We start from the raw sequence: 57,671 nt of genomic DNA, 5'->3' as shown, positions 1-57,671 counted from the left end.
GTTTCCGCTCTATAGAAAATATGTGTAGAAACCGTCTCTGACCCGGGGGCGGTTTATTTATTGCCGCCCTGACATAGGCATTCTTATAGTCTAGAGAAGGAGGGGATAGGCTGTGACCGATGGACCTGAGTATATTTCGCTGGCCAAACAGCCAGATGTAGAAACGCGGCCACGGCGTCTCTGGTTGATACGCCATGGAGTGACGGATTGGAATAGTGAGAAGCGTTTATGCGGCCAGAGCGATCCGCTTTTATCGTCAACAGGCGAAAAACAGGCTCATGCAGTTGGTCAGTGGTTGTGTCAGCACACGATTGCAGCTATTTATAGTAGTGATTTGCAACGCGCCGTCCAGACGACAGCTATTATTGGAGCGTATCTCCCATCATCAACTCCCATACAAGCCTCTGAGGCGTGGCGTGAGTTGTCTTTTGGAGCATGGGAGGGCTTAACGTATGCCGAGGTAGCAGCGCGTTATCCAGACCAGCTGGGCTTCTTTACCCATCCCACCCAGCAAACGCCTCCAGACGGTGAGTCCTTTATGGCTTTGATAGCACGCGTCCGAGCAGGATTTATTCAATTAGCGCAGGATGCTGTGACGTTGCCTGAGGGAGATATTGTGCTGGTAGGTCATGGTGGCGCATTGCGTGTGTTGATCTGTCTGATTTTAGGTATGCCGTTTGAACGGCAGTGGCAAGTGAGGCTGGACCACGGCTCACTGAGTGCGCTTGATTTTCTGGCAGGAACTGATGATGTATTTTCTACCACATCTCTATCTTTGTTGAATCAGCCAGCAGGAGCATCTTCTGTCGGTATCGGTGATGTATAGCAGCACGAAGAAGGAGTAACACCAGATGTCTGAGGTCCCACCGTTTGTAGATGCTCGTAAACCCTATAAACCTGATCGGTCTGGCTGGATATTAGGTCAGTATAAAGAGCTGGTTGCAGCGATTCGCTTCCTTTCGACGCTGCCGCTTCCTGGCAGTGTGCGGCTTTTTCGTACCGATGCCGATGATGACAGGCTCTTTTTGGGGAGTGCCTATTTTCCGCTGGTCGGTTTGCTCCTGGCTGCGCTGCTATATTTATTGGTGTGGATATTTGGTCCTCTGGTCTCTCCTCTGGTGCTGGCGGCGTTGCTGGTAGTGGCGCTAGTGTTATTGACTGGAGGATTACACCTGGATGGTTTGATGGATAGTTGTGATGGTCTGTTTGGGGGCCGTAGTCCTGAGCACAAATTGGAGATCATGCGCGATAGTCGGGTTGGTAGCTTTGGCGTTCTGGGAGGTATCTGTATTCTATTGCTCAAGTTTTCTTTGCTGGCCAGCTTGAAACCGAGTCTTATTGTATTGGCCCTGTTAACCATACTACCAATTTCGCGCTGGACCATGGTGCAATCCATGTTTGCTTTTCCATCTGCGCGGGCAACGGGTCTGGGTGCAGCCTTTCGACAAACGGTCACTCGTCCCCGCTTGATTTGTGCCGCCCTGTTATCGCTGATTATTGCCTTGCTCGCCAGCCATATAGTCGGGCTGATCCTTTGGTTTTGTGCCACACTGATTGCCTGGTTCATTGGACGCTGGATTACCAGTAAGCTGGGTGGATTAACCGGTGATAGCTATGGAACGTTGGCCGAGTTAATTGAGGTTATTTTACTTTTGCTATTTACACTACTGTGTTTCTGGCCTTAACAATAAAGGGATAATATATGAATACCGACAAGCAAGCGGAACGTCCACGGTTAGTACTGGTGCTGGGTGGGGCGCGCAGTGGAAAAAGCACGTTTGCTGAACGCCTGGCTTTACAGTCTGGTCGGCAGGTAGCTTTTATCGCTACGGCCACCGCCAGCGATGATGATATGCGCGACCGCATTGCCCGCCATCAGGCCGCTCGTGCTGCTACCTGGCAGACAATTGAGGAACCCCTACAACTGGCTGCCGCTGTAGAGCAGGCGGCCAGAGTAGCTGATGTATTGATCTTAGATTGTATGACGGTCTGGCTTTCAAACTGGTTGTTTTCACAGGAGCAGGCAGGGCAGGTAGAAGAAGATACAATCAGTGCACAGTATTATGATGGTGCACTTCGCGAGCTTGATGCCTTGCTCGATGTCGTATCTGCTTTGGAACCAGGTAAGACTCTCATTGTAGTCACCAATGAAGTTGGACTAGGAATCGTACCTGCTTATGCGCTAGGACGTGTCTACCGTGATGTCCTGGGTTTAGTCAATCAGCGTATCGCTGCCGCCGCCTCGCGTGTTTATTTGATGGTTGCTGGCCTGGGCGTTGATATCAAACGTCTGCACGAAAACGCCGAGCTTTAACTACTGAAGATCAACTATCTCGCGCCTTCAAGGCTCTTGCATGTTTGCCTGTAAACCACTCGCAAACGATCAGAATGGAGAGGGAAAAGCGTCCGCTTCTCCCCTTCACCATGAATTCAGATTGCTTATTCCCGTTCTGGTTCTCTGGCTGGTCTGGCGTGGTAACTATACCGGATATACTACGCCCGATTACCAGAAGCGTTTGTGAAAGCCGTAACTCTCTCCCACGTGTTGATAGCCAACCGCCTTATAAAAAGGAATGGCCTCTTTTTCCGCGATCAGGTTGATTTGGACTCGTGGATAGAGCAGATGGCAGGCCTGCAACAGCAGGCGGCCGATCCCCTTTCCTCGATAGTTAGCATCAACGAGCAGGTCGGTGATGTGCATCGTGACGTGCTCATCCGTCAATGCCTGCACATATCCCACCACACGCTCATCGTGCGTAGCAACGAGAGTAGGCCAGGCATGACGCCAGCCCCCAATCACCTCTTCTGGCGTATGCCGGGTCGGCCATCCCTGCTGGTCAACGAGTCTCTGAACAGCGGGCATATCGACATCTGTCCAGCAGCGCAAATGAATGTCAGCAGGAAGCGAGAGCGTCGGAAGCACTGCAGCTAGCTGTGCCTGTTGAGATGATGGTGCGTTCATATAAAGAAATGCCTTTCCTTCTACTAAACTTGCTTGCTGTTGAGCGGTAGAACGGCTGAGCCAGTCATTGTGATAGGATTGTAACAAGCTTTTTACCGATACGCTCGTTGCCACCAATAACGACATTTTTCAGCGCGAGAATTTCTTACCTCATTCAATATTACGCTTTTTTTGCTTCGAGCATGCCAAGGGATATCTCCCACAGGTGCTCGGCGTTGTTGGGATCTAGTGCCCACGGAGCAACTCCGCCACCAAACATCACCGGCCGATCGCGCAGGACAGGCGACTCATTGCAGTCTTCGAAGTAGCGCCCGCCGATCCCTTCTAACAGAGGTGAAGCAGCCAGCAACACTGATGTCGCTGCTCCCTGCGCGGGCGTCTTGCGCTTCTCAACTGGAGTCTTCAAACCACCAGTATACTTCTGCAGGTTGGTAGCAATGGCACCAGGATTAAGTGCATTGGCGTAGATGCCCTCGTGAGACCAGCGCCGCGTGGCTTCGACCGCAAGCAGGATACAGGCCGTTTTGGATTGGCCATAGGCGGACCATGGATCGTAAGGACGGATCTGATAGTCCACGTCATCGAAGATCACTGGTGAGAACTGATGCGCGTTTGAGCTCACCGACACGATGCGAGCACCAGATGCGGACACAAGTGCTTCATGCAATCCCACTGTGAGCGCGAAGTGGCCGAGGAAGTTGGTTGCGAATTGCATCTCATGTCCATCCGACGTCAGTTCTAATTGAGGCACGGCCATGATACCAGCATTGTTCACCAGGACGTGTAGAGGACCATGCCAGCCTTTCACAAAGGCGGCGACGGAATCCAGATTGCTCAAGTCGAGAGCCGCAACATGGATCAAGGTATTTCCGGTCGCCGCACTAATGTCATTGGCGATACGCTCGCCAGCCCCGGTATCGCGTACAGCTAACGTCACATCGGCACCACTACTCGCCAGGGCATGCGCCGTCTCGATACCAATACCAGAGGAGGCACCAGTAATGATAACGCGTTTATTCGTCATATCAACGTTCTGCACTATCTCTTCAGCAGTTGATCCGAAACCAAATGGTGTCTTAATAAGCTCCATATATATTGTCCTTTTACCCTTTTACAATCTCTTCAGCAATACGATGATTTTCTGCGATGATGCGCTGAACAGCCTCCTCATCTCCACGTTCTAGCGCATCCCAATAAGCAACTTTTCCTTCGAGATACTGTTTTCTCATCTGCAGGCGCTCTATCTGGTGCTCTAGCTCGGTGGCATGAGCTTGAAAGAGTTCTTTTTGCTGTGCGGCTCCCTGCGTCCCCTTCTCAAGCAATTGCAAATAGGTACGCATATCTTCTATCGAAAGGCCGCTAGCACGCAGACAGGCAAGTGCATTGACGACTTGTGCAGTTGTAGCGGGATAGCGTCGATGGCCGCTGCTAGGATCCCTTGGCACCGGTTGGATGAGCCCAATCTTCTCATAATAGCGTAGCGTAGGCTCGCTCAAACCGCTTTGTTTTGACAACTCCTGAATCGTGAATGATAAGGGTAGCGTCATGGTTACTATGTCTTTCATGATCTTAAGTATAGAAAACTTAAAGCGCTTTAAGTCAAGGGGCAAATCGCCCAATGTTTATACTCAAATATTACTACTGCATCGGACGGGAGTTCGCAACGTAGCACGGCAGATGCATTATTTGGATGCGCATCTTGAGCAGGCTTGTGCTTTTGGGCTCACTGAAACTGGCTCTGTTTATGAGAATGGGAAAGCCCTGCGCGCCTTCAGGGCTTTTTAATTTTCAGCCGGGAGTAATCATATACAGAGTATTTCTAGTGTGGTGTGTGTTCGTTCTGTGGGCGGCCGCGGCCGCCCACAGAACGAACACACACCACACCAAACTCCGGCGCCGTAGGCGCCAGGAAAAGGAAAATTAAAAAGCCCTGACGCGCCTTGCTTGTTTATTGACAGGAATAGATAAAGCTGGGTATACTACTTGTTGGAAATAACTCTACTTTTTATTTTGTCAGGTGGTTGAGACACGAAGTCTCGACAGAATAGGGAAGTCGGTGAAAATCCGACGCAGTCGCGCTACTGTAACTGGTCTAATGCCTATCTCTTCAATGCCACTGTTCCGTAGAGGAATGGGAAGGCTAGATATGCAATTGCCAGAAGCCAGGAGACCTGCCTGACAAGTTGTGCTCATGATCCTTCGCGTAAAAGGAGCGAGTGCCAGGGCATCTCTGTGTCTGATTTCTTCTTGTCTTGGACTGGCCACTATTTTTCGCGAGGTGACTGCGGGCGTTATCTAGAAGGATACAAGTGTATGCGCACCCATGTCATCTCATCACGTTTTCTTTTTGTCTGTTTGTTGGGACTTATCGTGACTCTAGCCGCTTGTGGACAGGCTACAAATTCCCAGACGTCGAACAGTACTCCTGCTAATTCTGCTACAACGCCCACGCCGACGCCAGCGCTGGATAATTATGGTACGCCGATTGCTATTCCTAAAACTGTTCCCCTGCGCATTGTCTCGCTGGCACCCAGCATTAGTGAGATTCTGGGCGCTCTAGAACTGCAGAACCGTGTCGTAGGTGTCGATGCCTTTACGAATTATCCTGCCTCAATGGCTACGATCAAGAAGGTATCCAGTAGTACAGGCATCAATGTTGAGAGTATTGTCGCTCTTAAGCCTGATCTGGTATTAAGTTCTGGTGGATTATCAAACAAATATGATACCCAATTGACCCGGCTAGGTGTGCAAGTGGTGGATCTACCTTCACCCGATCTCGCCAAAACACTTGATCAGATTACACTGGTTGGCCGCTTAACACATACTGAAGATAAAGCACAGTCTTTAGTCAAGCGGATGCAGCAGCAGATCACGCAGATTCAGAATACTATCAAGGGGACACCTGCGAAGAAGGCCCTGCTCGAAGTTGATAACAGTACCCCTGGTAAACCGTATGTCTTTGGTGGTGGCTCATTTGGGGATGAGATGGCACAATACACCAATGTCACCAATATTTTCCATGATAATAAAACCAATGGTGGCTATCCGCAAGTTACCGATGAGTCAGTAATTGCCGCTAACCCTCAATATGTTATCCTCACTGAAGATCCGCTGTATGGTGGTCAGCCATCAGCCGTATATAAGCGGGCGAACTGGGGAAATATTGAGGCGGTAAAATCTCATCAAGTCTATCATATCAACTCTGATATTATGCAGCGGCCGGGACCCCGAATTGTCCAGGGATTGCGTTGTCTGGCCCAGATTGTCCATCCTGATAAATTTTCCGAGAAACTCCCTGCCTATTGCGCGGCGAATGTATAGTTTCTGCTGTCTGTAAAGAAGCCTGGCTGCATGTGCTACAGTATGTTGAGAGGCCGTACAAATAAGTTAACAGCAGCCACAGCCCTGGAGCCTTATGATATTTTTCCTGCTATTGTCCAGCAGTAGCTTTCTATTGGAGTAATATAAATGGAAGAGCGAACTTCTCAAGAAAACCAGTTTGAAACCACTGAAGTTGAAGAACTGACCGAAGAGGGTCGTGCCCGTCTGCGTAAAGAGCAGGCTGAAGTACGGGCACAACGCAAGCCTGCTAAAGGTCTGGTAATCATCAATACGGGCAACGGCAAAGGAAAAACTACCGCCGCCCTGGGTGTGCTATTTCGGGCCTGGGGACACAACCAGCGTGTTGTAATGCTACAATTCCTGAAATCCCAGACCGGCAAATGGGGTGAGATCCGGGCGGCCCAGAAAATCGGGGTAGAAATCATTCCATTGGGAGATGGCTTTACCTGGAATAGTGATAATATTGAACATGACAAGGCGCTAGCACGTAAATGCTGGCAGCTCTGCCGTGAAAAAATTGAAAGCGATCAGTACGACATCGTCATCATGGACGAGATCACCTATGCCATCAACTATGGTTGGCTAGATGTTAACGAGATACTGGCAACTCTGCAAGCACGCAACCCCAAAATGCATGTAATTATCACTGGTCGCGATGCTCCTCAGCCCTTAATAGATTATGCTGACCTGGTCACAGAGATGAACGAGATCAAGCATCCTTATCGGCAAGGGATTCTGGCACAAAAAGGGGTAGACTTTTAAGATTGGCGAACCAGTATTTTCTATAGTATTTAAAAAGTGAATGGCTTAGCAGAGGTAAATATATGATTGAGCTACAAACTATTATTGATCGGATTGCTCCGCTTGATGCTGGCAGCGAGGAACAGGCGTGTTCTCGTCAGTCGCAATTAACCAAGCCAGCTGGAAGCCTGGGCCGCTTGGAAGAAATTGCTGTACAGTTCGCAGGTATCACAGGAAATGCGCTCCCTGTAGTTCAGCAGAGGGCGGTGGTGGTGATGGCGGCCGATCATGGTGTGACCGCTGAAGGTGTAAGTGCCTATCCAAAGGATGTGACTCCGCAGATGGTCCTGAATTTTCTGGCTGGCGGTGCAGCCATTAATGTGCTGGCTCGCCAGGCTAATGCAGTTGTAACCGTTGTGGATATTGGTGTGGCCGCCGATTTACAGCATCCGCAACTTCTTTCGCGCAAAGTACGGTACGGAACGGCGAATATGGCGCAGGAACCAGCCATGAGTCAGCAGGAGGCTTTACAGGCTATTAAAGTTGGCGTTGACATCGTGGAAAGTCTGGCTGCTAGAGGTGTAGATCTCATCGCAACTGGTGAAATGGGAATTGGTAATACGACTGCTGCCAGTGCTCTTACTGCCTGCTTACTGAATGTGCCAGCCGAACAGGTTACAGGTCGTGGAACCGGCATTGATGATCAGCAGCTGGCCCATAAAGTACGTATCATTGAGCGCGCCATTGCTCATAATCATCCTGATATTGATCGGCCTCTGGATGTGCTGGCAAAAATTGGTGGACTGGAGATTGCAGGACTGGTTGGCGTAATTCTGGCTGCTGCCGCCAGACGCATACCGGTGGTTCTGGATGGTTTTATTTCGAGTGCTGCCGGACTGGTTGCTTATGCTCTTTGTCCAGCCGTTAAGGGGTACCTCCTGGCTGGACATGTATCGGTTGAGCGTGGTCATCGCCTGATCCTTGAAAAATTAGGTCTGGAGCCACTACTTAACCTGCAGCTACGCCTGGGCGAGGGAACTGGTGCCGTGTTAGCAATGCATATCATCGAAGGCGCATTACGCACCCATCTAGAAATGTCCACGTTCGCGGATGCTGGTGTCAGCGATAAAATAGAATAACGACCTTTGCATATGGCTTCTTTTGTGCCAGGTAGAGTAGAAAGGAGTGATCGCGTGGATTTTTCAAACGCTCGCATTGCTGTATTAGAAGCGAGGATGAGTGGTGAGATGGCTGACCTGCTGCGTCGCAATGGGGGACAGGCCTGGAGCGTACCGGCTGTGCGTGAAGCTCTCCTGGACTCATCTGATCTGGTGGCAAATTTTATAGATCAACTGGTGGCGGGAAATATTTCTATGGTGGTGTTCTTCACCGGCGTAGGAGTAAAAGCGTTACTACAAGAGGCCGATCAAGCAGGACGACGAGTTGAGCTTGTAGAGGCTCTACGCCAGGTGACCGTTGTTTGCCGTGGACCCAAGCCTTCAGCGGTAGTAAGGAAGGAAGGTATTCCCATCGCCGCCAGCGCTCAGGAGCCGTATACGAGTACTGAACTCTTAGCCAGTCTGGCTCCTTTTGATGTTACAGCGCAACTGGTAGGAATTGTGCATTATGGTGAGCGTAACGCATTGGTATCGCAAGCATTGCAAGAGCGTGGGGCTCGTTTAGAGGAACTCTGCTTATATGAGTGGCAGTTGCCAGAGGATACCGCTGCGTTGCGCAATCTCGTACAGGAATTGATCGCGGGCCGCGTGGATGCCGTAGTCTTTACCAGCCAGATCCAGGTCCGACATTTGTTTGTGATTGCCGCTAAAACAGGACAGAAGCAGGAACTGACCACAGCTTTGAACACAAAAACCATCATTGCCTCGATCGGCCCTACCTGTACGGGTGTGCTGGAGGAGTATCATGTTACTCCCCATGTCATCCCTGAGCATCCCAAAATGGGCTATTTGATTAAAGCACTGGCCGAACATATGCACGCATAAGGCTGCCTGTGCAATCTTGCTGATAGATCAGGATATTATTGGTCATGAATGAAGCCTTCTCACAGACACTCGGAACTTCAGGTGTCTATGAAAGGGCTTCATTGTGTGTGTTAGCGTATACCAGCCAGTTGCCAGATTTTTGCCAGGCTATCATGGGTGGCGCGTACACGTTCGGCATGTGGGAGGGCGCGGTGCTCAGCGTTGAATGGCTCAACTACCACCGGGCCATCATAACCGATGCGCTCTAACGCCTGTAAGAAGCCCGCAATGTCAATCACACCACTGGCAGCAGGAAGCAAGCGTTCTCCATCCAATTGCTCATCAACATCACGACCAGCAGGAGCATCATTGACGTGTACATAGACGATTTGCTCGTTGGTTAGCTTTTGGATATCCTCGACACTCCCATGTGAGGTATACCAGTGGTAGCTATCCAGCAAGAGACCTGTATTGCCAGTACCAATTTGTTGGCCCAGTTCAAGACCGCCAGCGATAGTGGAAATAAATTCATATTTGTGGCCGTTACGCATTGTTTTTGGACCAACAAACTCAAGTCCAAAACGTTGACCATGGTCGGCTAAAATCTGTGCAATTGGGTGCAGGCGTTGAGCATGAAATTCCATATTACCGGCATAGTCGCGCTCATCTGAAAATGGCAATATCCAGGTTGAACAACGGCTGGCGCCTAATGCCTGGGCCAGTTCTGCATACGCTGGCAGTTCCGCCAGGCCTGCTTGATAGGAGGCCTCGTCACCACGAAAATCTACTGGTAATCCCCAGGCGCCTGGACGGAGGTGCGCCGCCTGAAAACGATCCTTAATTTCTTGTACCGAGGTCTGCTGTACCCGAGTTAACAACTGTTTCATAGGAAGATCCAGGGCCACAAAGCCACTTTCTTGCGCCAGTTGTATAGCTTCCTCAAAAGGAACAGAGAAACCAATGGCACCGGTATCTAAACTTGTGAACATATGCACACTCTCCTTTGACTGGTGGATTGTTTGATATATCGCCATATAGTGAAGTATTCTGTTATAGTAACAGAGTGTTACTAAAGATGCAACGGCGAAAATAGTAGCAAATAGCGCCATGATTTTATGCTTTTTATCCATATGACTTGACAAAAAATGTCAAAAGATTTAGCATAGAAAAGCAATATGCCGCCACACAAAGACAAAAATAAATACCTCTGCTCTATTTATTTTTTGATAGCAAATAAGAAGTTAAAAGGAGGTTCTGCTATGAAGCGGCGTTCCCGAGCGTCTCACTCGCTGAGTGATGATGAACATCGACATTTACCAAAGTATTCTATCGGCGTGGTCTCGCAGCTGATTGGTATACCTCCGCAAACACTGCGTCGTTATGAAGAAGCTGGTTTACTTGATCCTGCTCGCCAGGATGGTAAAAATCGCCTCTACTCGGATGAGAATCTTGCGATCTTGCAGGAAATCGCTGAACTGGCCGATCAAGGTATCAATGCGATTGGTATTCGACATATTCTTCAAATGCGCAAGCAAGTAATTCATCTTGAGCAAGAAGTGCACGAGGTTCGTACGCTTTTGATGCATTTCCAGCGCACAGAGTATGTGATTGACCCTTCCAATGACGATCAAAAGTAACTATAAAGCGCTATATATATAATACGAGACCAAACGAATTTTGACAAAGTCCCAGTCACTGTTTTACTAAGCAGGATCCATAAACTTATGGGTCCTGCTTTTTTTATTTATGAAGATGGAACACCCTCAACTGTTAGAGATCTGTTAGAATTATGAATAATATACTATAAATGACTTGACAAAAATTGTAAGGTAAATCATAATATAGCTGTAAGGTGATTGGAGAGAGCAAGTAAGAAAGAGCGAAAAAGAAAAGCTTGTTCTTCTAATCCATATCTCAGGTTTGTGTCAATTGAAACATTGGTTATAAAGGTAAAGAACAGGAGGCTGTTATATGTCAATGATGATGCGCCACGATCCATTTCGGGAAGCCATAAGTTTGCGTAATGCGATGGACCAACTGTTTGAACGAAGTTTTGTCCGTTCAGGTTTGGGGCAGCCTTCACAGGCCGGCTTTGCGTTGATGGATGCCTACGAAAATGAACAGGGCTACCACATACGTGTTCTCCTACCCGGTGTCAAACCCGAGGATATCGAGCTAACTGTACAAGACAGCACCATTACGCTCAAAGGCATCTTGCAACCCTGGCAGCCTCAGGAAGACAAGGTTAACTGGCTGGTTCAAGAGAGCAGTTCCGGCAAATTTGAACGCACCATTACCTTTGCAAAAACGTTGCATGTGGATGGCATTGAGACGACCTATGAGCAAGGCGTCCTGAACATCTTTGCCCCGGTTGCAGAGGAGAATCGTCCACGTAAAATCACTGTTTCCAATGGCACTCAGCCAGAAAAAGTTGTAGAAACTGGCCCACAGGCATAGTGCCCTTTTTGCCTGCGCGATTAAATGACAGGCCATATATAGTGGCCTGTCATCCCAAAGATGGTTCTTATTATAGCTCTTCTTTCTTCCTTGTCGTGTAGGGTTATAGAGCAAGAGTAATTTGATAGACCACACAGCGACTATTGCTGTTTTATATACATATCTCGACGTTCTTTTTTTATGCATAAGAGCTAGAACGTCGCCAGGGTGGTAGAGGTGGCAGGCTGTACATTGTAGTGTAATGCAAGTTTGTAGAAAAAAAGGTGACATACCTCATTTAAAGAGGAGAATATAGATATGGCCAAAGTTATTGGTATTGATCTTGGTACAACTAACTCGGTTGTCGCGATTATTGAAGCCGGCGATCCTACTGTACTGGAAAATAGCGAGGGTGCTCGTTTGACGCCTTCGATTGTCGCTATTACAAAGAGCGGCGAGCGCTTGGTGGGGCAAGTCGCTAAACGTCAGGCCGTCACCAATCCAGAGAACACCATTTTTTCAGTGAAGCGCCTGATGGGTCGGCGTTATGATGATGCTGAAGTACAGCGTACTATTAGTACTGTTCCTTACAAAATAAGCCGTGCAGCCAATGGTGATGCGCGTGTCTCGATGGCGGGTCGCGAATATAGTCCTCCTGAAGTATCCGCTATGATCCTGCAAAAACTGAAGGCGGATGCTGAGGCAAGATTAGGTGAGCCAGTCACACAGGCCGTGATTACTGTTCCTGCCTACTTTAATGATACACAGCGCCAGGCTACTAAGGATGCAGGTCGGATCGCGGGGCTGGAAGTTCTGCGTATTATTAACGAACCAACCGCGGCTTCGCTGGCCTATGGCCTGGATAAAAAGAGCGACCAGACCATTGCTGTGTATGACCTGGGTGGAGGTACCTTTGATATCTCAATCCTGCAGTTGGGCGAAGGCGTGTTTGAAGTAAAATCAACCAACGGTGATACCCATCTTGGCGGTGATGATTTCGATCAGATCATTATCAATTGGATTGCTGATGAGTTCCGTCGTGAGCAAGGTATTGATCTGCGTAATGATCGTACTGCGATTCAGCGTTTAAAAGAGGCTGCAGAAAAAGCCAAGATCGAACTCTCCTCTGCCATGCAGACCGAGATCAATCTTCCTTTCATCACTGCAGACGCGACTGGTCCAAAGCATCTGGTGATGAATCTGACCAGGGCTAAATTGGAGCAACTGGTGGGTACACTGATCGAGCGCACCAGAGGTCCCGTCTTGAAAGCGCTTGAAGATGCTGAGTTGCGCCCCGGTGATATTGATGAAGTAGTGCTGGTCGGTGGTCAGACGCGTATGCCTGCCGTCATAGAGATGGTGCGCAAACTCTTTGGGAAGGAGCCACATAAGGGCGTTAATCCTGATGAGGTCGTAGCCATTGGTGCCGCCATTCAGGCTGGTGTGTTACAGGGTGATGTCAAAGATGTATTGTTGCTGGATGTGACCCCACTATCATTGGGTGTTGAGACTCTTGGTGGTGTGATGACACGTTTGATTGAGCGTAACACGACCATACCTGTACGTAAGAGTGAGGTCTTTAGTACTGCGGAAGATAATCAGCCGGCAGTTGAGATTCACGTCTTACAGGGTGAGCGCGAACTGGCGCGTGATAACAAGAGTCTGGGCCATTTCAAGCTTGAAGGTATTGCGCCTGCGGCACGTGGCATTCCTCAGGTTGAGGTCATTTTTGATATCGATGCTAATGGTATCCTGAATGTTACCGCGCGTGATAAAGCTACTGGTCGCGAACAGCGTATCACGATTACCGCTTCGGGTGGACTCTCTAATACCGATGTGGAGCGCATGGTACGTGAAGCAGAGGCACATGCGCAAGAAGATCGACAGCGCAAAGAAGAGATTGAACTGCGTAACCGCGCGGATAGTGCCGCTTATCAGGCTGAACGGACGCTGAAGGATACTGAAGGCAAAATTTCGACTGGCCTGCGTTCAACGCTGGAAAGCAAGATTCAAGCGGTGCGTGATGCCATTCAAGCCAATGATACAGCGCGTATGAAGGCCACGACTGAAGATCTTGAGCAGACCTTGCAAAAGGTTGGACAAGAGATCTACGATAGCCAGAATGGAGCCACGGCTGGTACTGCTGCTGGAAACGGTACGGGATCTGTAAGGGCCAGTGAAGATTCAGGGACGATCGAAGGAGAATATCGCGAGGTCTAACTAACGAAATGTACCGCGAAGCGGGAAGCACGGCTACCAATGGTGTGTGCGTGCTTCCCGCTTTGTGTTTGTCTGTTAAGCCTGAGCTATGGCCATATTTTGTTCGGTCAGTGTGCCATACTTGCCCATATTACGGAACTTCTGATAACGGCGTTCCAGTAACTCCTCGACTGATAATTGTCCCACATCAGCAAGTTGACGTTTCAGTGTCTCTTTTAAGGTGATTGCCATCTGATGGTAATTGCGATGAGCGCCACCGATTGGTTCAGGCAAAATCTCATCAATCAGGCCAAGCGGAAGCAATTCACGGGCGCTGATACGCATGCCCGTCGCAGCATGCGACGCGTGAGCTGAGTCCCGCCACATGATCGAAGCCGCCGCCTCGGGGGCCGCCACCATATAAATACTATGTTCAAACATCAACACCCGGTCCGCGACACCGATGGCCAGTGCGCCACCGCTACCACCTTCACCAATGACCGTGGCAATAATAGGAACCTTAAGTCGGGGCATCAAATAAAGTGTTGCCGCGATTGCCTCTGCCTGTCCACGTTCCTCATCTACCAGACCTGGCGATGCGCCAGAAGCATCGATTAAGGAAACAATCGGCATATTAAATTTTTCAGCCTGCTGCATTAAACGATGAGCTTTGCGATATCCTTCAGGATGCGGCATACCGAGATTACGGAATTGCTTCTCCTTCATATCGCGGCCTTTTTGGTGGCAGACAAGCATAACTGTTTGGCCATCAATAGTGGCGGGGCCGGCCATAATTGCATGGTCATCTCCAAAAGAGCGGTCGCCATGCAGCTCAAAAAAATCATCACACATGAGCCGAATATAGTCCGCAGCGTAAGGTCGGTCCTTGTGGCGTGCCACTTGTACAGTTTGCCAGGTCGTGAGATTTTTATAAATCTCCTCGGTCTTGTGGCGAAGATCGCGCTCAGCGTCTTGTAACTGTACCAGTTCCTCCGCTTTCAGACGATCACCCTTGCGTTGCAGTGTAGAGATCTTTTTTTCTAGCTCAGCCAGCGGTTTTTCAAATTCCAGATCGTAAGCCATCACATTCCCTTTTCTACTATGGTGCTGTTTTGCTGTGCTTAATGGTAACAAAAAGTGCTACACTCAAACGGAGTTTATGCATACAGACGTAAAATACGTCCCAATGTTGATCTTAAATCCCGTCGGTGTACGACGGCATCAATCATACCATGTTGCAAGGCAAACTCCGAGTTGACCGTGCCTTCGGGTAGCTTGATATGCATAAACTGTTCGATTACTCGGGGACCAGTAAAGCAGACAAGCGCTCCAGGTTCAGCCAGTGTAATGTCACCAAGCATAGCAAAGCTCGCGGACACACCACCGGTAGTGGGATCAGTGAGCAAGCTGATGTAGGGAAGTTTTGCCTCACCTAATTTTGCCAGGGCTGCTGAAGTTTTCGCCATTTGCATCAATGAGAAAAGCCCCTCCTGCATACGTGCGCCGCCCGAAGTCGACGCGATCATGACAGGAATATGGCGTTCGATACCCAGTTCAATCGCCCGGGTAATCTTCTCACCAACGGCTGAGCCCATGCTTCCACCCATAAAATGGAAGTCCATTACAGCCAGGGATAGTGGTTTGCTTTCAATGGTGGCGTGACCAATGATGACCGCCTCATTCATCCCGGCTTTTGTGCGTTCAGCGGCCAGTTTCTCTGCATAATTGCGTTGATCGGAATATGCGGGCGGAAAGGTAGTAAACTGAAGCGGATCCACTGAAATAATATCAGCATCCAGTTCATTAAAACTACCAGGATCAGCCAACAATTCGATGCGCTCTTGAGCTGTAAGTCTGAAGTGATGATTACAACGTGAGCACACCTTGAGATTCTTTTCCCAATCGCGGCTATACAGAATCTCTTTACATTTAGGACATTTGACAGCTATATTGCCCACTGAGGGCAGTGCAGGCTTATTCCCGTTAGCGGAAGCCTGCCTGGTAAGTGGGACAGCCGCTTCTTTTGCCATAAGAAACCTCCGGTTACTGTTGTGCGAAGAGCGCTGCCACGAAATTCTGCGGTTCGAATGGCATCAAATTCTCTACTTTTTCACCCGTACCAATAAATTTAATTGGTACACCTAAGTCGTCTGCGACCGCAAACGCAAATCCACCCTTGGAGGTACCATCCAGTTTGGTAATGATTACACCGGTCAGACCAATATCCTCGGCAAATTTACGTGCTTGTAGCAAGGCATTTTGCCCTGTGGTAGCATCAATGACCATGAGCAGTTCATGTGGTCCATCTGGAACGAATCGCTGAATAATTTTGTTGATTTTCTTTAATTCTTCCATCAGGTTAAACTTGGTGTGTAAACGACCGGCAGTATCAACGATCAAGACATCGCTACCGCGACTTTGAGCGGCTTGTAAAGCATCAAAGACAACGGCTCCGGGATCTGAATTTGGCTTCTGGCTGATAACAGGTACATCGACACGATTTCCCCACTCCTGCAACTGATCAATAGCAGCCGCACGGAACGTATCCCCTGCAGCCAGCATGACATCGTGTCCTTCATGTTTGAGGCGGGCAGCCATTTTGGCGATGCTAGTTGTTTTGCCTGAACCATTGACACCGATCACGAGGATGACTGTGAGGGGAGATTGTTTGGAGAAGCGAAGAGCGGCTGGTTTTCCAAGGAGTTGTGTTAATTCTTCTCGTAATGCCTGTTGTACCTGGCGCCCTGTCCGCATATTTTCGTCGCTTGCGCGCTCGCGCAGGCGATCAATGAGCCATAGCGTCGTGCTTGGTCCCACGTCAGCCCCCAACAGAGACTCTTCCAACTCATCCCATAGGCTGTCAGTAATGATGTCGTTTTCCTGAACAGTGTTGCCCAGCCTGTTAAACATTTGACGGGTGCGACTCAGGAAGGAGAAACGTTGTTCAATATCAGGTTGCTGTTCAGCAACTTGTTCTTGAACATCCTCATTTGTTTTTTTTTGTTTCGGGTCTTCCTGAGGTTTCTGCCCAAAGAATCGATTGAGCACGTCAGCATTGACTCCTTTTAATAATGTTTAAAAATGCTAAATGATTTGTGAATACTCTATAACTTATACCGTATTTTTGCGTAAAAAGCCAAATAGAGGGTCTATAATCACCCTTTCAGGTCACTATAGTGGCCTTCTTTGTGATTACCCCTCTATGTGTAGAGAGGCAAAAGGAAGTTTTGATACGGCCGCCTTTTGCCTCCTCGTTACGCCAGTAAACGATTAAAATCGCATATAGACGTCAAGTTTGGTGTTTGAAACACTCCTACTGTCGACCGCTACGATAAGTATGGAGTGAACCATCACTAATAGGCTCGTTAATGATGATATCACCATTACGGATCTTGATATTGTACAAGCAGGAGGGGTTGGTGCAAACCCATGCTTTGTACTCTATGGAAGCTCCCTGGCTACCGAAATCCGACAGCGGAACCAGATCACCTTCACTACACTTGCGACACCGGGGAAATGCGTTTTCCACGAAATCGCCTCCTTCCTTCTCTCTGGAGGTAATATGCGCTTGTCGTTTTGCTTAACAAGCGAGGCTTAGCGAGATAGTAAGCCGAGGGGGAGCCTCCGCCGCTGCATCCGCATCCCCACAGCAAGGGTGTAACCCATGCCCTACCTATCATACCATAACTACCCTTCTCTGTCAGTAGTTAAGTGAAGATTTGTTCATTTTTATAGGCAAAAAAAGGGGTATTCTTCATCTTTCTGCTGGCAGTAGAAGTGATAGGGAGCACGGTCCTTTGCTTCTTACCTTCAGCATAACAGGTGATACAACTCAAGTCAAGTATTTGCATCTATAGAAATATGATTACAATTGATGCTGTGTAAAATTACGCAATTCTGGAAATATATTCATTTTTCAGTCGTATTGTTTGGTTGCTTCCATTGTTATTTACCACAATAAAGCAAAGACCTGACACTGGTATGCTTCACCTTCTGACTTGTTTCTCTGCCATCTTCTCAATGTCATGATGCGAGATTGGCTAGCAATTTCTGATTTTGGCACGATTATTGCAAAAAGGAGAAGTGGGGAATATGTTCTGCGAATGTCTTTGAGGCTGTTGATCTTTTGTTCAGATGTTGGGTGTGAAGAAGGAGTTCGAGTATGTCGTCAAAAGCTGGAAGATCGGCTGGTCATGTTGAGCTTGCCTTAGCGGAGTTAGATCAGAAGCAGAGGAAGGCAAAGATTAGCGAGGACGCTGTGCCGGGTGATGAAAAAGGAGATGCTGAGCCTGGCTATGACGAAGAGTTTTATGTAGATGAGGAGCCTGAAGATGGGTATGCCATCATGGATGATGCGGTCAAGCAATATTTAAAAGAAATCGGCAACTATCCACTGTTATCTTCTGAACAAGAACTTGCTCTGGCTGAACGTGTGGCGTGTGGAGATTCTCGGGCTCGCCAACAACTGATTGAAGCAAATTTACGGTTGGTCGTTAGTATTGCCAAGCGCTATGTGAATCAGGGTTTGCCCCTGCTGGACCTGATTCAAGAAGGCAATATTGGTTTGATGCGTGCGACGCAAAAATTTGACTACCAACGTGGTTTTCGCTTTAGTACGTACGCTACCTGGTGGATCAGGCAGGCAATTAGCCGGGCCATTGCCGAACATGCCAGTAGCATTCACATTCCGGTTCATGTGGTTGAACTTATTTATAAAATTAAGCGTGTGGCGCGTCGCATGTATCAGGAAGAAGGCATCGAGCCATTGCCTGAGAAGATCTCTGTGGAAGTTGGCGTATCCTCTGAACGGGTCGTAGAACTCCTCAATATTTCTGAGCAACCTATCTCTTTGGATGCTCCTATGGCCGATGACGAGGAATATCATCTCGCTGATACTATTGAAGATATCAGACAAAAAGGGCCGGTAGACGCTGCTATGTATCAACTTTTGTGTGAACAGGTAGAGCGGATCCTGGCCGTACTTAATCCACGAGAACGTACTATTATTGAAATGCGTTATGGTTTGAAGGATGGTCATTCCCTGTCACTAGACGAGGTCAGTCATGCGTTTCACCTAACGCGTGAGCGTATTCGACAGATCGAGGTCAAAGCTCTGCGTAAAATGCGTTATCCTGACCTCTTTGAGAATACTCGTGAGCCTGCCCACCATGCACGCAAAGAGCCTTATCCATCTATAGGATAAGGCTCTTTTTTTGATGCTGGATCAGGAATGACTATGCCTGTTCAGTTGCGTCGACTCCACCGGCTTTATCTTGCAGGTAGGCATGAATAAATGGGTCGACATCACCGGAAAGATAGCCTTCAGTATTCCCTGTCTCAAAATTTGTGCGATGATCTTTGACAATACTATAGGGATGGACCGTGACCGAACGAATCTGATTGCCAAAGTCTGCCTGCACATGCTCACCTTTCAGGCGTGCGGTCTCTTCTTCGCGTTTCTTTTGCTCCAGTTCAAACAGCTTGGCTCTGAGTATTTTCATTGCCACCTCACGGTTTTGGATCTGTGAGCGTTCATTCTGACAGGTAACCACAATGCCCGAGGGTAAGTGCCGCATACGCACTGCCGAGTCAGTTTTATTCACGTGCTGTCCACCGGCTCCAGTTGAGCGATACGTATCAACCTCAATATCTTCTGGTCGAATCGTGATCTCAATGGAGTCTTCAACATCTGGAATCACCTCGACTTTTGCAAAGGAGGTATGACGTCGATGGGCCGCATCAAATGGTGAAAGGCGGATCAAGCGGTGTGTACCCGCTTCTGAGCGCATATAACCATAAGCATAGCGTCCTCTGATCTCGACCGTTGCGCTTTTCAGGCCAGCTTCTTCACCTTCGCTATAATCGTAGATCTCAGTCTTAAAGTGATGCTGCTCAGCCCAGCGCAGATACATGCGCAGCAGTATTTCCGCCCAGTCCTGGGCATCTACGCCGCCACTGCCGGCATGAATACTCACAATTGCATCACGCTCATCATGTTCTCCACTAAGCATCAATGCGAACTGGAGTTTTTCGATCTGCTCTTCTATCGGGGGAATAGATTGGACCACCTCGGCCTGCATATCTTCATCTGGCTCCTCTTCCAGTAATTGGGCTAAGGCCAGCAGGTCTTGAAGTTGTGTGGCAATACTTTCCCAGGTCGTAACCTCTTCACGTAACGCGTTTAGCTGCTGCATTACAGCCTGTGCTTTACGGTTATCCGACCAGAAGTCAGAATCCATGCTATCTGCTTCTAATGTCTTTATTTGTTCGGCTTTAGTCGCCAGGTCAAAGACGCACCATAGTTTTCTCGACGCGTCCCTGGAGGCGCTCGATTCGATTTGTCAATTCACTCATGGTAGCTATTTTAGCATGATTTGTGTTGCGTTGTACATCGGCTTTTGTGATGCAGGCTAAAATCAGATGAGGAAGATATTGGTTAAGAGGAGGCGGCCGTCTTCTTTGGATGAAGTAGGATATTCCGTGATAAGTAGGAGGCCGGGTTGGTCCGGGAAAATGTTATTGTAGGACAATGTACCGGTCAGATGTCCGCCCTCATCAGTCTGTAGTGTGCCCGGCGTCTGGAGGGGGATAGCTGTCAGCGTATGATTAAAGAGTGTGGCCGTGACTTTTTCGCTGGTCGGAATAATCGTTCCCTCTAGTTGTAAGGGTGAGGAGACTGGCGTGTTGAATTGTGACTGATCAATTGAGATACCTGGTGACTGGGCATTTGTGACCCACCAGAGTCCTTTGCTATTATCCTGCACCAGGCGTTCAAGAGTCACCGCGACCGTCAGGTGTATATCTTTTCTCTCCAGGAGCACATGTGCTTCGGCTCCAGTGATATCTTTGAGTGTGGCATGAAGAGTGGATTTGGACCAATGGAGGAGATCTTCCGCCATCTGTTCAGCGGTTGCCTGTGGTCCAGTCCAGGGTAAGTTCTGTCCATTGTTGGCTTCATCTTGCAGTGCTTCTGCTTCGCTGCGGCTGGTGACGGGATAAAGTCCTGGAAAGGCAACCCGCTGAAATGTACCATTATGCCAGGCGTACTCTTGAAAAACATTTTGTTGTAGTGGTAATAACAGTGTATCACTATCAGTTGGGAGGGTCGTATCGATCTGGCCAATGCTGATAGTATGTGCTTGAGTGACATCTATAGAACCTTTGACCAGCCCTTGCTGCTTGAACAGGAGCGCGGGATCGGTGGTGTTTTGTTGTGATGGACAGCCATAGATGTAGACATCCAACTTTTGTTGTGGGCTCAAGTCTTCTACTTGAAGCAAGGCGGCAGGCTGTTTTGAGGTTACATCATTGATAAACTGGACCGCCGACATACGCTGTGTTCTGGGTTGGAATGGCACGAGTTGTGTATAGTCCCTGGTATGGAGCATTGAGGTGCAATCCTGCCGGGTGACTGGCTGTTGCTTAGATAGATGGTTTATGGCGATAAAGTGGGCTAAGGCCAGAATTGCCAGGATAGACAGGATAATTGTTAATAGGTGTGGTCGTGGTCGTTTATACCGGGTGGGTTTATGAGGAGACTTTTGATAGTCTGACTCTGGCTCTTGCCATGAATTTGCCATATGCCATACCTATCCTTTCTCTACTCAATTAATGCCTCTTTTCATTCTACTGGATGGCAAAAAATGATGAGTTAAAGGATATGTATGCTAAGCTGAGAGGTATATGAGCACCTCTTGCACCTCTCCTGTAGTAGTTAGTGCAAAAAAAAGGTGCGTCGCACCCTTTTTGCACTAACTACTAAAATGTGAGTGGGGGCGCCTGCACTCCCCAGCCAGGCTATTGGGCATATAGTCTCCAGAGGGCGACGAGGTGTTGCGTGTCTTCTGGGGTGAATGCTTTGTTGCCGCCAAAGAGTCCGCTTTGGAGTGCGAATAGGACGACCGCTGTTAAAATGAAGATAAGTCCACAGAGGACGAGAATAAGTCCGGTAGTTCGACCACGTGCGGCTCGGGCTGCCAGTTCAGCTTGTTGTTGCTGATATGGATTTTGTAGGTGTGGCTGTGAATAGCCCATCTCCATTTGTTGTTGGGGCAGGTTAGGATACGACATGCCTGTCCCATATGCTCCACCACCCTGGGTAGTACCTGAACCAGTATACATTTGTGATGGATAGTTACCACCACTCTGGGTGGGATAGTTACCACCACTTTGGGTAGGAAAACCTGTATTTGTTTGTGGTGGATAGCCGGGATAAGAGCCTCCCGCAGGATTCTGATTGGCCTGTTCCATCACGCTGGTAGAATCATAGTCAAAGGAATCAGGTGTACCATAGTCATTGCTGTTTGCCTGGGTCCCACTTGTGCCTGGACGCAAAATGAGTGGCTTTTGGCCAGCTGGTGGCTGGGACGTTGGTGAATTTCGATTTAGCAGCGATGGTGTGGCGACGGTTGCATCATCGGCATGAAATTCTCCTTCTGTAGTGGCGCTCGCTTCATCAATGGCGGCACCACAGCGAGGACAACGTGTACTTCCAGGGGCCAATTGTAGACCACACTGACCGCAGAAAATCATTGAAGTGCTCCTTATATGGCTACGTTTTTCCACATTATAACCTAAGAAAGATGGTCAGGCAATGCATGCACCCTTATTTCTGGAGGATGGTGGCTGTTGTTTTAAAGTGCAGTTTGGCTACTGCGCGTAGCTTTTCTTCTCCATAGTGCTGCACAATCTGGCGCCCACGATGAATGATGTCTGGATTAGAGGCGCCTTTGGGCAGGTCGACACCTATCTCATCTGAGATTCGTGCTAGTTGTCGCACGAACTCGGCGCGTGCAAGGATTGAGGCGGCCGCGACGGCAGTATCCTCTTCCGCACGATAGCGCTGTTCAAGGTGTAGGGTGCAGCCAGTTTTAGCGAGTGCCTGGCGTACTAATGCTTCATTGCCAAATTGATCAACGATGGCTCGTGGGCTGGCTGTGCGCCTGGCGACCTCGGCGATAACTTCAGCATGAGCCAGGGCTAGAAGCTGATTCAAGTTAGACAATTGCTGATAAAGCTGGTTATACGTTTCAGGTAGATAGCATAGAAGATGGTAAGGGCAGAGGAGACGGATCTCGCCAGCCATCGCCAGTATATTTTTGTCGGTCAATTTTTTGCTGTCCCGTACTCCCAATTGTAAGATTTGCTGTTCGCTGGCCTGATCTACATACACGGCAGCAATTACCAGTGGTCCATAGAAATCGCCTTTGCCCGATTCATCAGAACCAATACGTGATAGTCCTGTTGCTTGTGGTAACGTGGCTGTTTGCACGGTACTCTGGTTTAAAGCTGGGCGCGTTGCTGGTGAAGTTGTTACCTGTGATGCAATGGTCGCAGTATCTACCTGCGCGGGCTGATCCCATACTTTCAAGGTTGCCTGTAACGCACTGGCTTTTCCCTGCACCAGAGTCTTGCCGGTCGCATATAAAGCGACCGGCACACTGGCCTGACCATCAGACACGGTTAACTGACGTCCATAAGCAATCTCTTTTTCATTGGTAATGGTCCAACCTTTCTGTGCAACGAATTGCCGAAAGTAACGAACCTGTTCAGAAAGTTTTTCCCCTGCCACGAATAGAGTCCTCGTTTCTCTCCAGATTATGTTATTGGCGCTATTGTAACAAATGTGTCTGCAAGAACTCCAGTGTTGTCTCGATAATCTCTTCAGTACGTGCGTCGGAGTCCAGAATATCAAAGCTATGCTGACCGGAAGGATGATTCATGACGGTCAGGGCGACATTTTGGGATAAAGCCTCGCCGATGAAAAGATCTAGCGCTGTATTGAGCTCTGGATAGTCGAGTCCTGCGCGTGCAATGAAGAATGGCGCGCTATTACGGATACGATGTGAGAGTAGATCGCTGCCAGAGAACTCATCGAAATCTTCTTCGGTAAATTCGGGAGCATGCGCGCTCTGTTCTTCATTGCTGTCACCATAGAGACCTTGATAGTATGCCTTGAGTTCGACAAAACCATAGTAGCAAACGACAGCACGTATAAATGCAGGCGTCTCATGCAACGCAGCACGTAATGCAAACGGGGCGCCACCTGAACATGTCCAGATGCCAAGTCTACTGGCATTGATGTGCAGCCGTTTATGATGCTCACGGATATAGGTGATGAGGTCATCGACATCATTGGCTACCCCCACGACATTGTTCAGGTTCTCTGTAGAACGATGGTTAGCGACGACCGCAATCAAGCCCGAGGCGGCGATCAACTTGGCCCAGGATGTATATTGATCCATATCCTTGATGTTTTTTAGAAAATCTACTGGTCCGTCGCCATGGATCAGAACGACTGCCGGCAATAGTGACTGTTTCTCATGATTGGCTGGATAATAGATATCCAGTTTAAGTTCTATATCCTCGACAGTTTTGTATGTCAGGTTGGCTTGAACTTTCGCCTGCTCCATGCCAGGAATGGTATAAACGACAGGGCGGGGCTGGCGGGTCTCGATTTCTTGTTCTTCGGTTGGATAGTATTGAGTCATAACTCTTCCCTTTCGATTTGAACATTTGTACTATTATTGAGATTGTACCACATTGTACACACTTTCAAAAAGCACTTGCTGATGCAGTATGACCTACGTTTAGGATTGGTATCGGTAATATGTTCCTTTTAATATTATTGTCATCCATACATGTTAAAATGACAGTACCTAGCAACGTTTTTTTCATAGAAAAGTAAGATAAGATGCTGACTGTTGGAAATTCATTTATTGTGTAGGTGCATGTAGGTCCATTCGACGTATCAAAGAAGGAGCCAGTAGCTATGACCATGTCAGAACATTCTCTTGAGATAGATGCCCAGCGACGGGCATTTATACAATGTCTGGGTGCACTACCTGTATCCTGTCCTTTGGAGGTAGAGGTGGAGGAGCAAACCACAGAGGATACGTATGTACGTGAGCACATCACCTATCAAGCCAGTCCTGGAGTACGTGTACCTGCGTATGTCTTGATTCCACGTCGTCTGACGCAAAAAACAGCGGCCGTCGTCTGCATTCACCAGCATAATAGTGAATTTCATATTGGCAAAAGCGAGCCGGTAGGATTAGCGGGCAATCCAGATGTTTTTTACGCTCGTGATCTCTGTCAACGGGGTTATATTGTCATCGTCCCTGATCTTGAGGGATTTGAGGAGCGTCAGGTTTCAACAGACAATCTTGAACGCTGGAAGCGGACAACCCCTCGACTTCTATCTGAAGGAACCTATGAGCGTTTCCTGGCCATGGATCATTTGTTGCATGGTAGCACCTTGCAGGCTCGCTACGTCTGGGATCTGGCCCGGGCTGTAGATTATCTTTGCACCCGGTCAGATGTAGATGCCGAGCGTATTGGAGCGCTTGGACACTCACTTGGTGGACAGGAAGTTTGCTGGTTGTTGTTATTTGATGAGCGCGTGAAGGCAGGTGTCTGCTCATGTGGAATCAGTACCTTCGCGTCAATTGTGCGCAACGGGATCAATCATAATTTTGCCGCTTATGTTCCCGGTCTGTTAGAGGTAGGGGATATGGATCAGTTGCTGGCTAATCTGGCGCCTCGGGCGTTACTGATGGCGGCAGGAAATCAGGACTGGATTTTTCCCATTGATGGTGTACGCCAGATTGCTCAGGTTGCCAGTCATGCTTATGAAGCATATGGGACTCCTTCGGCTTTTCGCTTTCAAGAATTTTCTGGAGGACATGGTTTTCCACCTGAAGTACGCTTGCTGGCGTATAGCTGGTTGGATCGCTGGCTACGGGTGTAGCTGATACCCTTTTTACCTCTTCTATGAATAGGTTGTTGTCCAGGTCAGGAGCTCTTCATACGCTGGCACGTGTCTTTGTCCGCAAAGATAGCCCTGTTGTGTATTTGCTTGCCAAAACCATTTGATGCGTGCTATTCTCGTACATATGATCTAGCAGTAATTTGACCGGTTTTTATGAGGAGGCAGGTTGCAATGGTGCCGGAGGGGGAGACTGGAACTCCGCAGCGGAGTGTCCTATTGCGCCGTGCGTTTGAGTTGTTGGAAACATTAGGACAGCCCGCGCCCGAGGATATTTTAATTCAGCAGTTATTTGGGGCGCATGGTAATAAAGCGTTATGGACGGTTTTGTTGCGGCAGACGCTCCGTAGCTCTGAACTTTTTGAAGAGCGGGGAGATGTAACGATTGGTGATGAGTTATGCTGGGCTTTAACTGCATGGCGTAGTACCCAGCAGTCTCTGGATGCGGTTGAGTTTGTGGTTGTGGATACGGAGACAACCGGTTTACGGCCAGGGGCAGATCGTGTGATTGAAGTCGCAGCCGTGCGTATTGGACGGGGGCAGATTGTGGATACATTTCAGAGTATCATTAATCCTCGTCGCCGTATTCCTCCATTTATTGAGCGTTTTACTGGCATCACGCAGGCCATGGTTAGTGAAGCTCCCACTGCATCACAGGTAATGCCGGAGTTAATAGATTTCATTGGTGGAGCTACTCTCGTAGGACATAATCTAGGTTTTGACCTGAATTTCCTCTCCTTTGAAGCCCAGCTTTTAGGCCTGGCTTTTCCTATTGATGGCCTGGACACTATTCCACTTGCTCGCCGTTTCTTGCCCACTTTAAAGCGTTTTAAATTGGATATGGTGGCTGCACACCTGAATATCCGTACCCATAATCGACATCGCGCCTTTGGTGATGCCGAAGTCACCGCTGAAGTTTTTCTGCGTATCCTGGCATTGGCCCAGCAAGAAGGTATCTCTACTCTGGGATATCTAAGGCGTCGTCTGCAATTGCCTGTGGCCTGGAGTGGTGATATTACTAAGACCAGTCCTAAAAAAGATAGCACCCAATGGCGTGCCGATGGAAGTTTATCGGCCAGCGCCGCCTCCACTGCCCGCCCCAATGGTGGACTCTTTCTCAATCCAGTCTGGAAGCGTACTTTCCCGACCAAACCCGGCGTCTATTTGATGCGAGATGCCAATAATCAGGTAATCTATGTTGGCAAAGCCAAATGTCTGAAAGACCGGCTCTCCTCCTACTATAGCCAACCGCTTGGGTATACACGTAAAATGGATGGCTTGCTGCAAAATGTCAAAGAGATCGAGACGCGGGTTCTAGGTTCTGAATTGGAAGCCCTGCTGGTGGAATCGCGTTTAATCAAAGAATTGCAGCCTGCCTATAATGTGCAACTGCGCAACTACGAGCTCTATCCGTTTATTAAGATTGATATCCAGCATGCCTTTCCACGCGTCTATGCCACGCGTGAAGTGGCGGCGGATGGTGCGCGCTATTTTGGACCTTTCCGTAGTCGGCGCATGGTCGATCTGACCATTGAACTGTTGCAAAAGATTTTTCCTGTGCGCACCTGTACCCGTAGTTTGCCCCCGGTTGCCAAACCGAGCGATCCCTGTTTGCGTTTCCACCTTGGACGCTGTGCCGCACCGTGTCGTGGTGATAGTGATGTTGAAGCGTATCAGCAAGTTATACAGCAGGTGTGTGCTTTTCTAGGTGGAGAGAGTGAAGATTTAATGGAGCGCCTGCGCCGCCAGATGCTGGAGGCCGCGCAACAACTAAACTTTGAGCGTGCCGCCTGGTTTCGGGACGCCATTCGCAGTGCCGATGAAGTATTGATTGGACAGCGTTTGATCACTGGAGCTGTAGAGTCCAATAATCTTCTGATCGTCTATCCTTCCGCGCAAGAAGGTTGCAACGAAATCTTCTTAATCCGCCATGGACGTCTGATCGAGCAGAGCTGTGTTGTGCATCAGATCGATGAAATGCAGGATGCGCTGATCACCTTGCTCAAACGAGCTGCTGAAATGGGTGAACCGCCCAATGTGGTTGGCAAGGCCGAGGTAGATCAGATTAATATCATTAGCCGCTGGATCCATCATCACAGTGACGATCGAGCCTTCTTCCCTTTGCAGTCAGCACTTGTGGGTGAAAGCGAGATGACTATGCTGGTACAGCGCATCTGGTCAGAAGTGGAGCAAGCGCATGCACTGCCATTGGAAGAAAACAACAAAGAAACAGAATTTCTGGTAGCGGGGACTACTCCAGTGGAATATGATGCGCTATAATAAGCGCTGAATTATATTGTAAACTGGCATGGTAGTCCTGGCCCAGGAGCAATGGAACATCCCCCTCTCGAAACCTTCATACTTGCAGCAAACGCGGCGTGTATCAATGCGAGCGACCGGGAATAGTAAAGTCATAATGTCACGACGAGGAGCTATATACTCATGTTACTGTCAGATAAACGTATCGTGGAAGAGATGCAGCACGGCAATATTGTCATTGAGCCGTTTAATGAGCGCCATCTAGGGCCAAATTCCTATGACTGCCGCCTGGGCGATTGGTATTTTCAGGGGAACGCTAATGTTGAAGTGATGCACCTGGATATTCCCGATGAGATTCGTGGCTACTGGGGAGAGCCCCGCAAGGCGAAGGATGGTAAGATCGCGATTCGCCCCGGCACGACAATTCTGGCGCATACGCAAGAGGTCATTGGTGGTCATAATGGTTATCTGGCAAAGATGTACTCGCGGAGCACCGTAGCCCGATCGGGTCTCTCCGTCTGCCGTTGCGCTGGCGTTGGTGATGTTGGTTATATCAGTCGTTGGACCATGGAGATCAGTAATCATACCCAGACAACCATCTGGGTGCCCGTTGGATTCCGCATCTGTCAATTAACCTTTGAATATGTAGGCGAGACCTTGAAAGAGTATCATGGAAAGTATGGTCAGCGTGATCAGCAGTGGTCACCAGAAGACATGCTGCCAAAACCCTACTTTGACTGGGACTATGACATCTATCGCACTGACCGTAACCGCTAGATTTATGCTGTTTGCTGACCAGGAAGGTGAATTTGGGTATGGGACGAGGGTATTTTATCTCATTTGAAGGCCTGGATGGAGCAGGTAAGACAACGCAGATAGACTTATTTGAGCGCTGGCTGGCCAGTCAGGGCATCACTTATGTACGTACTCGAGAGCCGGGTGGAACTCCCCTCGGCCTTGAGATTCGGCGTCTCCTTTTTCAGCAGCCAGAGCTGACAATCACGCCACTGGCCGAAGCATTCCTATTCCAGGCCGACCGGGCTCAACATTTTGAGACCCTGGTCCTGCCCGCCCTGGCAGAAGGCAAAATCGTCGTCTCCGATCGCTGTTTTGACTCTAGCATTGCCTATCAAGGAGTCGGCCAGGGCGTCGGTACGGAACTGGTAACCCGGCTTTCCCTCATCGCTACCCAGGGACACGCCCCCGATCTCACCATCTTCCTAGACCTTGATCCAGCACTGGTACAAGAACGCACCAGCCTATCTAATAGGGAGCGCCACGAGCAGAGCCGCTTCGACCGGGCATCTGAACAATTTCATAACAAACTACGTCAGGCTTTTCTAGAATTAGCCCGCACCTATCCACAGCGCATCAAAGTCGTCGACGCCACCCAGACCCCTGAACAGATTCACCAAAATATCATCGCACTCACTCAAACCCATTTTAGAGCATTCAATACCAACCAATCGCATTTTAAAGCATAAAAAAGACAAGTCCCAACCCATTTTAAAGCATTCAACACTAACAATCGCATTTTAAAGCATAAAAAAGACAAGTCCCAACCCTTTTATTTTATGGTGCTGAAAAGTGCGTATTACGCACTTTTCAGCACCATAAAATAAAAAAAGCAAGTTCCCGTCAGGGAACGAGTGTGGGTAGGCTCACAGCAGAAGAATCCAGCACAACCCGCTGAGTTCTCCTTTATACTCACAAAACTGCAGCATTATCAAGAGCCAGATCGTATTACCCTTAGAGAAACGGTTACAGAAATCCTTACATGTAAAAGGTTTTGACCTTTTCTCTTGAAATTATTCGAGCGAGAAGGATGAACAATTATGGGCCAAATCAACTGGCAACAGAGGCGCGATATCCTCATATCCATTATCTGCATAGGAATTATCGCATGGACTCTGTGGAACCTGGTCAATCAATTTATTGACGCAGTCTTTCTACTATTGTTATCAATGGCCATTGCCTTTCTAATAACTCCCGTAACAAACTTTTTTGAACGGCAGGGAGCATCGCGACTAGTCGCCACCATCATTTCTTACGTATTTGTACTTCTTATACTAGGACTCTTTTCATATATTCTCGTTGTCTCGTTTGTTAATCAGGTAACTGGTTTCTCGGATACGGTTGTTGGCTTCACCAGGGATATCCCTGCTCGCTATAGTTCATTTCTTCAATTCTTGCGTGAGCAAGCAGGTATTCCACAGACACGTATTGATCAAACCCTGGCTCAATTAAACTCTCAGGTAACTGGCTTTGCGAATGCCGCGGTCACCAATACGATCAATATCATCATCGTTTTGACGTCTACCTTCCTGAACTTCTTGATCGTGTTAATGGTTAGTTTTTATCTTACTCTGGATGGAAAACGTATCCGTGATAGTATTGTAAGTATCATGCCCAAGCGCTCGTTATCAACGACATTGTTGTTTGAAGATGCCTTGACGCGTGTGGTGGGTAACTATATCCGAGGTCAATTGACACTGGCATTGGTCATCGGTGTGGCTGTAGCGATTGTCTGCTGGGCGACAGGATTAGGGCAGTTCGCATTGATCTTTGGCGTGTTGGGTTTCCTGTTTGAGACTATCCCTATGATTGGACCGGGTCTGGCCTCGATCTCGCCGATCCTGGCATCATTACTCTTGCCCAATCCTTTTCCGCGTACACTGATTGTCATCGTCTGTTTTATCTTTATCCAGTTGCTTGAGAGTAACATCCTGGGCCCTCGTATCGTGGGGCATGCCGTTGGCCTGCATCCTGTGGTCTCGATCATGTCATTGTTAGTTTTTGCTCGTTTGTTTGGAAGCTCGTATGGAGCCTTTGGTGGTGCGGTAGGTGCGCTAGTTGCCACTCCGATTGTGGCTGCTGCATGGGTTGTAGTTGCCAGCCTGTATCGTTCAGCCCGTGGTGAGACTGCCGATCAAATACTAGCACGTAAGCGTGCCCCCTGGTCGCTCAAGCGACCATCGCCATCCTCATCTAGAGCGAAATCGTCTGGGCCCGGCACCATTTCGGGTAAGCTATTAAGAAAAAGTGTCATACCACGCTCAGTGACACGCAATAACGTCATTTCGGTGACCGCCCCTGAAAGTCCCAGGCAGGATCCGATCAGCGGGGAATTGCGCAAGCCTAGCGATCAGCAAGAAGAGTCTCCCACTGATCCACAAGAAACTCAGGTCATTTCCAACCCTGGTGCGGCTGATAAACATTTTTCAAGCTCGGAAGACAAAAAGTAGATAAAAGTGCTTCAGAGGGAAGGGCAACATACCCTTCCCTCATTTCCTCTAAAATACCTACTACGCTTGCTATTTTTTAGCCATCCCTCTACAATTTTTAATGTTATGCTCATCTTTTAATGAGACCATGCGCTTCTATTAATATAAATAGTGATAGGAAAAATTTAAATAATGCAGATAAATAGAGCGACACGTGCAACTGCATTTCCCTGGTTTATTGCAGCGTCTGTACTTGTTTTACTTTTAATAGCCTATACGGTTGTCTATGCCACTGGTATGTTAAGTCATTCCACATTAGAGATTGAGCGTTGGCTGCTCTGGCGGCCAATTACGCGCTTCGATTGTTCTGTATTTGAATGGCGTCGGCTGGGAGAGGCCCCGGTGACGTTGTGTATGCTGATTATTCTAGGTCTCATCTGTATACGCATGGGACACCGCAAGCGCGTGCTCGTCTTCTTCTTGCTGCTCCTGGGCATTAGTCTTGGTTTGGAGGTGGGGGGCAAAATGCTATTTGATCAATATATGCCCTATTCACTACGTTCAGGTATGACCGTTTTGACCTGCCCGCAGATGGCCGGTCAGCCCGCATCTGTCCAACTTGCGGCTGGTGCTGGCTTACTGGGACAGGTTCCTGATCCCCCACGTAAACAAGTAAGCTGGGCGCATGATGTAGCCCAGATGCCCATCGATTATAATAAATTGCAAGATAGTGAGAATAGTTTTCCAGGTGGCCATGCTACCCGTTGGTGTCTGAGTGGTCTGATCCTGGCCTGGATCACCAGACGTTATCTACGACCACGCTGGCTGGCGATTCCGCTTTCGCTCCTGTTCGCCATTGGCTCATTGCTGGGTGGATTTATGCAGTTCTATATCGGAGTCCACTTTATTACCGATACTATTTCTGGCTATCTGCTGGGTAGTGCTCTCGCCTGTTGTGGCATTGGTGTCTTGATCCTTTATGACAAAAAAAGAACGAGCAAACAAAATCTTCCCCTGGCGGCCTATCCTACTAGAAATGCGATGAGTAGTCTACCACAGAATCCTTCAAGCTATTCTGATACGTTTCGCGCCTGAGGCAGCCACTGATACATGGCCGGTTGAGTCTTATAGACTTACCGGCCATTTTACGTCAGGAGCAGGCGTAACTTTCCTGGATCCTATAACGCTTCGAGCCGTTTTTTGCGATGGCGCGCCTCACGATAATCTGGCTCAATTTCTAAGGCCTTATTTACTGCAGCTAATGCCGCCTCTTTATGGCCTAAAATACCTTCAACCCAGGCCTTGCCATCCCAGGCCGCAACATAGCGATCATCGAGTTGTAGTGCGTGATCAAAGTCTGTGAGTGCTTCCTGATAATGGGCCAGCATAGCCTGGCAGGTACCCTGTGCATACCAGGCTTCCGCATTACTACTATCGAGCGCGACTGCTCGCTGGGCCGCTTTGAGTGCTTCTACATAACGGATAGAGTTCGAGAGCTGTTGACTATAGTCCAGCCAGAACTGTGCTTGTTTTTTTTGTGCTTCAGATATCTCCATGTTTGCTTCCTCTAGTCTGTTGCTGTTGCCAGGCCGTAAGGGCCGCCTGATAGGCTTCCCAGGTATCAACATCGTATTGTGCCTGAGCATCACTGAGCTCAACGCTCTCGACCTCAGCCGCATGCTTGGCAATCACGCTACGACCACCTTCATCACCAGTCACCGTTGCCAGTTCCGCAAACAAACTGGCAGCAAAAAGGACTGGATTGCCACGTTTGCCATGATAACATGGGGCCACGATACTTTTTCCTGTTTGTTGTCTGGTAGCAATCAGTGTATCAAGTAAGTGTGAACTGATAAAGGGCTGGTCGCCAAGGAGCACGATCGCTCCAGTATAAGCTTCCAGATTATGATGTTTGGAAAGAGCCTGCAGACCAGCGCGCAATGATGTGCTCATACCTTGCTTGTAGTCGGGATTTTCCTGAAGAGAAATTTTGTTGTTATGTATATAGTTGTCCAATGCCGCTGTAATTTGTGGCGATTGGTGTCCAAGTACAACAACAATATGAGATACCTGGGATTGGAGAGTGGCTTCCACGACATGGGCAAGTACTGGTTTCTCTCCAAGAGGCAATAATAGCTTGTGGTAGCCATGAGCCATGCGGCTGGAACTACCAGCGGCCAGAATGATCGCAGCAATAGCATCTATGTTTGGCATCTGATACTTTTCCTTTGAGTTTCTGAATATATGCGTATGCGTATGGTGATTTCCATTGAACAAGCATACTACCAGTGTGTTCGCATAAAGATGATTGTACTCAATGATATAATAACGGCTAGCTACGAAAAAACAATCGTGAACGCCGCCCACTTGCGGCTAACGTGTCCACATGATTGCCCTTCCCCGGGGTTGCAGTGGTTTGAAGCGTGAATTGTAGACTGTACACATTCAGGAGTGATCAATGTTAGATACACCTCACATAAATGATGAAAACGTTGTGGCGTTGGACGTTGAAACGCAAGCTAAATATGAGCATCTGCAAGCAATTTTGCGCGAGATGGGTTCAGTGCTGATTGCCTATTCAGGTGGCGTGGATAGCGCGCTCCTGCTTAAAGTTGCCTACGATGTTCTGGGGGATCGTGCCCTGGGTGCTATTGCATCCTCACCAGCCTATGCTTCTGAAGAGACCGAGGAAGCCATTAAGGTTGCGCGCCAGCTACAATTGCCATTGGTGACGCTGGAGACCCATGAATTAGAAGACGAGCGCTATGTCAAAAACGATGTTAATCGCTGTTATTTTTGTAAGACAGAGCTATTCACCCACCTTGAGCCTCTGGCAAAAGAGCATAATTTAGAGCACATTGCCTATGGCGTTAACAAGGATGATGATGGTGATTTTCGTCCGGGACAGCGCGCGGCACGCGAATTTCAAGTGCGAGGACCGTTAAAAGAAGCTGAGATGGGTAAAAAGGAAATTCGTGCCATCGCTCGTCTTTTAGGTATGCCTGTGTGGGACAAGCCAGCCATGGCGTGTTTCTCCTCACGTATCCCTTATGGCAGTAAAGTGGATGTTGCTTCATTACAGATGGTCTACAGGGCCGAGAAACTCTTGCACGAACTGGGTTTTAAGCAGTTGCGTGTGCGCCACCATGATAAAATTGCACGTATCGAGGTAGAGCGTTCCGAGATTCCTCGCCTGACCGAAGAAGAGATGAGTCGGACAGTCACAAATGGCCTGCGCAAAATCGGTTATACCTATGTAACCGTTGACTTGCTTGGTTATCGTACTGGTAGTATGAACGAATCTTTCTTCAAGAAAAAGAAGCAGCTTGAAGTGCAATAAATAAAAGCGTAGAGGATCAGGTGCGTATATGTGTAAGCAAGGTTGCACCTGATAAACTGGTTCTCAGTCGGCCTGTGATATAATTTTAGCGAGTGGTGTCGGGAGTCAGCAAGGCAATATTACTGATGGCTTTTTGGCCTCCTTGAAAATTGTAGCGCAGGATATTTTCTTTTTTTACACATATAAAAAGAGGCTACCACATTTAATTATCGATTAGATAACAGGAAAAAGCCACATGTCAGAGCGCACTATTTATTTTGATCATGCAGCAACTACCGCGCTAGATCGGCGCGTACTGGATACGATGTTGCCTTATTTAATGGGTGAATATGGCAATCCAAGTAGCATTTATACCATTGGACGCCATGCCATGCAGGCTATTGACCATTCGCGTGAACAAGTGGCGGAGCTACTCCATGCTCGTCCTTCTGAAATTGCCTTTGTGGGTAGTGGTACTGAAAGCGATAATCTTGCGATCAAGGGCATGGCCTTTGCCTCACAAAAAAAGGGCAAGCATATTATTACCACACCCATTGAGCACCATGCCGTCCTCTATACCTGCCAATATTTAGAGCGTTTTGGTTTTTCCACCACCTATCTGCCCGTTGATGAATATGGTCGGGTCAATCCCGAGGATGTCGAGCGATCAATTACCGATCAGACCACATTGGTTTCGGTGATGTATGCCAATAACGAAGTAGGGACGATTGAACCGATCGCTGAGATTGGGCGTATCTGCCGGGCGCGCAAGATCCCATTTCATGTGGATGCGGTCCAGGCAGGTGGTGCCTTGCCGATAGACGTGGTAGAGCTCAAGGCTGATATGCTTTCGCTCTCCTCGCACAAATTTTATGGTCCCAAGGGCGTCGGCATTCTGTATGTGCGCCAGGGGATGCGTATCCTGCCACAATTGCAGGGAGGCTCGCAGGAGCGTGGTCGCCGGGCCGGTACTGAGAATGTCGCCGGTATTGTTGGTGCCGCGACCGCTCTCAAACTGGCTACCGAAGAGATGCCACAGGTGACACCACACATTCAGGCCTTGCGAGATCGTCTGATTGAAGGCGTCTTGCAGATTCCGCGTAGCCGTTTGACGGGTCATCCCACCGAGCGCCTCCCTAATAGCGCCAGTTTTGCCTTTGAAGGTGTTGAGGGTGAGTCCATCTTACTCAATATGGACCTGCTAGGGGTTGCCGCCTCGACTGGTTCCGCCTGTACCTCCGGCTCGGTAGATCCATCGCATGTTCTGGTTGCCATGGGCTATCCCTCTGAATGGTCACATGGGAGCCTGCGTTTCACTTTAGGCAAACATAATACCGCCGAAGAAGTTGAGACCGTGCTTGAGGCCCTGCCAGGTATTATCGAACGTCTGCGGGGACTCGGCATTTAATAATTATTAGAAGAGAGGGAGCCAGCACAAAATCTTTAAATTTTGTGCTGGCTCCCTCTCTTCTGATTAACCCCTATGCTGCAACTGCTTTCATGACAGGTAGTACAGAATTCTCATAAGCGACGAATGTATCCAGCAAATTTATTGTTTCTTCTCGCTGGTTTATGTTACCATGAAAAGTAGTGAAGGGCTGAGTATAAAGGATCGGGTTGAACGTCTTCGTTTATAGATCCCCTGCCAGGATTTGTCGTTTGTAGCGCATATAGTTCCAGGCTCTGATGCAGGAAAGAAGGGTAATATACTATGGATACACTCAAGAGAGATGTTTTGTCACAACGTGTACAGCAGGTGCGGCCATCTGGCATTCGTAAATTTTTTGATATTATCAACACGATGCCAAATGTTATTTCGTTGGGTGTGGGTGAGCCAGACTTTGTGACTCCTGAGCATATCCGCCAGGCTGGCATCGAGTCCATTCAGCAGGGACGTACTCGCTACACCTCTAACTCAGGTATTTTGGAATTGCGTGAAGAGATTGCGGCACTTTTTCAACGTTTGTATGGATTAACATATGATCCTTTGTCACAGGTCCTGGTGACGGTAGGAGTGAGCGAGGGTGTAGATCTGGCGATGCGCACAATTATCGATCCAGGCGATGAAGTTATTGCCCCTGATCCTGGCTATGTGGCCTACGAAGCCGATATTATCTTTGCCGGTGGCGTACCCGTGCCCGTTCCAACCTATGCTAAATACGACTTTGCCGTTCGCGCGGCCGAGATTGAGGCCGCCATCACACCACGCACCAAGATGATCCTGCTGGGCAATCCTAATAATCCTACCGGAGCCGTTATCCCTCGTGAAGAGCTAGCAGCGATCGCAAAACTGGCGATTGAACATGACCTGATCGTGGTTAGTGATGAAGTATATAGTCAGCTTGTTTATGGTACAGAGCATGTAAGTATTGCCGCGATGCCTCAGATGCAGGAACGTACGATTATTCTGGATGGCTTTTCCAAAGCCTATGCCATGACTGGCTGGCGTGTTGGATATGTGCTGGCACCAGAGCATATTTTGAGTGCCATGCTTAAAGTTCATCAATACGCTATTATGTGCGCCGGTACAGCGGCACAGGAAGCGGCGCTGCAGGCGTTGCGTCATGGTGATGCCGATGTGAAGCGTATGCATGATGATTATGCTCGTCGTGGTCGTATGTTCGTGGATGGCTTAAATCGGATTGGACTGGCCTGTAGCGAGCCACGCGGCGCTTTTTATGCCTTCCCTTATGTTGGTAATACTGGCATGAGCGATGAAGAGTTCGCGGAAAAACTGCTTTTTGAAGAAGAAGTCGCGCTTGTACCTGGAAGCTCTTTTGGGAATGCCGGGAAAAATTATGTGCGCGCAACGTATTGTACCGCATACGACAAATTAGAAGAGGCGCTAATACGGATTGAACGCTTCGTGAAAAAGCATGCATAAAGGGTCTGTAAGAGGAGATAGGCAGAGAACGCCTATCTCCCGGGCAATTATAATCAGGCCGAGACTGGTCCAAAAGGTGGTGCGCCAGCGCGGTCGCGTTTGAGTTCATAGACATTATCATTGTGCAGTAACCAGTGAAAATGATCCCATAGCTCGCCTGCGGCTTCTCCTTTAGGCACGCTATGGATAACTGGACCATAGTAGCCGACATTTGAGTCTTCCAGCGCGATAGTTGGAACTCCAAAGGCATGATAGCGTGTTACAGCCTCTTCATGATCTTTAATGACGTCCTGGATAGTGGAATCATCGGCCAGGGCCTTCTCCACAAAATCTGCTCCCAGACCAGCGGTTTCGGCGCTGGCTTTAACGACTTCAAGGTCATTTATGCTTTCTTTGCGACCATGTGCGGCATTGCCCAATGCAATATAGAGTTTTTCGATGGACTCATTGCCGTGTAAGCGGCGTGCCAGGGCTAATGTACGCAGGGCTGCCCAGCCGTAGCCATTCACATAATCAGGCTGTACATCAGGCTTTCGATTGACGATTTCCAGGCTGAAGAGACGCCAGGTAATCTGCAGGGGGCGTATCTGCCGTGTTTCCCGTGCCCACAACGCTGTGCGCCAGGCCAGGGGGCACAGGGGGTCAAAATGGAAGTTGATATGTGAAGTACCTGCTTCGTGTGTACTCATCAGAGAAAACCTTCTTTCAATATACTATTTTTATGTGATTATATACTTCACTTTGTGAAGTAAGCTTTTATAGCATACGTTCACCTGGTGAAGTATGTCAAGAAAAGCTCTTATCAATCAGGTCTTTTTCGTGCTCCTTTTTGGCACCTGCTGCGCCAGGTTGGAGGTTTGTGATGGAGAGAAGGGCGGCTGCAACCACTCTTCTCTCCACCACAAACGTGTGAAAATTGACCACTCATCTGTACCTATAGCATCTATTGGAAACTATCATTTAGATGGATTATTTATCGTGAACACGTGAACATTGAAACTCTCAATGTGGTAAACTTGCAAAGAGGATCGTGTAGGTTCAGTGTTTAGGAGGTGGAGCATGAACAAAAAACTGTTTTTGGGCGTTTGCGCTATTGCTAGCCTCATACTGGTAATTGCGTTTGTCTTCTTCGGTACTCACCTTTCCTCCTCTACAAACAATCCATCTCTAGCAGAAACTGTAACGAGAAGCAATGGAGGCTCTACAATGCTGCTGATTTTTTCTAAGACCACTGGATATCGTCATGCGTCGATTGAGACTGGAATAGAAGCGATTCGCCGGCTTGCTACTGAACACCATGTTGAAGTACAGGCGACCGAGGATGCTTCAGTGTTTACTGATGAAAATCTGGCCCGTTATCAGGCGGTTATTTTCTTGAGTACCACTGGCAATATCCTTGATGGCGCACAGAAAGCGGCTTTTGAACGCTATATTCATGCCGGTGGTGGCTTTGTGGGAATACACGCGGCCAGTGATACTGAATATAGTTGGACCTGGTATGGACAATTAGTTGGCTCATTTTTCAAAAGCCATCCTGCGATTTCAGAGGCGACGGTTGATGTTGAGGATGGACAGAATATCTCAACGTCTCTATTACCAAAAAAGTGGCAGCGCACAGATGAGTGGTACAACTACCGCGAGAATCCACGCACGAGTGTGCATGTGTTACTGACTCTGGATGAGTCTACCTACAAAGGTGGTGAAATGGGCAATGATCATCCCATTGCCTGGTACCACGATTTTGAAGGTGGCCGTGCCTGGTATACAGGTATGGGGCATACGGTTGAGAGTTTCTCAGAGCCATTGTTCTTATCCCACATCTGGGGCGGGATCAGTTATGCCGCGAAATTGAACGCATAATTTTGCCTTGTGAAGTGTGCGGGCGGTCGCCTACTTCATAAGACAAAGTCAAACAAGTAGAGGGCCGGTGGAAAATAACTCCATCGGCCCTCTACTTGTTTTTTGAGCTAACCAGCGGGTTGGTTAGCGTTTGTTTTTAGCACTCGCTGTGTCCACAGCTATAGCATTTGCGGCAGCCTTCTTCATACACCATGGTGTTACAGCCACATTCGGGACACAGGTTGCCTGTGACCTTTAATTGGCTGAAGTTTACATGTTGCTGTGGCTCCTGTACTGGTGCTGCTATAGAAGGCACGGGATCGTTGGCCTGCGCCTCTACCGTCATATCTGCGGTAGGTACTGTTTCCTGCAACGTATCCAGGTGGAGTTCAATGGCTCGTGCGACCGCATCTGGAAGTGAGCGAACCTGTTGAGCACCAAATCCAACCGAGCGGCTACCACCGATACCACGTAGCTGATTGGTGATCTCCTGAGCACGATCAGTCTGGGACAGTGGACTGAGCAGTTGCAAGTTGAGCGAGATCAAGCGGCCCAGAGCCTCAGAAAGCGCGGCAATATCACTACCAGCCTTACCCACGTTGACAAAGACCTCGAACGGTCCCTGATCATCGCTATTGACGGTGATATTAATTTTGCCCTCTGGAGCATTCACCTGACGTGTATAACCATGCACAACGGCCGGACGCTGCTTGATTCCCTGATGGATTGAGGTAACCGGCTCAAACATTGGCTTTTGAACCACTTCTGGCTCAACCGCTTTCTTTGCCTTCTTCTCATCCTCAACACGGGTTAGAACAGCATCGCGTGAACCGTCACGATAGTAGGTTACACCCTTACAGCCCATCTCATACGCCAGGCGATACAGTGTTTGTACCTGCTCGACAGTATGCTCATTGGGCGCGTTTACCGTTTTACTGATACTGGAGTCAGTATAACGCTGGATCATACCCTGGACACGTACATGTTCCTCAGGAGTTAGATCCTTGGAAGAAACAAAGTACGCAGGCGTTGGCTCGTTTGGATGCTTCTCACGCCACTCCTGCAACAATGGATGATACAGGATATGCTCACCGGTGCGGTCACGACGGATCATCGCAAAGTCATAGACCGGTTCGATACCGGAACTGACACCTGACAACAGGCTGGTTGTACCGGTTGGTGCCTGGGTCAGAATAACGGCATTACGGATACCCTGCTTGCGAATCTTGTCCTGAATAGGCTTAGGTAAACGCTTAATGAATTTACCCTGCATATATTTTTCACGGTCAAATTTCGGGAATGAACCTTTTTCGGCCGCATTATCTGCTGATGCCTCATAGGAAGCATTACGAATCGTGGTATAGATGCGCTCAATGATTGGCAGTGACTCTTCGCTACCATAGGAAACTTCCATCTTTAACAGTGCATCCGCCAGACCCATTGTGCCCAGACCCGTACGACGCGTGCTCATCTGTGCTTCGCGGTTCTCAGGAATAAAGTATTCATTGGCATCAACCACATTATCCAGGAAGCGCATCGCGATGCGGCTAACCGTGGCCAGTCGCTCATAATCCATCTTGCCATCATGAACAAATGAGGACAGATTGAGCGCACCCAGGTTACAGACACCCCACGGAGGCAGGCCTTGCTCACCACAATTATGGACCACCAGACCATTGGCGACAAACAGGTGTGCTTCTGGTTCAGTGAGGTCATAAACCGTCTCTTCACCGTCTGCTGTAAGGCTCTCAAAGGTAGCAGTGAAGTCTTCTTTATATGGTCCACGTTTGTACGCTGCAACAAGATCTTCTAACTTGCTCTGCTTTTCCTGAGTCAGGAAACTAATCTGATGAGCGAAGGCGCTGAAACTTCCCTTTGAAATGACCAGATCATGATAGCTCTGGCATTCATAAGAAGAATTGCCACCTTTGCCATTTGGTAGTTCACGCGAGCCAGCTTCACGACGCTCTGTATAGATACGAGCATAGATGCCGAAGTTCAGTAAGAGCTGCTGTACACCTTCTAGTAACTGTTGGCTGACAGATGTTAAGCGTACCGAGGCCCCTTTCTCAACACTTCCCTGCACTGAACCGTCAGCGGTAAACAATGCGGAGAGGAAACCTTTCTGCATTTCATGGTTACCACGCAAGACCGAAGGTGGTACTTGTAGTTTGTTACTCAACAGTTCAGGATCGATGAGGCGCAGGAGGCGTACAGATTCTACGCGAGTTTCGTCGCGATCAGCAACCTTCTGAGCGCCAACCACATACTGTCTCTGACCTTCAGGGGCAGCCACGAGCCGATTAACTGCTTCAGCAAATTGTGGCGCGATCGCTTGCTCGCTGCCAAAGAATGAGAGCATCACACTACCAGCACGACGGGTATTGATCGAGCCATCGCCAACTAACCAGCCCAGCACCCAACCAAGGTCCGCATTGCCTGTGGTACCGAAGTAGCCTTCAGCATGTAAAAGCTTAATTTTATCGCCAGGAGTCAGGGTTCCCGCTTCCTTCCAGCCCTCTGTGGTTAGAACCTTATGGTCTTCTGTGAGACGAAGCGTATAGCCTTCACTTGTTTGTAAGCGGAATACAGGTTTGATACCAGTTGAGAAAACATGACTTGCCTGGCGGAGTGCAACCTTTTCGTCCTCTGGTGATACGACGGTGACAGGAGCAGCCATTTCTGCCAGTTCGCTGGCTGGTATAAGTCCTTGATCTGTATAGATCAAAGTATCACCGGTCACGCATGGATTTACGCAGCGGATGTTCTCATAATACCAGGTATTAGACTCTTTATTATAGCGATCCATGAAGACAAGGCCGGGTTCTGCTGATTCCCAGGCCGAGTTACAAATCAAATCCCATAGGTCGCGAGCCCGAATCGTCTTTTTGACTTCACCCTGCCAGGTCAGCTTCCAATCCGCGTCGTCTTTCACGGCCTGCATAAAAGCGTCGGAGATACAGATGGACAGGTTGGCATGCTCGATCTTACCTGCTGTCCGTTTTACCGTAATAAACTCCTCAATGTCAGGATGCGTGTCATCGAGCATAAGCATTAATGCTCCGCGACGTGAACCACCTTGCTGAATTACATCTCCTGTCGCTACCGAGTACAATTGCGCCCAGGAACATGGTCCGGATGCTGTACCATTAACGGTCTTGATGTAGGAACCACGGGGACGCAGGGTTGACAGATTGATACCGACACCACCACCACGCGCCATAATCTCAGTCATCACTTTGAGATTATCGAGAATACCCTGGCGGCTATCTTCAGGGCTAGGTATGACGAAACAATTGTAATAGGTCACCTGGTGACCGGTGCCTGCACCGGCTAAAATACGCCCTCCGGGCACAAATTGAAAATTTGTCAGGGCTTCATAGAAAAGTTTTTCCCATTCGGCGCGTTTCTCTTCGGTCTGCTCAACGGCCGCGATACCGCGTGCCACACGCTGCCAGAGTTGTTCGGGATAGAACTCCAGGGCATTACCATCGGGATCTTTCAGTGAATAGCGATCCATGAAAACCTTCTGGCGAATTCCTTCCAATTGGGTAACATTCTGGTTAGTTGTCTCACTACTCTCGACAGAACGGGCTTCTTGCTCTAGCATCCTGGACGGCTCCTCTTTTTGTATTTCGTTATTTTTAGTAGTATTGGTAAAGGATAGTTTTTGTGTGCCACACCCGGGCACTGAAAATTTTGTATGTTTTGTCTACCGCACTCAGTATACTCGCAAATGTAGCCAAAAACAACCCTTTTGACACAACATGTTGATTTAAAAATTGTTTATAGCACAATATGTTGATGTAAGACACAGTATGATATTATATGACTACCCAGAACAGTTAGCAAGAGTTAGCTATTTGGGTACTATCTAAAAAGGCTAGGAATGTCTTATAAAGCAGGAGGATGCATGCGCGCAGAGATTTTATCCTGTGGTACCGAATTGTTATTAGGCCACATTAGTGATACCAATGCCACCTATCTGGCACAGAGCCTGGCGGCACAAGGTATCGATCTCTATCATGTCTCGCAGGTTGGTGATAATCAAGGACGTGTTGTTGAGCTATTACGACAGGCCTGGCAACGTTCCGACCTGATTATTATGACGGGTGGATTGGGACCGACCGAAGATGATTTGACCCGCGAGTCGATTGCCGAGCTTATGGGCGAAAAGATGGCCGTGGTACCTGAGTTGGAGGCTCAATTACGAGCTCGCTTTACCCATTCAGGCCCAATGCCCGAGCGCAATTTAAAACAGGCCACCTTGATCCCTTCAGCTGAAAGTATTGCCAATCCGGTGGGATCCGCTCCAGGATGGTGGGTTGAAAAAGATGGTCACATTCTGGTAGCGATGCCGGGTGTGCCACGTGAAATGTATCGCATGTGGGAAGAAGAGATAGTGCCCAGGCTGGCAAAATATACAGGCGGCTTAATCTTTACACGCCTCTTGCGTGTCTATGGTCTGGGCGAATCCTCTGTTGAGGAAGCTCTAACTGAACTGTTGCATTCGACTAATCCAACTATTGCGACGTATGCCAAAGCGGACGCTGTAGACGTGAGGATTACTGCCAAGGCGGAGCGAACCGAAGATGCCTTACAACTGGTAGCTGAAATGGAAGAACAGGCGCGTGCCCGGTTAGGTGATCATGTGTTTGGTATCGAGGGTGATACCCTGGCCAGCGTTATTGGGAAGGCCCTCCAGGAGCGCCACCAGAACCTGGGAGTTATGGAATCTCTGACAGGTGGACTGCTTGCCAGTACGATTACCGATTTCCAGAGTAGTTCTAAGCACTTTCTGGGTGGTGTTGTGACCTATAGCACTGATCTTAAAGTGCAGATGGGCGTTCCTCAGGAAACGGTGGACCGCTATGGCGTGGTCAGTGAAGAGACGGCCAGAGCGATGGCCCATGCGATTCGCGAGCGCCTGGGTTGTGATTTTGGTATTGGCGTGACAGGTGTCGCCGGACCAGGAAAGCAAGAGGATAAACCAGTTGGGACAGTCTATATCGCGGTAGAAGGGCCAGAGGGAACCGTCACTGGCATGGGACCTGGTTGGCGTGGCGGACGTGCAGACAATAAACGTCATGCCGTTCTGACAGCTCTGAACTTATTGCGACGCTATCTACAAGGAACTGTTATCCCGCAATAAGTCTCTTTTTAGGAGCCTTACTCGTGTCTGTGATAGAAGGCACTTGATATGTTTTAGACTTGTCACCTCAGGGTGGGAGTGATATTATCAGGTACGAAGAAATAACACAGACGAAAGGGTGGGGAGTGAGCAACACTAGTTCGTATCACGACCCAGGGTGTGCACCCTATGGATACAGAGAGCCAGAAAGCACAAAAACCTCGAAAAGGCCGCACCGAGCGCAAAAAGCACGGGCGGTCTCGTTTTCGTCTTAATCGTTCATCCTCCTTTTTTAAACTTTTCACTATCCTGGGACCAGGATTAATCGCGGCCAATGCTGGCAATGATGCTGGTGGTATCGCTACTTTTTCAACCTCCGGGGCGACTTATCAATACAATCTGATCTGGGCGCTTGTCGTGGCAGGATTTTGTCTGGCTATTGTACAAGAGATGTGTGCCCGCATGGGTGTGATTACAGGTAAAGGCCTGGCCGACCTGATTCGAGAGCAATTTGGTGTACGCTGGACCGCTGTCGCCATGTTGGCCTTGCTGATCGCCAATACAGGTGTCACCATTTCCGAATTTCTGGGTATTGCAGCCAGCGTGCAGGTATTTGCCAATAACGTCCATACCCCCTGGGTATATGTTGTTGTGCCGATCAGTGGCCTGGCCTTATGGTGGATGGTCACCAAAGGCTCATACCGGCGTGTGGAAAAGATCTTCTTATTTATGTCCCTGGGTTTTCTGGCGTATGTACCAGCAGCCTTTGCCTCTAATCCAAATTGGGGAGAGGTAGGACATAGCATTGTGTTACCGCACATCAGTGGTAATAACGCCTATCTACTGGCAGCTGTGGCCCTGGTAGGTACAACGATCAGTCCATATATGCAATTCTTTGTACAATCCTCCGTAGCAGACAAAGGAATTCCAGCCAACGAATATTTCTATGAGAAGCTTGATGTCTATAGTGGCACTATCTTCGCGGTAGTCATTGCTGCCTTTGTCGTCATTACTACAGGTGCCGCGCTGTATCCTCATACGGTAAGCAATCCTCTTGAGGCGGCTATGGCACTAAACAAACTGGCTGGTGGATTTTCTCTATATTTGTTTGGAATTGGACTCTTTGGCGCTTCACTGCTGGCGGCGGCTGTCCTTCCACTTTCAACGGCCTATGGGATTTGTGAGGCCTTTGGTTTTGAACGTGGTGTTTCACGTAGCTTTAGTGAAGCACCAGTATTTCAAAGTATCTTCACCGGACTCATTATTCTCAGTGTCCTGATTACCATGATTCCAAACCTGCCGATTATCCAGGTACTGGTCATCTTACAGAGCCTGAATGCCGCCATGGTCCCCATCTTGTTGATTTTTATCATCTTGCTGGTCAACAACCGGCGTTTAATGGGACGCCATGTGAATGGGGTTGCCTTTAATATCATCTCCTGGGCTACCGTCATACTGGTGACGGCCCTGGTACTGCTCTTACTGGGTACCACTATCTGGTCAGCCATTACTGGCGGCTAAGAGTATACAGTTGTAGGATCGTTTACGACACAACGGTCCTACAACTTTCAATGCGTGCATTCGTATTTTAGATAGTAACATATCAGCTAAAAATCCCCGAAATAGCCAGGGAATAGCTTAGTTCTTTGCGCTGTTTATGATGTATATATGGTAAACTTATGCACGACACCATTTGTTTGATTCCCAGAAATGAGGCAGAATGTGTATAATAGCAATCCCGACGACTATGCTAAATATCGTGAGAATAATGGGAATGCTCAAGAGATAGATTATGCTCGCCCGGAGTATTATCATGCTCCTGATGAGCGGTCAGCACCCCATTCTGCTCAACCTGATCCTTATGCCAGCTATCAGCAAAATCCATACGAAGATAGCTATAAAGGATATTCATCATATCAACCCTCTACTCCTGATCCGTATGCCACCGATAAAGCTTATCAGCCGTATGTAAGCTCTGGTGAGGAGTATCGTGGTCCACAAAGTGTGGAGAAATATGCGGCCCAACAGTCAGGTGACACCTCGAAAGGTGGTTCACGCAAAGGTATTGCCGGATTGGGTGGGATACTGCTCGCCATCGGCAGCTTTTTGCTGAAATTTAAAAGTCTAGCCTTTTTACTGAAGTTTGGTGGCTTTGGCTTTTCAGCCCTTTTGTCGGTTGTTGCTTATTCCTTTCTCTTTGGCTGGCAGTTCGCAGTGGGTCTGGTTGTGATGCTTTTTATCCATGAGATGGGCCATGCGCTGGTGATGAAGCTCAAGGGCATTCCTATGGGAGGTATGATTTTTGTTCCTCTGCTCGGGGCAGCTGTTACCATGCGCCAGATGCCAAAGAATGCTAAGGATGAAGCCGAAGTAGGTATCGCAGGACCAATTGCTGGCGCGCTTGCCGCCAGTGCCTGTTTATTGTTGGCATTACAGCAACCTGGCGCAATCTGGGCTCCCCTGGCCTACTTTGGCTTCTTTATGAACCTGTTTAACCTGATTCCAATTGTGCCTTTTGATGGCGGACGAGTCCTGGCCGCTATCGACCGACGTGTCTGGATTATTGGTTTTGTGGCGCTGCTGGGCTATCAGATCTGGCAATGGATGACCGGAAACTTTTATCCCTGGCTACTGTTGTTCGTGTTTATGGCCGCGACACAATTATGGTCACGAGGTTTGCGTTCACAAAATGCAGAGAGCCTGGAGTACTATAATGTACCTATGAGCTCACGTATATTGATGGGCCTGTTGTACTTTGGTCTGGTCGCCGTCCTGTTTTTAGGCATGACTTTTGCGCATAACCTGATGCCAATCAAATATTAAAATCTGAAAGACAAAAAGAGCGCTCCCGCTATTCAAAGTGGGAGCGCTCTTTTTGTCTTTGTGCTTATTTGGTGCGTACCTCAACGCCTGCCTGCTCCTCAAGGATTTTAAGGAGAGAGGTATAGTCGTCCCGGCCATAGCCGGCATCCTGTGCCTGGGTATACAGTTTGCGTGCCAGGGTGGTCATCGCTACCTCGGCCTGATTTTCTCTGGCCAGATCCAGGGCCAGTCCCAGATCTTTATGTAAGAGATCGGTCATAAAGCCGGGCTGGAAGCTGCCATTGAAGGCGCGTAACGGAAACTGATTAGCGAGCTGCCAGCTGGCACCGGTACTGATTCCAACTATTTTTGCCATTGTCTCAACATCAGCTCCAGCCTTCACACCCAGAACCAGAGCTTCAGCGGTTGAGGCGGCAATCGTACCAACCAGCATATTATTAATAATCTTGACCACTTCTCCAGACCCACTGGGACCAACATAGAGGATATTCTCTTTTTTACCCATGCCCTCCAGGACTGGACAGGCCTTTTCAAAAATATCTTTCTCGCCGCCGACCATGATGGTGAGTGTACCGTTGACGGCTCCTTGTGAGCCGCCGCTGACCGGAGCATCCAGGAAGTGTACTCCTCTGGCTTTTGCCTTCTCTGCCAGAGCGCGGCTGACCGAAGGGGCAATTGTGCTCATATCAATAATGATCAGTCCTTTGCGCGCACCTTCTAAGATACCGCCAGGACCCGTAACAACCTCTTCCACCTGTGGAGAGTCAGGAACCATAGTAATCACGATCTCGGAGGCGATGGCTACCGCCCGTGCCGATGGTGCTAAGTGGGCTCCCGCGCTCAAGACTTCTTGAACCTCTGGCTTTTCAGGATTGCGGGCAAAGATAGTGACATCATGGCCTGCTTTGAGCAGGTTGAGCGTCATGGGACGCCCCATAACTCCAATGCCGATAAAACCAATCTGCATGACTACTTCCTTTTGTTTGATTATGAATAGATTATTGCTCGATGCGGATAGCTGCAGGGTTGGACTTGTATAAGTGGCTGGCGGAGAAATTACTCCTCCTCAGCCATCTCGACGACAAGGGCACCACCCTGAACTACCGCACCTTCTTTATAGTGGATGCGCTGAATTTTTCCTGCATAGGGAGCAGTAATTGCATGTTCCATTTTCATGGCACTAAGAATAAGCAATACCTGCTGCGCTTCTACTATATCACCTTCCTGTGCCTGGACTTTTACAATGGTACCAGCCATAGGGGCGGTCAGACTTTTTTGTTTTTGTAGCCCACTGGAACCGTGGGCGGCACTGGCAATTTCTGGTGGCCGTGTTCGTAGCAGATGATATACCTGTCCCGCCATGAACAACTGTACCTCATGCTCCTGTATCTGGACATAAACTGTTCGTTGGCTATGCTGTGTTTTAATGATCAGGAGATTGTCATTGGCCGCCAGGGCAGTAACTTCTCTTGCTTCTGCCTGGTTAATACTGATCAGCCAGCTTTCCTGGCGTTGGGTGGTAGGCCGAATGACCACGCGATATTCCTGTTCCTGATACGTATATGTCAGTGTACGCCCACCACCTGTGGTGCGCCATGGTCCTAGACTTTGCCAGGGATTTTGTGTGTGCATTGAGTGTTCGGCTGTCTGTATATCTTGTTGGATATCCATGATGGCAGCGGCTAGCACTATATCATCGGGAAGCTCGACGCTGGTCCTGGTAGCGGGCATGTGGTGCAACGCCAAAAAGTTCGTTGGTGTTTCCCCGGCAGAAAAAGCTGGATGCAGACTGATGGCATGGAGCAGGGATATATTGGTGGTCACGCCAAAGATGGCACAGCGTTCTAATGCCGCGCGCATGCGAGCGATGGCGGCGGGACGCTGCTCGGCATAAACGATGAGTTTGGCAAGCATAGGATCATAATATTGCGTGACTTCATCGCCAGCTACAACACCACTATCAAGACGGACACCGGGTCCAACTGGTTGTATAAAGCTGGTAATTAGACCGGTTGAGGGTAGAAACTGCTGTTGAGGATCCTCTGCATAGAGCCGTACCTCAATCGCATGTCCACGTGGAGTAAGCTCCTCCTGGCGTAGCTCAAGAGGCTCGCCAGCCGCGATACGCAGTTGCTGGCGCACCAGATCCAGCCCGGTAACCAATTCTGTGACCGGATGTTCAACTTGCAGGCGTGTATTCATCTCTAGAAAATAAAACTGCTGATCAGTGTCCAGCATAAACTCCAGTGTGCCTGCATTGACATAGTTAGCGGCACGAGCAATGCGGATCGCGACGGCCCCCATCTGTTCCCGTAGGGCAGGGGTTAAAGCAATTGATGGGCTCTCCTCAACAATTTTTTGATGGCGGCGTTGAATTGAGCACTCACGTTCACCTAAATGCACAACGTTACCATGGGTATCCGCGAGTATCTGTATCTCAATGTGGCGTGGTTGCTGCAGATAGCGTTCAAGAAAAACTGTACCATCCCCAAATGCCGCCAGAGCCTCGCGTTGAGCGCCAGCCAGTTGAGACAGAAATTCTGCCTCATTTTCAACCACCCTCATGCCTTTGCCGCCACCGCCGGCTGAGGCCTTAATAAGCAGTGGAAAACCAATGCGCAACGCCTCCTGCTGGAGTACCGCTTGATCCTGACTTTCACCGTTATAGCCGGGAACTGTGGGCGCCTGCACATCGCGGGCAATGTGCTTGGCGGCGATTTTTGAACCCATCAGGCGCATCGCGCTAGCGGATGGCCCGATAAAAACAATACCCGCCTGTTCACATGCCTCCGCGAATTCTGCGTTTTCAGACAAGAACCCATACCCCGGATGAATGGCTTCCGCTCCACTTTCACGGGCCACAGCCAGAATCGCAGGTATATTCAGATAGCTTTGGGTAGCGGGAGCTGGCCCGATTGGGTAAGCTTCATCGGCCAGCAAGACATGACGGGCGTGTTGATCAGCATCGGAGTAGACCGCAACGCTGCGGATGTCCATTTCACGGCAGGTTGCCATGATGCGGACAGCAATCTCTCCTCGATTGGCAATCAAAATTTTCTTGAACATGGTTCCTCATTAAACTAGCCACTGGGGAGTACGTTTCTCTAAAAATGCGCGTAATCCTTCTTGACCCTCTGGGCTGACACGCAGGCGCGCAATCGTCTCAGCGGTATAAAGACGTGTGTCCTCTTTATTCATCTGACCGATCTGTAGTGCGAGCGCTTTACAGGCACGGATTGCCTGGGGCGCACCACTGACTAACTCATTAGCCGCTCGGGCAACAGCATCATCCAGGTGCGATATTGGCACGACGGAATGGGCCAGCCCAATCTCATGGGCACGGGTCGCGCTAAAGCGTTCTCCGGTAACAAATAGTACGCGAGCCATATTTTCTCCGATCTTGCGAATCGCGAACGGAGAGATGACGGCTGGCGCGATACCCAGTTTGACTTCACTAAAAGCAAAACGTGCACTCTCAGCAGCAATAACAATATCGCAGACTGCTGCCAATCCGACGCCTCCACCTAACGCATCACCATTGATACGCGCGATTACAGGACAGGGGAAGGTATTGATGGTACGTAGCATGTCTGAAAGGCGTAGGGCATCGGCTACATTTTGTTCTTCTGTATAAGTGATAGCCTCCTGCATCATATGCACATCAGCTCCGGCGCAGAAAGCTTTTCCCTCACCCGTTAAAATAACGCCATGCAACTGCTCATCGTTGCGTAGTGCGGTAAAAACAGCTGTAAGCTCTTCAATTAATACGGCATTTAGTGCATTGCGTACCTGAGGACGATTCAAAGTTACAACTGCAACTTTATCCTCAAAGCTACGTTCGAGGGTCAGATGATTATAGTGTTCTACCATGGTCTCGCCTTTCAAGTTATACTTTAAATCCATTTGCGATAACGGAAGTACCAGAGTTGTCCCACGGTAACTAACATCATGAATAGTAATACTATCCAAAAGTTAAAGCCTGGATCATGATCAACCTGGGGTGAATGGCCGAAATTTTGGCCAAAGACGCCGGATACAAAGGTAATTGGTAGAAAGATGGTTGAGATCAAGGCCAACTGTTTCATGATCTCGTTCTGGCGATTGGCAACGGTGGTTAAATAGACATCTAATAAGCCACTCATCAAATCGCGATAAGAATCTATAACTTCAAAGGTACGTATCAGATGGTCATGGACATCGGCGAAGTAAGGTTCAACCTCTGTGGGAACAAAGTCACCGGTACGGGTAATCAGTGAGTTCGAAACCTCGACCTGAGGACTGATCACACGTCGCATTTGTGCCAGAACACGTTTCATGCTAAAGATGCGGCTCTGAACCTCTGTACCTGTCTGTTCGACCGTCTGATTTTCTAGCTCATCAACCATATCATCAATATCATCCAGTACAGGAAAGTAGCTATCCACCAGATTATCCAGTACTTCATGGAGTAGATAAGCCATCCCCTGTTGAATCATATTATCCTCGGATTTATCATGGCAAACCGTCTGATGTAAATCATTGAGCCAGTCCATATGGGTCTGATGGACCGTGATCAAAAAATTTTTGCCAAAGACGATGTCCATTTTTGGGGTGCGGGCCTCAATCTCCTGCATATCAAATTCAAGTCCATGGACTACGAGATAAAAATAATTATGATGACTGATTAATTTGGCACGCTCATGCGGTTCTTCGAGCTTTTCCATCGTCAGTGGCAAGAGTTTGAATTCATTCGTGAGCAGGTCTGTATATTTTTCCAGATGCCCATCAGTGAGAATATCCAGCCAAATCACTGACTGCGGATCTCGTAGTGCATCGCGCAGTTGTCCGAGTGAGCAATCGACTAACAGAGATCCTTGATGCCAGACAACATTTTGTTGCATAACTTTTGCTGTGTCCTTTTGAAATATATAGAATGGTAAGCGTGATAAAGTTATGATCGTTTTGGTTTGCTTCATCTAAGAAACGATGCTGTCTTCTTTACATACTCAACTGATATACGGAATTGCAGAAGAGTTTGGATACCAGCCAGTAATATGCTGAATACTGTAAGGCTTACATGCGAAAAACGCCAAAAGGAATCTCCGGTATCGGAGCGTTAAGGGCAGCCGCGATGCCCAGTCCAAGTACGGTACGAGTGTCTCTTGGATCAATGATGCCATCATCCCATAGGCGGGCCGTACTATAATAAGGATTGCCCTCTTCCTCATATTTATCCAGGATTGGTTGCATAAAATTGGCTTCATCTTCAAGGCTCATACTTTTGCCGCGTGCCGCCATGCCGTCTTTGCGTACCGTTGCCAGGACCGTCGCCGCCTGCTGCCCTCCCATGACTGAGATGCGTGCATTTGGCCACATCCAGAGTTGATGGGGAGAATAGGCGCGCCCACACATACCATAGTTGCCGGCACCAAATGAGCCACCAATAATCACTGTGAACTTGGGTACAGACGCGTTCGCCACCGCCATGACCATCTTGGCTCCATCTTTGGCGATACCACCATTCTCATATTGGCGTCCTACCATGAAGCCAGTAATATTTTGTAAGAAGATTAAAGGTGTCTGGCGTTGCACACATAGCTCAATAAAGTGCGTAGCTTTCAGTGCGCTTTCCGAGAAGAGGATGCCATTATTCGCGATGATACCGACTGGATAGCCCATCAGGCGTGCAAAGCCACAGACCAGCGTGGTACCATAGAGCGCCTTGAACTCATGAAAATCGCTATCGTCAACCAGGCGGGCAATAACTTCGTGCACATCATAACTACGGCGATTATCAGCGGGCACCAGTCCGAGTAGATCATTGGCATCATAACGTGGAGCAACCGGTGGGCGAATCTCCCAGGGAATATGTTTGCGGCGATTAAGATGGGAGACGATACTGCGGCAGATAGCCAGGGCATGTTCATCATTTAAAGCATAATGATCGGTCACGCCTGAGGTGCGACTATGGACATCGGCGCCCCCCAAATCTTCGGCGCTCACCTCTTCTCCAGTGGCCGCCTTCACCAGTGGCGGGCCGCCCAGAAAGATCGTGCCATTGCCGCGCACAATTACGGTCTCGTCGCTCATGGCGGGAACATAGGCACCACCTGCGGTGCACGATCCCATTACTGCGGCGATCTGCGGAATACGCTGGCTAGACATACGGGCCTGATTATAGAAGATACGCCCGAAGTGATCACGATCGGGAAAAACATCGGCTTGAAGAGGAAGAAATGCTCCGCCAGAATCGACCAGGTAGATACAGGGAAGGTGATTCTGCTCGGCAATTTCCTGGGCACGCAGATGTTTTTTGACTGTGAGTGGATAATAGGTTCCGCCCTTTACCGTGGCATCATTGGCAACGATTACACATTCCTGGCCTTCAACCAGACCAATGCCAGTCACAATGCCAGCCGCGGGTGCCTCGTTATCATACATATCCCAGGCGGCTAACGGACTGAATTCCAGGAAAGCTGTATTGGGATCGCACAGTCGTTCAATGCGTTCGCGGGCCAGCAACTTGTTGCGCTTGCGGTGCTTGGCGATAGCGTCAGGCCCGCCTGCTTGTTGAACTTTCTGAATATTTTGCGTAAGTTGCTCGATGAGGCGTTGAAAATAGTGCGTATTCTCAACAAAATCGGGGCTTTGACGATCTATATGGGTCTCAATGATGGACATAGTCGCTAGATCCTCTCAACAACGATGATAGAATAGGATTGACTTTGTAAATATCACGCTTCATTGCGCCATAAATGAGCATATCACTCTGCTTAGTGTGCGTCAAGGGATGGGCTTGCAGGCATGCATGAACCGTATTTTGTGTTGACAGGCAGCCACTCTTTCGTGTACTATACATGTGTGAAATTAGGAACATACGTTAAAGTTGCTCAACTTTGGCCTGGCAAGAAAATTATGCAATTATGTTCTCATTTCAAACAATGTGATCAGTAGCTGGAAGGTAGCTATTGTTTTTATCCTCTAATGAGCACTACTATAAAGAATATAAAGGGTTTGCAAAACAAACTATGAATACATATGCGACCGTTGTCCTTGCAGCGGGTAAAGGTACGCGGATGCGTTCAACGTTGTCAAAACTCCTCCATCCATTGGCAGGGCAGCCACTATTGGCCCATGTCTTGAAATCTGTTGAGTCTATTCCTACGACTACGGCTTTTTCTCCCTGGCGTGCCAGTGTATCTACCAGCCGTCCTATTGTGGTCCTGGGTCATGAATCTGAACAGATTTTAGCCGCCTTTGGTGAGCGGTGCCAGTATGCGATGCAGCATGAGCAATTGGGGACCGGCCATGCCGTCCTGGCTGCTCAAGAGAGTGTTGACGCGCTTGAAAATGTACCCGACACCGTCCTTGTCTGTTATGGCGATACACCGTTGGTAAGAAGTGAAATGCTGGCTAGTGTGCTAGCTACACATCTTGAACAGCAAGCTACGATTACTTTCTTGACTGCGGATGCCGATGCCTCATCTGACTATGGACGTGTCGTGCGTGATAGCCAGCATCATGTGCGTGAAATTGTGGAAGTAAAGCGTGCGACACCCGAGCAATTGCAGATTACAGAAGTGAACTCTGGTGTGTATTGCTTTGATCGCGCCTGGCTCTGGGAGGCCTTACATGCATTACCACGTAATGCCGGTGGTGAATATTATCTGACCGACCTGATCGCCGTGGCTGGCGGGCAGGAACGGCGGATTGCGACCGTGCGTGGTTCGTTGGATGAGACATTGGGTGTTAACAACCGGGTGCAATTAGCGCAGGCGGAACAAGTGATGCGTCAGCGTATCCTGGAGCGCCATATGTATGCCGGTGTTACCATTCTGGATCCCGCCTCAACGTATATTGAGGAAGATGTACAGATTGGTACTGATACCGTCATTTTGCCAGGAACAATGCTTAGCGGGCAGACCACTATTGGCTCATGGTGCCGCATAGGACCAGGTACTACTATTGACGCATCCTCCATCGGAGATCGTTGTGTGATCCGCAACTCGGCTCTGGAGGAATCCGTATTAGAAGAAGAGGTGACTGTCGGTCCGTTCAGCCATTGTCGTCCTGGAGCACATCTGGCCCGTGGGGTACGGATGGGCAATTTTGGTGAAGTAAAAAACTCATATATTGGTGCCGAGACTGATGTTCACCATTTTAGTTATCTTGGTGATGCTACGGTTGGCGCGCATGTCAATATTGGTGCCGGCACAATTACCTCTAATTATAATGGACTCACGAAAGAAAAATATCGTACAACCATCGGGGATGGTGCCTTTATCGGTTGTGATACAGTGCTTGTACCACCTGTAACAGTTGGTGAACACGCCATGACTGGGTCAAGCGCACTAGTAAATAAAGACGTTCCACCGCACGCGTTGGTGTATGGTGTTCCTGCACGTTTAGCGCGTATGCTGCCATTATCGGAAGATGAGGCAGGTCAAGGTGACAAAAAGGAATAGGTGCTCATATGGACGGCCCTGGCTTATCGAGCTTAGCCGCCACTATTAATTTTCATACTGCACAATTTGATGCACAAGCCTGGCTACAGCTTATTGTGATGTTGGTGATGTTGGTGCTCTGCGCCCTGGCATCATCGGCTGAGACTGCATTTACCTCAGTTAATCGCATTAAGTTAAAAAATTTGGCTGAAGAAGGCGATAAACAGGTACTTAAAATCGAGCGCCTGTTAGCCGAGCCAAATGTGTTCCTTTCTACTATTCTGATTGTGAATAGTGTAGCTGTGATCGTCGCATCCAGTATGGCAACCGTCTTAACATTACGCTTCTTCTCCGCCTCCTTTGGCGAGTTAATCTCGTCTGTCCTTACTTCGCTGGTGGTATTAATCTTTTGTGAGATCTCACCGAAGACCGCCGCAGTGCAGAATCCTTTACGTTGGGCTCGCTTCTTTGTCGATCCAGTTCGTGCGGCCGCCTGGTTATTGCGTCCGATCGTCTGGTTACTCAGTGCCGTCACCTCAGGACTTGTGCGTCTGCTGGGCGGCCAAATGCGACATCGGGGGCCGTTTATTACAGAGGATGAATTGCGCCTGCTGGTAACCGTGAGTGAGGAAGAGGGTGTATTAGAGGAAGAAGAGACCGAGATGATCCGCAGTATCTTTGAATTCGCGGATACAACGGTACGTGAAGTGATGGTCCCCCGTATTGATATGGTTACGCTCCCAAGCACCGCGACCGTTAACCAGGCGGTTGACCTGGCGATGCAAGGAGGCTTTTCGCGTATCCCCGTTTTTGAGGCTGCCGTTGGTGTTGATGATATCCTTGGTATCCTGTATACCAAAGATATGTTGCGTCAGTTGCGTGAGAACCATGGTTCCTTGCCGATCCACAATCTGGTTCGTGACGCTTACTGTGTGCCGGAGACCAAAAAACTGGATGACCTGTTGCGTGAGTTGCGGCAAAGTCGCACACACATGGCAATGGTCATTGATGAATATGGCTCTGTTGCAGGTCTGGTCACCATTGAAGACTTGATGGAAGAGATCGTGGGTGATATTCAGGATGAATATGACCATGAAGAGAAACTCTTCGAAATGGTGAAAGATCATGAGTATATCATAGACGCTAAAATGAGCATCTATGATTTTAACGGATTGTTGGATACCCACATGGATGATTCCGACTATGAGACGCTGGGCGGCTTTGTCTATGCCCAGTTGGATAAGATTCCAGGTGTGGGTGATACTATTGCGTTTGAAAATCTGACATTGACTGTTCTGGCCACACGGGGCCGGCGTATTCTCAAAATACGTGTGGAACGTCGTGAGGAAGAGGAGAAGCAGGAGGATCTGCTGATGCTTCCGTCTCCAGGCGAAGCCGAGTCCGATCCTCCTGAGGATACCGCAGCAGAGAAAGAGCCATCGTCAGAACAACCGTCTCGCTATGAATATAAAGGTGCCTAACATATGCTGTCAGCTTTTGCCACCCTGCCAACGTCGGTAAGGGTCTTTGAAGTAGGACCTCGTGATGGTCTACAAAATGAGAAGGTGCAGATTCCGACGGAGCAGAAAATTCAGTTTATTCAAATGCTGGCCGAGGCTGGTCTCCCTGTAGTGGAGGCCAGCTCATTTGTCAGTCCACGGGCCATACCACAGCTTAGTGATGCCGCAACCGTCATGACTCATTTAAAGCGCTTAACGACTGTTGATTATCCCGTGCTGGTCCCCAACCTAAAAGGTATGGAACGTGCCCTGGCTGCCGGAGTGCGTTCTATCGCGGTATTTACTGCGGCCAGTGAGAGCTTTACGCGCCACAATATTAATGCTACGATCGCTGAGAGTCTGGCTAACTTCCGGCCAGTGCTGGAGCTAGCGCGGCAGGAAGATATTCCTGTGCGCGGGTATATCTCAACCGTGTTCGGCTGTCCCTATGAAGGAGCGGTGGATCCCCAACGTGTATTGGAAGTAGCCCAGGAACTGCTGGCAGCGGGTGTTGCTGAATTATCTTTGGGTGATACCATCGGGGTAGCTACGCCAATTCAGGTCGTCAATGTCCTGGAACTGCTGCTGAATGCTGGTTTGCCTGTGCAGCAACTTGGCGTCCATTTTCATGATACGCGTGGAACTGCTCTGGCTAATGTGTTGGCGGCTTTACAGGTAGGCATTACCACCGTTGATTCCTCGGCAGGTGGATTGGGTGGTTGTCCTTATGCGCCTGGCGCCGCAGGCAATCTGGCCACTGAAGATCTGCTTTATATGTTGCATGGTATGGGTATTCAGACAGGGGTTGACCTGGATAAAGTGGTGGCAGCGACCGCTTATA

At 48.9% G+C, this 57,671-nt stretch carries 48 protein-coding genes and 1 riboswitch (1 of these 49 only partly in view); of the genes, 27 read left to right on the top strand and 21 right to left on the bottom strand.

Going from position 1 to position 57,671, the window contains the following annotated elements; translation table 11 throughout:
* Positions 1–112 precede the first annotated feature (112 nt).
* The 3 genes from EL633_RS02480 to cobU are packed head-to-tail and all read left to right on the top strand — an operon-like array spanning position 113 to position 2,314.
* Positions 113–826 carry a histidine phosphatase family protein gene (locus EL633_RS02480; protein ID WP_126625683.1) on the top strand — a complete coding sequence of 238 codons (714 nt, stop codon included), beginning with the start codon at positions 113–115 and terminating at the stop codon, positions 824–826.
* Positions 827–851: 25 nt separating this feature from the next.
* A complete protein-coding gene (gene cobS / locus EL633_RS02475; RefSeq protein ID WP_126625682.1) occupies positions 852–1,685 on the top strand; it encodes an adenosylcobinamide-GDP ribazoletransferase in 834 nt (277 codons plus the stop codon).
* A 17-nt stretch (positions 1,686–1,702) separates the two neighbouring features.
* A complete protein-coding gene (gene cobU, locus EL633_RS02470; RefSeq protein ID WP_126625681.1) occupies positions 1,703–2,314 on the top strand; it encodes a bifunctional adenosylcobinamide kinase/adenosylcobinamide-phosphate guanylyltransferase in 612 nt (203 codons plus the stop codon).
* Positions 2,315–2,503: 189 nt separating this feature from the next.
* Here cobU and EL633_RS02465 read toward each other — a convergent pair whose 3' ends face one another.
* The 3 genes from EL633_RS02465 to EL633_RS02455 form a co-directional block, all read right to left on the bottom strand.
* Entirely contained in the window at positions 2,504–2,962 is a 459-nt protein-coding gene (locus EL633_RS02465; RefSeq protein ID WP_161981882.1) for a GNAT family N-acetyltransferase, read from the bottom strand.
* Between the two features lie 160 nt (positions 2,963–3,122).
* Positions 3,123–4,052 carry an SDR family NAD(P)-dependent oxidoreductase gene (locus tag EL633_RS02460; RefSeq protein WP_126625679.1) on the bottom strand — a complete coding sequence of 310 codons (930 nt, stop codon included), beginning with the start codon at positions 4,050–4,052 and terminating at the stop codon, positions 3,123–3,125.
* Between the two features lie 13 nt (positions 4,053–4,065).
* A complete protein-coding gene (locus tag EL633_RS02455; RefSeq protein ID WP_126625678.1) occupies positions 4,066–4,509 on the bottom strand; it encodes a MerR family transcriptional regulator in 444 nt (147 codons plus the stop codon).
* Between the two features lie 451 nt (positions 4,510–4,960).
* Positions 4,961–5,155: riboswitch (cobalamin riboswitch) on the top strand.
* A 120-nt stretch (positions 5,156–5,275) separates the two neighbouring features.
* Between EL633_RS02455 and EL633_RS02450 the strand changes: the two genes are divergently transcribed.
* The 4 genes from EL633_RS02450 to EL633_RS02435 all read left to right on the top strand — a co-directional run bounded on the left by EL633_RS02450 (position 5,276) and on the right by EL633_RS02435 (position 9,048).
* The gene (locus EL633_RS02450; RefSeq protein ID WP_126625677.1) at positions 5,276–6,283 is read left to right on the top strand and encodes an ABC transporter substrate-binding protein; all 1,008 of its coding nucleotides are present in this window, start codon (positions 5,276–5,278) and stop codon (positions 6,281–6,283) included.
* A gap of 147 nt (positions 6,284–6,430) precedes the next feature.
* Positions 6,431–7,066: a cob(I)yrinic acid a,c-diamide adenosyltransferase gene (gene cobO, locus EL633_RS02445; RefSeq protein ID WP_126625676.1), complete on the top strand. Its 636-nt coding sequence runs from the start codon at positions 6,431–6,433 to the stop codon at positions 7,064–7,066.
* Between the two features lie 62 nt (positions 7,067–7,128).
* Positions 7,129–8,184 (top strand): nicotinate-nucleotide--dimethylbenzimidazole phosphoribosyltransferase, encoded by a 1,056-nt coding sequence (cobT, locus tag EL633_RS02440; protein WP_126625675.1) that lies wholly within the window; start codon positions 7,129–7,131, stop codon positions 8,182–8,184.
* Between the two features lie 54 nt (positions 8,185–8,238).
* Complete coding sequence (locus EL633_RS02435) at positions 8,239–9,048, top strand: uroporphyrinogen-III synthase (RefSeq protein WP_161981881.1); 810 nt, start codon at positions 8,239–8,241, stop codon at positions 9,046–9,048.
* A gap of 110 nt (positions 9,049–9,158) precedes the next feature.
* Here the strand turns inward: EL633_RS02435 and EL633_RS02430 are convergent, their stop codons facing one another.
* The gene (locus tag EL633_RS02430) at positions 9,159–10,016 is read right to left on the bottom strand and encodes a sugar phosphate isomerase/epimerase family protein (protein WP_161981880.1); all 858 of its coding nucleotides are present in this window, start codon (positions 10,014–10,016) and stop codon (positions 9,159–9,161) included.
* Between the two features lie 270 nt (positions 10,017–10,286).
* On the opposite strand from EL633_RS02430, the gene EL633_RS02425 reads away from it, so the two are divergent.
* From EL633_RS02425 to dnaK, 3 genes are all read left to right on the top strand, one after another.
* Complete coding sequence (locus EL633_RS02425; RefSeq protein WP_126625672.1) at positions 10,287–10,664, top strand: MerR family transcriptional regulator; 378 nt, start codon at positions 10,287–10,289, stop codon at positions 10,662–10,664.
* 334 nt (positions 10,665–10,998) lie between these two features.
* Complete coding sequence (locus EL633_RS02420) at positions 10,999–11,484, top strand: Hsp20/alpha crystallin family protein (protein ID WP_126625671.1); 486 nt, start codon at positions 10,999–11,001, stop codon at positions 11,482–11,484.
* A 297-nt stretch (positions 11,485–11,781) separates the two neighbouring features.
* On the top strand, positions 11,782–13,683 hold the full coding sequence (dnaK, locus tag EL633_RS02415) for a molecular chaperone DnaK (protein WP_126625670.1): 1,902 nt from the start codon (positions 11,782–11,784) through the stop codon (positions 13,681–13,683).
* Between the two features lie 75 nt (positions 13,684–13,758).
* Here the strand turns inward: dnaK and EL633_RS02410 are convergent, their stop codons facing one another.
* The 3 genes from EL633_RS02410 to ftsY form a co-directional block, all read right to left on the bottom strand.
* The gene (locus tag EL633_RS02410; protein ID WP_126625669.1) at positions 13,759–14,745 is read right to left on the bottom strand and encodes an acetyl-CoA carboxylase carboxyltransferase subunit alpha; all 987 of its coding nucleotides are present in this window, start codon (positions 14,743–14,745) and stop codon (positions 13,759–13,761) included.
* A 74-nt stretch (positions 14,746–14,819) separates the two neighbouring features.
* Positions 14,820–15,692 carry an acetyl-CoA carboxylase, carboxyltransferase subunit beta gene (accD, locus tag EL633_RS02405; protein WP_126625668.1) on the bottom strand — a complete coding sequence of 291 codons (873 nt, stop codon included), beginning with the start codon at positions 15,690–15,692 and terminating at the stop codon, positions 14,820–14,822.
* 13 nt (positions 15,693–15,705) lie between these two features.
* A complete protein-coding gene (gene ftsY, locus EL633_RS02400) occupies positions 15,706–16,710 on the bottom strand; it encodes a signal recognition particle-docking protein FtsY (RefSeq protein WP_126625667.1) in 1,005 nt (334 codons plus the stop codon).
* Positions 16,711–17,824: 1,114 nt separating this feature from the next.
* Here ftsY and EL633_RS02390 point away from each other — a divergent pair.
* Entirely contained in the window at positions 17,825–18,865 is a 1,041-nt protein-coding gene (locus EL633_RS02390; protein ID WP_126625666.1) for a sigma-70 family RNA polymerase sigma factor, read from the top strand.
* A gap of 31 nt (positions 18,866–18,896) precedes the next feature.
* Here the strand turns inward: EL633_RS02390 and prfB are convergent.
* From prfB to EL633_RS02365, 5 genes are all read right to left on the bottom strand, one after another.
* Positions 18,897–20,016 (bottom strand): peptide chain release factor 2 gene (prfB, locus tag EL633_RS02385; RefSeq protein ID WP_218027403.1). Its coding sequence is split into 2 segments (ribosomal slippage): positions 18,897–19,949 and positions 19,951–20,016, totalling 1,119 coding nucleotides; the frame shifts between segments, so codons are not numbered across the junction.
* Between the two features lie 62 nt (positions 20,017–20,078).
* Complete coding sequence (locus EL633_RS02380; protein WP_126625664.1) at positions 20,079–21,242, bottom strand: hypothetical protein; 1,164 nt, start codon at positions 21,240–21,242, stop codon at positions 20,079–20,081.
* Positions 21,243–21,459: 217 nt separating this feature from the next.
* Positions 21,460–22,194 carry a zinc ribbon domain-containing protein gene (locus tag EL633_RS02375; protein ID WP_126625663.1) on the bottom strand — a complete coding sequence of 245 codons (735 nt, stop codon included), beginning with the start codon at positions 22,192–22,194 and terminating at the stop codon, positions 21,460–21,462.
* Between the two features lie 73 nt (positions 22,195–22,267).
* Positions 22,268–23,233: a ribonuclease HIII gene (gene rnhC, locus EL633_RS02370; RefSeq protein ID WP_218027402.1), complete on the bottom strand. Its 966-nt coding sequence runs from the start codon at positions 23,231–23,233 to the stop codon at positions 22,268–22,270.
* 40 nt (positions 23,234–23,273) lie between these two features.
* Positions 23,274–24,152 carry an alpha/beta hydrolase family protein gene (locus tag EL633_RS02365; RefSeq protein WP_126625662.1) on the bottom strand — a complete coding sequence of 293 codons (879 nt, stop codon included), beginning with the start codon at positions 24,150–24,152 and terminating at the stop codon, positions 23,274–23,276.
* A 281-nt stretch (positions 24,153–24,433) separates the two neighbouring features.
* Between EL633_RS02365 and EL633_RS02360 the strand changes: the two genes are divergently transcribed.
* From EL633_RS02360 to EL633_RS02335, 6 genes are all read left to right on the top strand, one after another.
* Entirely contained in the window at positions 24,434–25,411 is a 978-nt protein-coding gene (locus EL633_RS02360) for an alpha/beta hydrolase family protein (RefSeq protein WP_126625661.1), read from the top strand.
* A 192-nt stretch (positions 25,412–25,603) separates the two neighbouring features.
* Entirely contained in the window at positions 25,604–27,709 is a 2,106-nt protein-coding gene (locus tag EL633_RS02355; RefSeq protein WP_161981879.1) for an exonuclease domain-containing protein, read from the top strand.
* A 162-nt stretch (positions 27,710–27,871) separates the two neighbouring features.
* Positions 27,872–28,465, top strand: a complete 594-nt coding sequence (gene dcd / locus EL633_RS02350; RefSeq protein ID WP_126625659.1) for a dCTP deaminase — start codon at positions 27,872–27,874, stop codon at positions 28,463–28,465.
* Positions 28,466–28,503: 38 nt separating this feature from the next.
* Entirely contained in the window at positions 28,504–29,172 is a 669-nt protein-coding gene (tmk, locus tag EL633_RS02345; RefSeq protein WP_126625658.1) for a dTMP kinase, read from the top strand.
* Positions 29,173–29,523: 351 nt separating this feature from the next.
* Positions 29,524–30,933, top strand: coding sequence for an AI-2E family transporter (locus EL633_RS02340; protein WP_126625657.1), 1,410 nt, complete (start codon positions 29,524–29,526; stop codon positions 30,931–30,933).
* A gap of 171 nt (positions 30,934–31,104) precedes the next feature.
* A complete protein-coding gene (locus tag EL633_RS02335; RefSeq protein ID WP_126625656.1) occupies positions 31,105–32,007 on the top strand; it encodes a phosphatase PAP2 family protein in 903 nt (300 codons plus the stop codon).
* 83 nt (positions 32,008–32,090) lie between these two features.
* Here EL633_RS02335 and EL633_RS02330 read toward each other — a convergent pair whose 3' ends face one another.
* Together EL633_RS02330 and EL633_RS02325 are read right to left on the bottom strand one after the other, a co-directional pair.
* The gene (locus EL633_RS02330) at positions 32,091–32,468 is read right to left on the bottom strand and encodes a tetratricopeptide repeat protein (protein WP_161981878.1); all 378 of its coding nucleotides are present in this window, start codon (positions 32,466–32,468) and stop codon (positions 32,091–32,093) included.
* Positions 32,455–33,126: a nucleotidyltransferase family protein gene (locus tag EL633_RS02325; RefSeq protein ID WP_126625654.1), complete on the bottom strand. Its 672-nt coding sequence runs from the start codon at positions 33,124–33,126 to the stop codon at positions 32,455–32,457. Before EL633_RS02325 ends, EL633_RS02330 begins: the two co-directional genes overlap by 14 nt.
* A gap of 244 nt (positions 33,127–33,370) precedes the next feature.
* Between EL633_RS02325 and larE the strand changes: the two genes are divergently transcribed.
* The 3 genes from larE (at position 33,371) to EL633_RS02310 (ending at position 37,115) form a co-directional block, all read left to right on the top strand.
* Positions 33,371–34,252 carry an ATP-dependent sacrificial sulfur transferase LarE gene (larE, locus tag EL633_RS02320; RefSeq protein ID WP_126625653.1) on the top strand — a complete coding sequence of 294 codons (882 nt, stop codon included), beginning with the start codon at positions 33,371–33,373 and terminating at the stop codon, positions 34,250–34,252.
* Between the two features lie 235 nt (positions 34,253–34,487).
* Positions 34,488–35,639 (top strand): cysteine desulfurase NifS, encoded by a 1,152-nt coding sequence (gene nifS, locus EL633_RS02315; RefSeq protein ID WP_126625652.1) that lies wholly within the window; start codon positions 34,488–34,490, stop codon positions 35,637–35,639.
* A 303-nt stretch (positions 35,640–35,942) separates the two neighbouring features.
* Positions 35,943–37,115 carry an aminotransferase class I/II-fold pyridoxal phosphate-dependent enzyme gene (locus tag EL633_RS02310; protein ID WP_126625651.1) on the top strand — a complete coding sequence of 391 codons (1,173 nt, stop codon included), beginning with the start codon at positions 35,943–35,945 and terminating at the stop codon, positions 37,113–37,115.
* Positions 37,116–37,168: 53 nt separating this feature from the next.
* Here the strand turns inward: EL633_RS02310 and EL633_RS02305 are convergent, their stop codons facing one another.
* Positions 37,169–37,804 carry a mycothiol-dependent nitroreductase Rv2466c family protein gene (locus EL633_RS02305; RefSeq protein WP_126625650.1) on the bottom strand — a complete coding sequence of 212 codons (636 nt, stop codon included), beginning with the start codon at positions 37,802–37,804 and terminating at the stop codon, positions 37,169–37,171.
* A gap of 517 nt (positions 37,805–38,321) precedes the next feature.
* On the opposite strand from EL633_RS02305, the gene EL633_RS02300 reads away from it, so the two are divergent.
* The gene (locus EL633_RS02300) at positions 38,322–38,975 is read left to right on the top strand and encodes a ThuA domain-containing protein (RefSeq protein ID WP_218027401.1); all 654 of its coding nucleotides are present in this window, start codon (positions 38,322–38,324) and stop codon (positions 38,973–38,975) included.
* 136 nt (positions 38,976–39,111) lie between these two features.
* Here the strand turns inward: EL633_RS02300 and EL633_RS02295 are convergent, their stop codons facing one another.
* Complete coding sequence (locus EL633_RS02295; RefSeq protein WP_126625648.1) at positions 39,112–42,564, bottom strand: ribonucleotide reductase barrel domain-containing protein; 3,453 nt, start codon at positions 42,562–42,564, stop codon at positions 39,112–39,114.
* A 303-nt stretch (positions 42,565–42,867) separates the two neighbouring features.
* Between EL633_RS02295 and EL633_RS02290 the strand changes: the two genes are divergently transcribed.
* The 3 genes from EL633_RS02290 to EL633_RS02280 all read left to right on the top strand — a co-directional run bounded on the left by EL633_RS02290 (position 42,868) and on the right by EL633_RS02280 (position 46,908).
* Positions 42,868–44,106, top strand: a complete 1,239-nt coding sequence (locus EL633_RS02290) for a competence/damage-inducible protein A (protein WP_161981877.1) — start codon at positions 42,868–42,870, stop codon at positions 44,104–44,106.
* Positions 44,107–44,274: 168 nt separating this feature from the next.
* Positions 44,275–45,606 carry an Nramp family divalent metal transporter gene (locus EL633_RS02285; RefSeq protein WP_126625646.1) on the top strand — a complete coding sequence of 444 codons (1,332 nt, stop codon included), beginning with the start codon at positions 44,275–44,277 and terminating at the stop codon, positions 45,604–45,606.
* Between the two features lie 201 nt (positions 45,607–45,807).
* Positions 45,808–46,908 carry a site-2 protease family protein gene (locus EL633_RS02280; RefSeq protein ID WP_126625645.1) on the top strand — a complete coding sequence of 367 codons (1,101 nt, stop codon included), beginning with the start codon at positions 45,808–45,810 and terminating at the stop codon, positions 46,906–46,908.
* A 64-nt stretch (positions 46,909–46,972) separates the two neighbouring features.
* Here the strand turns inward: EL633_RS02280 and EL633_RS02275 are convergent, their stop codons facing one another.
* From EL633_RS02275 to EL633_RS02255, 5 genes are all read right to left on the bottom strand, one after another.
* On the bottom strand, positions 46,973–47,875 hold the full coding sequence (locus EL633_RS02275; protein ID WP_126625644.1) for an NAD(P)-dependent oxidoreductase: 903 nt from the start codon (positions 47,873–47,875) through the stop codon (positions 46,973–46,975).
* A gap of 89 nt (positions 47,876–47,964) precedes the next feature.
* Entirely contained in the window at positions 47,965–49,974 is a 2,010-nt protein-coding gene (locus tag EL633_RS02270) for an acetyl/propionyl/methylcrotonyl-CoA carboxylase subunit alpha (protein ID WP_126625643.1), read from the bottom strand.
* A 9-nt stretch (positions 49,975–49,983) separates the two neighbouring features.
* Complete coding sequence (locus tag EL633_RS02265) at positions 49,984–50,778, bottom strand: enoyl-CoA hydratase-related protein (RefSeq protein ID WP_126625642.1); 795 nt, start codon at positions 50,776–50,778, stop codon at positions 49,984–49,986.
* A gap of 23 nt (positions 50,779–50,801) precedes the next feature.
* Positions 50,802–51,788: a magnesium/cobalt transporter CorA gene (corA, locus tag EL633_RS02260; protein WP_161981876.1), complete on the bottom strand. Its 987-nt coding sequence runs from the start codon at positions 51,786–51,788 to the stop codon at positions 50,802–50,804.
* A gap of 172 nt (positions 51,789–51,960) precedes the next feature.
* Positions 51,961–53,568, bottom strand: coding sequence for a carboxyl transferase domain-containing protein (locus EL633_RS02255; RefSeq protein WP_126625640.1), 1,608 nt, complete (start codon positions 53,566–53,568; stop codon positions 51,961–51,963).
* 347 nt (positions 53,569–53,915) lie between these two features.
* Here EL633_RS02255 and glmU point away from each other — a divergent pair, with 347 nt between their 5' ends.
* The 3 genes in view from glmU to EL633_RS02240 are tightly spaced (at most 8 nt apart) and all read left to right on the top strand, a layout consistent with a single transcriptional unit that may run on beyond the window.
* Positions 53,916–55,352: a bifunctional UDP-N-acetylglucosamine diphosphorylase/glucosamine-1-phosphate N-acetyltransferase GlmU gene (gene glmU / locus EL633_RS02250; protein ID WP_126625639.1), complete on the top strand. Its 1,437-nt coding sequence runs from the start codon at positions 53,916–53,918 to the stop codon at positions 55,350–55,352.
* Between the two features lie 8 nt (positions 55,353–55,360).
* Positions 55,361–56,812 (top strand): hemolysin family protein, encoded by a 1,452-nt coding sequence (locus tag EL633_RS02245; RefSeq protein WP_126625638.1) that lies wholly within the window; start codon positions 55,361–55,363, stop codon positions 56,810–56,812.
* 3 nt (positions 56,813–56,815) lie between these two features.
* Positions 56,816–57,671 carry the 5' portion of a hydroxymethylglutaryl-CoA lyase gene (locus EL633_RS02240; RefSeq protein ID WP_126625637.1) on the top strand. The gene runs 74 nt beyond the window's last position, so 856 of the gene's 930 nt are visible here — the first part of the coding sequence; its start codon is at positions 56,816–56,818; the stop codon falls past the right edge of the window.

It is taken from the genome of Dictyobacter alpinus (assembly GCF_003967575.1).
Classification (GTDB): Bacteria; Chloroflexota; Ktedonobacteria; order Ktedonobacterales; family Ktedonobacteraceae; genus Dictyobacter; species Dictyobacter alpinus.
This window is presented reverse-complemented; position numbering and strand designations above follow the sequence as displayed.

What these genes read in the sequence shown, in the direction of transcription:
- tmk (WP_126625658.1), top strand. Translation starts at nt 28,504, where the DNA reads ATGGGACGAGGGTATTTTATCTCATTTGAAGGCCTGGATGGAGCAGGT.
- EL633_RS02420 (WP_126625671.1), top strand. Translation starts at nt 10,999, where the DNA reads ATGTCAATGATGATGCGCCACGATCCATTTCGGGAAGCCATAAGTTTG.
- EL633_RS02330 (WP_161981878.1), bottom strand. Translation starts at nt 32,468, where the DNA reads ATGGAGATATCTGAAGCACAAAAAAAACAAGCACAGTTCTGGCTGGAC.
- EL633_RS02455 (WP_126625678.1), bottom strand. Translation starts at nt 4,509, where the DNA reads ATGACGCTACCCTTATCATTCACGATTCAGGAGTTGTCAAAACAAAGC.
- EL633_RS02390 (WP_126625666.1), top strand. Translation starts at nt 17,825, where the DNA reads ATGTCGTCAAAAGCTGGAAGATCGGCTGGTCATGTTGAGCTTGCCTTA.
- EL633_RS02290 (WP_161981877.1), top strand. Translation starts at nt 42,868, where the DNA reads ATGCGCGCAGAGATTTTATCCTGTGGTACCGAATTGTTATTAGGCCAC.
- EL633_RS02265 (WP_126625642.1), bottom strand. Translation starts at nt 50,778, where the DNA reads ATGGTAGAACACTATAATCATCTGACCCTCGAACGTAGCTTTGAGGAT.
- EL633_RS02430 (WP_161981880.1), bottom strand. Translation starts at nt 10,016, where the DNA reads ATGTTCACAAGTTTAGATACCGGTGCCATTGGTTTCTCTGTTCCTTTT.
- corA (WP_161981876.1), bottom strand. Translation starts at nt 51,788, where the DNA reads ATGCAACAAAATGTTGTCTGGCATCAAGGATCTCTGTTAGTCGATTGC.
- EL633_RS02275 (WP_126625644.1), bottom strand. Translation starts at nt 47,875, where the DNA reads ATGCAGATTGGTTTTATCGGCATTGGAGTTATGGGGCGTCCCATGACG.
- EL633_RS02325 (WP_126625654.1), bottom strand. Translation starts at nt 33,126, where the DNA reads ATGCCAAACATAGATGCTATTGCTGCGATCATTCTGGCCGCTGGTAGT.
- dcd (WP_126625659.1), top strand. Translation starts at nt 27,872, where the DNA reads ATGTTACTGTCAGATAAACGTATCGTGGAAGAGATGCAGCACGGCAAT.
- cobT (WP_126625675.1), top strand. Translation starts at nt 7,129, where the DNA reads ATGATTGAGCTACAAACTATTATTGATCGGATTGCTCCGCTTGATGCT.
- EL633_RS02255 (WP_126625640.1), bottom strand. Translation starts at nt 53,568, where the DNA reads ATGTCCATCATTGAGACCCATATAGATCGTCAAAGCCCCGATTTTGTT.
- EL633_RS02460 (WP_126625679.1), bottom strand. Translation starts at nt 4,052, where the DNA reads ATGGAGCTTATTAAGACACCATTTGGTTTCGGATCAACTGCTGAAGAG.
- EL633_RS02360 (WP_126625661.1), top strand. Translation starts at nt 24,434, where the DNA reads ATGACCATGTCAGAACATTCTCTTGAGATAGATGCCCAGCGACGGGCA.
- nifS (WP_126625652.1), top strand. Translation starts at nt 34,488, where the DNA reads ATGTCAGAGCGCACTATTTATTTTGATCATGCAGCAACTACCGCGCTA.
- cobS (WP_126625682.1), top strand. Translation starts at nt 852, where the DNA reads ATGTCTGAGGTCCCACCGTTTGTAGATGCTCGTAAACCCTATAAACCT.
- EL633_RS02410 (WP_126625669.1), bottom strand. Translation starts at nt 14,745, where the DNA reads ATGGCTTACGATCTGGAATTTGAAAAACCGCTGGCTGAGCTAGAAAAA.
- EL633_RS02270 (WP_126625643.1), bottom strand. Translation starts at nt 49,974, where the DNA reads ATGTTCAAGAAAATTTTGATTGCCAATCGAGGAGAGATTGCTGTCCGC.
- EL633_RS02380 (WP_126625664.1), bottom strand. Translation starts at nt 21,242, where the DNA reads ATGGCAAATTCATGGCAAGAGCCAGAGTCAGACTATCAAAAGTCTCCT.
- EL633_RS02465 (WP_161981882.1), bottom strand. Translation starts at nt 2,962, where the DNA reads ATGAACGCACCATCATCTCAACAGGCACAGCTAGCTGCAGTGCTTCCG.
- EL633_RS02335 (WP_126625656.1), top strand. Translation starts at nt 31,105, where the DNA reads ATGCAGATAAATAGAGCGACACGTGCAACTGCATTTCCCTGGTTTATT.
- EL633_RS02300 (WP_218027401.1), top strand. Translation starts at nt 38,322, where the DNA reads ATGCTGCTGATTTTTTCTAAGACCACTGGATATCGTCATGCGTCGATT.
- EL633_RS02285 (WP_126625646.1), top strand. Translation starts at nt 44,275, where the DNA reads ATGGATACAGAGAGCCAGAAAGCACAAAAACCTCGAAAAGGCCGCACC.
- EL633_RS02305 (WP_126625650.1), bottom strand. Translation starts at nt 37,804, where the DNA reads ATGAGTACACACGAAGCAGGTACTTCACATATCAACTTCCATTTTGAC.
- accD (WP_126625668.1), bottom strand. Translation starts at nt 15,692, where the DNA reads ATGGCAAAAGAAGCGGCTGTCCCACTTACCAGGCAGGCTTCCGCTAAC.
- larE (WP_126625653.1), top strand. Translation starts at nt 33,371, where the DNA reads ATGTTAGATACACCTCACATAAATGATGAAAACGTTGTGGCGTTGGAC.
- cobO (WP_126625676.1), top strand. Translation starts at nt 6,431, where the DNA reads ATGGAAGAGCGAACTTCTCAAGAAAACCAGTTTGAAACCACTGAAGTT.
- cobU (WP_126625681.1), top strand. Translation starts at nt 1,703, where the DNA reads ATGAATACCGACAAGCAAGCGGAACGTCCACGGTTAGTACTGGTGCTG.
- EL633_RS02310 (WP_126625651.1), top strand. Translation starts at nt 35,943, where the DNA reads ATGGATACACTCAAGAGAGATGTTTTGTCACAACGTGTACAGCAGGTG.
- glmU (WP_126625639.1), top strand. Translation starts at nt 53,916, where the DNA reads ATGAATACATATGCGACCGTTGTCCTTGCAGCGGGTAAAGGTACGCGG.
- EL633_RS02355 (WP_161981879.1), top strand. Translation starts at nt 25,604, where the DNA reads ATGGTGCCGGAGGGGGAGACTGGAACTCCGCAGCGGAGTGTCCTATTG.
- EL633_RS02295 (WP_126625648.1), bottom strand. Translation starts at nt 42,564, where the DNA reads ATGCTAGAGCAAGAAGCCCGTTCTGTCGAGAGTAGTGAGACAACTAAC.
- EL633_RS02365 (WP_126625662.1), bottom strand. Translation starts at nt 24,152, where the DNA reads ATGACTCAATACTATCCAACCGAAGAACAAGAAATCGAGACCCGCCAG.
- EL633_RS02450 (WP_126625677.1), top strand. Translation starts at nt 5,276, where the DNA reads ATGCGCACCCATGTCATCTCATCACGTTTTCTTTTTGTCTGTTTGTTG.
- dnaK (WP_126625670.1), top strand. Translation starts at nt 11,782, where the DNA reads ATGGCCAAAGTTATTGGTATTGATCTTGGTACAACTAACTCGGTTGTC.
- EL633_RS02425 (WP_126625672.1), top strand. Translation starts at nt 10,287, where the DNA reads ATGAAGCGGCGTTCCCGAGCGTCTCACTCGCTGAGTGATGATGAACAT.
- EL633_RS02340 (WP_126625657.1), top strand. Translation starts at nt 29,524, where the DNA reads ATGGGCCAAATCAACTGGCAACAGAGGCGCGATATCCTCATATCCATT.
- EL633_RS02245 (WP_126625638.1), top strand. Translation starts at nt 55,361, where the DNA reads ATGGACGGCCCTGGCTTATCGAGCTTAGCCGCCACTATTAATTTTCAT.
- EL633_RS02375 (WP_126625663.1), bottom strand. Translation starts at nt 22,194, where the DNA reads ATGATTTTCTGCGGTCAGTGTGGTCTACAATTGGCCCCTGGAAGTACA.